Origin of the sequence: Oryzibacillus soli (assembly GCF_051594765.1) — a bacterium.
Classification (GTDB): Bacteria; Bacillota; Bacilli; order Paenibacillales; family NBRC-103111; genus Paenibacillus_AR.
This window is the reverse complement of record NZ_JBPPGJ010000002.1, coordinates 346,029-402,677: the sequence shown is the minus strand read 5'-3', so window position 1 is coordinate 402,677 and position 56,649 is coordinate 346,029. Positions and strand designations below refer to the sequence as shown.

Sequence of the window (56,649 nt, the reverse complement as noted above, 5' to 3'; positions counted from 1 at the left end):
CATTCAATCCGCACTGCTGTGGATGACGGGCAGCCTGTGGAGCCGAAGGTGGGTTCACGTTACGTCCTTGCTGCCGTGGATCGCCATTCTGGTGCCTCTGGCCTGGAGCCAGCACCGCAGGCTGGATATTCTGCGCCTGGGCGATGAGACCGGCCTCTCCCTGGGCATTCGGGTCGTCAACTGGCGGACCGGGCTCATGCTGCTGTCGGTTCTCCTGTCCGGCATTTCGGTCTCGGCCGTGGGCTCCATCGGCTTCATCGGCATGCTGGCCCCGCAGATCGCCAGAGGACTGACTGGTGCGGAACACCGGTGGCTCATTCCGCTCTCCGCTGTGATAGGGGCCGACTTGATGCTGGTGGGGGACATGATCGGCCGCATCGTCATCCTCCCCCGGGAGGTTCCCGTAGGCATCGTGGCGGCGGTGATCGGAGCGCCATACCTGCTTGTTCTGCTGTACCGGGAGAGAAGTGGGAAGCTGCGGATGCACTGAACCGGATGTTTCTCCGGGGATTGACTCTAGTGACATTGCTCACATCATCGTTGGGCGGGGCTGGGTAAGATGAACGTATCTGGCTATTAATCGGCTGCATACGTGAATCGAATCCAACTTGGAGGCGGGCTTTGTTCATGTTCCAATCCCTTCGCAGAATGAAAGGCATTCCCTGGTCCAACCGGCTCCTGATGCTCCGCAAGTGGTTCCTGGACGTCTCCGGACTGGCACTGTCCCGGGCGGCGTTCGGCAAGGACCGCCTGGAGCAGCGGCAGGAGATCCTGCTTCGCAACCGGGAGCTGGCGCTGCTGAACGAGCTGGGGGCCCAGGTCCGTTCCCTGGAGGAGCTGCGGGCGATGCTCCAGCAGTTCATCAAGCGAGCCGTGGAAGGGCTGCAGCTGCACTCCGCCGTCATCCAGATGGAGGTGCTGGGCGAGAGCCTGGATCTTCCCTACAAGATCGTGGAATGCCCCTGTGACCGGTGCGCCCGGCTGCAGGGCAAGGACTGCTACTGCTCCATCGTCTCCATTCATTACCTCGTGTTCCCCATCGGCCCGCCGGACGCCCGGATCGGGCAGATGGCCATCTGCAGCTACCTTCCCTTGAACGAGCAGACCGTACGGATCATGGAATCGCTGTCGGGGCAGATCGCCGTTACGGCGGAGAACCTCCGGCTGTGGCATGAGCTGAAGATGAAGGAGGAGCTGCGGCTGAAGCTGCTGGCCAAGGTGATCGAGGCCCAGGAGGAGGAGCGCAAGCGGATCGCCCGGGAGCTCCATGACGAGACGAGCCAATCCTTAACCTCGCTCCTGCTAGGCCTAAGCATCCTCTCGGACAAGAAAACCGAGGAGGAACGCGCCGAGCAGATCCGGCAGCTTCGGACCATGGTCCAGGAGACGCTGGAGGAGGTCCATGACCTGGCATGGCAGCTGCGTCCTACCGTATTGGACAAATACGGCCTGAGCAAGGCCCTGGAGCGCTATATGGAGGAATACCAGGCCAAATACGGGCTGGATGTGGACCTATGCATCCTGGGTCTGGAGGGCAGGCGGCTGCAGTCGGAGATCGAGATCTCCGTGTACCGCATGATTCAAGAGGCGCTGACCAATGTGGCCCGGTACGCCAAGGCCCGGAACGTCAGCGTCATCGTCAACCGGAAGAACAGCAGATTGTCGGTCATCATCGAGGATGACGGAGTGGGCTTTGACGTGGAGCATGTGCTGGAGCGGGACCCGTCCAAGCACAATCTGGGATTGAGAGGCATGGAGGAGCGTGCCATTCTGCTGAACGGCGCGCTCCGCATCGAGTCGGGGGAAGGGACCGGAACGACGGTCTTCATGAATGTGCCGGTGGAGGAGGAAGAGGCGTATGCAAGCGGTGCGGGTGCTGTTGGCGGATGACCATCCGCTGTTTCGGTCGGGACTGAAGAGCATGCTCCAAGCCGACCCGGCCTTTCAAGTGGTAGGAGAGGCCAGCAGGGGCGATGAGGCCGTGGCCTTCGCCAAGGAGCTGGAGCCGGATCTGATCATTATGGACGTCAGCATGCCCGGGCTGGACGGCATCGAGGCCACCCGTCAGATCAAGTCCTGGAACCGGCGAGTCCGGGTGCTGATCCTGAGCATGTATTCCGACGACGCCTACTGGAGGGAGAGCATGGAGGCCGGAGCCTCCGGCTACGTGCTGAAGCGGGCTGTGGATACGGAGCTGCTGATCGCCATCCGGACGGTGCTCGGGGGCGAGTCCTACGTGTACCCGACGCTCCTGGGCGGCTTCTGCCGGAACGCTCAGGAGACCCAGGAGTCCGACCAGGGGGAGGATGCGCTCAGCCCCCGGGAGAAGGAAGTGCTGCTTCATATCGCCATGGGCCATACGCAGCATGAGATCGCCGAGATGCTCAGCGTCAGCATCAAGACGGTGGACTCCTACAAGACGCGGCTGAAGGAGAAGCTGGGCGTGTCCAAGCGCTCGGAGCTGGTGCGCTATGCCCTGAAGCACAATATCATTTCGGACAAGAACGTGTAGGGAATTTCCCTGCGCGTTTTTTTGTTTGCCGGGAATTTCCCGGCAGGAGATTGCCTGTTTTTCCGATACCGGAAGGAGGTGCAATATGAGAAGATGAAGAAAAGACACATTTGTAAGGGTTTTCACAAAGTCTGGAACCCGATGCAGACCGGATCTGCATCACGAGGAGGGCGGAAAATGGCGGAACATCCATCGATATGGAAGGCGGCTATGGACCGGGGGTTCAGCCGCCGGGATTTCTTGAAGATGTGCACGGCGCTGACGGCGGTCATGGGATTGGATCTGTCCCAGGAGCCCAAGGTGGTTCGGGCTATGGAGACCGGCAAGCGGGTGCCGGTCATTTGGCTGCAGATGCAGGACTGTACGGGCTGCTCCGAGTCCTTCATCCGTACGACGCACCCCCGGCTGGAGAGCGTGCTGCTCGACATGATCTCGCTGGAGTACAGCGAGGTGCTGTCGGCCCCCTCCGGCTATCAGGCGGAGGAAGCGCGCAAGCATGTGATGGAGCACTATGCGGGCGAATATATTCTGGCGGTGGAGGGCAGCGTGCCCGCCCATGCCGAGTATCTGATGATCGGAGGGATGTCCGCCAAGGACATCCTGATCGAGACGGCCAAGCACGCCAAGCTGGTGCTGGCCTACGGCACCTGCTCCTCCTGGGGCGGCATCGCGGCGGCGGCGCCCAATCCGACGGGGGCCATGCCCATTACGGACATCTTGAAAGACAAGACGGTGGTCAAGGTTCCGGGCTGCCCGCCTATCGCGGAGGTCATGACCGGTGTCATCGCCCATATCCTGACCTTCGGTGCGGTTCCGGAGCTGGACGCCCACGGCCGGCCCAAGGCCTTCTACCGCCACCGGATTCACGACAAGTGCAACCGGAGAGCCTATTTCGACGCCGGGCTGTTCGCCGAATCCTTCGATGACGAAGGGCTGAAGCAGGGCTACTGCCTCTATAAGCTGGGCTGCAAGGGCCCTACCACGTACAGCTCCTGCGCCGAGATGCGCTGGAACGGAGGGGTCAGCTATCCGATCCAGTCGGGCAATCCCTGCATCGGCTGCGCCGAGAGCGCCTTCTGGGACCAGGGGCCGTTCACGGAGCGCCTGTCCAAGCTGCCGGGAACCCAGACCACGGCCAACCCGGACCATGTGGGCCTGGCGCTGTTGGGTGCAGCCGCCGCAGGCGTGGCGGTACACGCAGGGGCCACCGCCGTGAAGAAGCATCTGGAGGAGCGGCCGGCCTCAGGACCGGACGGCAAGACGAAGAAGTCCGTACCCGAGCAGCCGAACCATCATGTAGGAGGTGACGCCTAATGGCGGAACGTATCGTTGTGGACCCGGTGACCCGCATTGAGGGCCACCTGAGAATAGAAGCCGATATTGACAACGGCGTCATTAAGGACGCCTTCAGCTCCGGCACCGCCATCCGCGGGCTGGAGCTCATCGTGAAGGACCGGGACCCCCGGGACGTCTGGGCGTATGTCCAGCGGATCTGCGGCGTGTGCACCACCACTCATGCTCTGGCGGCCGTCCGGTCCGTCGAGGACGCGCTGGACATCAAGATCCCGCGGAACGCCCACCTGATCCGGGAGATCATGAACGGGGCCATCATGCTGCATGACCATGTGGTGCATTTTTACCATCTGCATGCCTTCGATTGGGTGGATGTGGTAAACGCGCTGAAGGCAGACCCTGCGGCGACCAGCAAGCTGGCTCAGTCCATCTCCGACTGGCCCAAGTCGTCCCCGGGCTACTTCAAGGACGTGCAGGACAAGGTGAAGCGGATCGTGGACAGCGGACAGCTGGGGATCTTCGCCAACGGGTACTGGGGGCACAAGGGCTACAAGCTTCCTCCGGAGGCGAATCTGATGGCGGTGGCCCACTATCTGGAGGCGCTGGACTGGCAGAAGGAGATCGTCAAGATCCACACCATCTTCGGCGGCAAAAATCCCCACCCCCACTACCTTGTGGGCGGCATGGCCACTCCCATCGACATTAACAGCGACAACGGCATCCATGCGGAGCGCCTGATGCACGTGTCGCAGCTCATCGATGACGCGCGGACCTTCGTGGAGAAGGTGTACCTGCCGGACGTCATGGCCATCGGGTCCTTCTACAAGGATTGGACCTACGGGGGCGGACTGGACAATTATCTGTGCTACGGGGACTTCTCCAAGGGAGATATTCGCGACGTCGGCATGTACCGGATGCCCCGGGGCGTGATCCTGGGCGGCAATCTGAACGAGATTCTGCCCGTGGATCCGAAGAACCCGGAGGAGATCAAGGAATTCATCGACCATTCGTGGTACACCTACGGCGGGCAAACCACCGGCGGACGCCATCCTTGGGAGGGAGAGACCACCTTCCACTACACGGGTCCGAAGGGCGCCTACTCCCAGCTCAACACGCAGGAGAAATACAGCTGGCTGAAGACGCCCCGCTGGAAGGAGCGCCCCATGGAGACGGGACCGCTGGCCCGCGTGATGGTGGGCTATGCCTCCAAGAAGGAGGAGTTCGTCCAGTCCGTCGACGGTGCGCTCAAGACGCTGGGGCTGCCTCTCGGCGCCCTGAAGTCGGCGCTGGGCCGCACCCTGGCCCGGTCCCTGGAGGCCCGGATCATCGGAGGCTGGCTGCGAGACGATATGAACGAGCTCTTGAAGAATATTAAGAACGGCGACCAGACCACCTTCAACAAGGCCAAATGGGAGCCATCCACCTGGCCGAAGAAGGCCCAGGGCGTAGGCTGGATCGAGGCTCCGCGCGGCGCGCTGGGACACTGGATCCGCATCGAGGACGGCAAGACGGCCAACTACCAGGCCGTGGTGCCCTCCACCTGGAACGCCTCCCCCCGGGACGGCAAAAACCAGGTCGGCGCCTACGAGGCGGCCTTGACCGGCACGCCGGTGGCGGATAAGAGCCAGCCGCTGGAAATTCTGCGGATCATCCACTCCTTCGATCCCTGCCTCGCCTGCGCGGTGCATCTGACGGATCTGGAGAACAAGGACGCCGTCGAGATCCGGATCGGATAGGGAGGGATAGGCGATGGCAATACCGGAATCCAGAATTCCCGGGCACGGCGGCCATGATGAGGATCATCCCAAATCCAAGATCGTCCATGCCGGCAAAAGGCGGGTCCGGATGCGGGAGCAGTCCGGCTCGTATATCAAGGTTTACGTGTGGGAGCTGCCCGTACGGGTGTTCCATATGATCAATGCCTTAGCCATTATGATCCTGATCGCCACCGGCCTGTATATCGGCAATCCCATCGTGGGAGCTACGGTGGCGGAGGAAGCTTTTTACTCGAACGTCATGGGCTGGGTGCGGTACATTCATTTCTTCGCGGCCTTCGCGTTCACCGCGAATCTTCTGGTCCGCTGGTACTGGGTGTTCAAGGGCAACAGCTACGCCACCTCCAACCCGCTGAAGCGGGCCTTCTGGGAGGAGACGTGGGAATGCATCAAGTTCTATCTGCTGCTCCGCAACCGGAAGCCCCACTACACGGGGCATAACCCGCTGGCGCAGCTGACCTATTGGCTCCTGATCGGCGGCGGCTCCATCGTGGCCATCTTCACCGGCTTCTACCTGTACTTCGAGCCGCAGCCGGAATCATTCTGGGCCCGGTTGTTCGGCTGGGTGCCCGCCGTGTTCGGGTCCAGCTTCCTGGTCCGGTCCTGGCACCACTGGGTGGCTTGGGGCTTCATCTTGTTCATCGTCGTCCACGTCTACTTGTCCTTCCGAGAGGATTGGCTGGAGCGCAACGGCACTCTGAGCTCCATCCTGACCGGCTACAAGACCGAGAAGAAAGATAAGGTGGAAACCCACGAGCCGGAGGGGCAAGAGGGCGAAGCGGAGCACGGACGCGGGGAGTAAGGCGATTGGTATGCTCGCAAAAGGTATTTTTATGGGATGAGGAGTCTTGAGAATGGGATCCAATGTAAACCCGGCTGTAACGGTTATCGGCATCGGCAACACCTTGTATACGGACGAGGGCATCGGCATCCACGTCCTTCCCCTGCTTCGGGGAGCGCTGGCGGAGACGGAAGGCGTGGAGATCGTCGAGGGGTCCACAGACGGCATCCGACTCTTGGGGCCGGTGGAGGAGGCGGAATGCCTCATCATCCTGGATGCGGTCAACGGAGGGCAGCCCCCGGGCAGCCTGTATGAGCTTCGGGACGAGGCCATCCCGGCCTACTGCGGGGCCAAGATGTCGGTCCATCAGCTGGGCTTCCAGGAGGTGCTGTTCGCCGCCCGGATCCGGGACCGCCTGCCGTCCCGCATGGTGCTGTTCGGTGTGCAGCCGGGTTCGCTGGAATTCGGCATCGGTCTGTCTCCGGCAGGCGAAGCGGCACTGGTTCCCCTGATGGAGCGGGTGTGCCGCCAGATCAGCGATTGGAGGTGCGGCGGCCATGGACCGCAGGCAATTCATGAAGGAGCTGGGCACGGGGCTCTTTAAGACCGTTCGGGAGGTGGCCGGCCCGTTCGTCGAGCGGGACCTGGAGAAGCTGTCCCGGCTCCGGGACCATTGGAGCGGCTATGTGTTCGTGCCGCTGGAGCTTCCGGCGGCATCCAACCAAGATCAAGTGCTGGACCGGTGGGCGAACGGAGAAACGCTGTTGGTCCGCAGCTCCGATGAAGGCTGGGCGGCCTACAGCGGCAGGTGTCCGGATTGCGGGCAATTGCTGCATTACCTCGCCTACTCGGACACGGCGTCCTGCTTCGGCTGCGGCTCCAGCTACGGCTGGGAGGAGCAGGACCGGAGCCCGGTCCGCTATCCGCTCCGGCGGGAGGGCGGAGGCTGGAGAGTTGGCCTGCCCCCGAAGGAGAAGGCCCATGCATGAGCTGTCACTGATGGGGGACGTGCTGGACCTGGTGCAGCGGGACGCCCGGAAGAGAGGGCTCGAACGGATCACCGGTGTCCGTCTGCTGGTGGGCACCCTCTCCAATGCCATGCCGGATGCGCTGCAGATGGCCTTCCTGATGTTCCGGGCCGGCGGGGAGACTCCGCTTACGGAGGAGGCGGAGCTGACGGTGGAGACGGAGGAGGCCAAGGCGGTATGCGTGCTGTGCGGATTGGAGTATGTGCCGGACCGGACGGTCGCCGTATGTCCCGACTGCGGGCTGCCGAGCGGCAAGCTGGTGTCGGGCGAAGCGTTTCGCGTCTTATCGTATGAAGGGAGCTGACCACGCGTGGAGATCGTGTTGAATGAAGATGTGCTGAAGGACAACAACAGCGCTGCGGCATATATCCGGGAGGAGCTTCGCCAATCCGGGACGCTGGCCATCAATCTGATGAGCTCGCCCGGTGCCGGCAAGACGACGCTCCTGGAGGCGACCCTCTCGTCGCTCCGGGACCGTTACCGGATCGGGGTCATCGAAGGGGACCTGGCAACGGAGAAGGATGCGGACCGGATCCGCGCTCTGGGCGTCCAGGCGGAGCAGATCAACACCGGAGGCGGCTGCCATCTGGATGCCCGGATGGTGACGAAGATTTTGTCCCGGTTCGACTTGGCCCATACGGACATCCTCTTCATCGAGAATGTGGGTAATCTGGTATGTCCGTCGGGGTATGACTTGGGTCAGCATCATAAGGTGGCGGTGCTGAGCGTGCCCGAGGGCAACGACAAGATTCCGAAGTACCCGACCATGTTCCTGCGCACCGAGCTGGTGCTCCTGAACAAGATCGACCTTCTGCCTTACGTGAGCTTCAGCGTGGAGGATGCCAGGCGGGATCTGGCCGGCATCAATCCGGAATCCTCACTGATCCCGCTGTCGGCGACCACGCGGGAAGGAATGGAGACGTGGCTGGAATGGATCGGACAGCGAAGAGAGGCTGCACGGCGCTCCTGATCACCGTGAAGGGCCGGGTGCAGGGCGTAGGATTCCGGCCCTTTTTGTTCGGATTGGCGGAGAAGCATGGCTTAACGGGCTGGGTACAGAACAATATGGACGGCATCCGGATGGTTGCCGAGGGAGAGGCTGAAGCGCTGGAGCAGCTACTCCGGGCCATCCGGTCGGAGGCGCCCCGGCTGTCCCGGGTGGAGGAGGTGTCGGCTTCGGAGACGGAGGCGAAGGGCTATTCCTCCTTCGATATCGTGCCGAGCGACCGGGAGGGGACCTCCTCGCTGGTGATCCCCGCGGATGTGGCCGTCTGCCCCGAATGTCTGGCCGAAATGCGAGACCCGGCAGACCGCCGCTACCGCTATCCGTTCATCACCTGCACGCAGTGCGGGCCACGCTATACGATCATTCGTGAATTGCCCTATGACCGGCCCTACACCTCAATGGAGGGCTTCGCCATGTGCCCGCGCTGCCGGGAGGAATACGAGGATGTCCGGAACCGCCGGCACCATGCGCAGCCCATCGCCTGCCCGGACTGCGGGCCGCAGCTGGTGCTGGCGGATGCGGACGGGGCAGTGCTGGCGGAGCGGGATGCCGCGGTGCGCCGGTGTGCGGAGCTGCTGCGGCAGGGAGCCATTGCGGCGGTGAAGGGCCTGGGCGGCTACCACCTGGCCTGCAACGCCGCAGACCCGGCAGCCGTGGAGCTGCTCCGGCAGCGGAAGAAGCGCCCCCGCCGGCCTTTGGCGGTGATGGTCCGCAGCCTGGAGGATTGCCGGCGCGTCTGCGAGGTGTCGCCGGAGGAGGAGGCGCTCCTGACCTCCCCGGAGGCGCCGATCGTGGTGCTGCGGAAGAAGGCGGCAGCGGAGGCTTTGGCTCCGGGGATTGCGCCGGGCATGGCCACCGTCGGGGTGATGCTGCCCTACACGCCGCTGCACCATCTCTTGATGGAGGAGCTGCCGCACCTGGTCATGACCAGCGCCAATCCGTCGGGCCTGCCGATCCTGTACCGGGACGAGGAGGCCTTCGGTTATCTGCGGGGCATCGCGGACTTGGTGCTGACCCATAATCGTCCGATCCTGCATCCTCTGGACGATTCGGTCGTCCAGGTCTGCACGGACGGGGTGGATCTGCTCCGTCGGTCGAGGGGCTATGTGCCCGACCCCATCGGCGGCCCGGCCGCGGAAGAGGTTCACGGGGCGGCGGCCTTCGGCGGCAGCCAGAAGAACACCTTCGCATTCGGCCGCTTCGGCCAGATCTTCCTCGGCCCCCATATCGGAGATATGGAGGGGGTCGAGGTGCAGGAGCATTGGCGGCGGGAATACGGGCATTTGTCGCGCTGGATGGGCCTCCGGCCGGAGCTTGCGGGCATCGATCTGCACCCGGGCTACGCCACGGGGGCTCTGGCCCGCGAATACGGCCTGAAGCCGGCGCCCATCCAGCACCACCATGCCCACTTGGCGTCGTGCGCCGCCGACAACGGCCTGGGCCCGTACGAGAACGTGTACGGGCTGATCCTGGACGGCACCGGCTACGGAACGGACGGTGCCGTGTGGGGCTTCGAGGCTCTCTACGGAAGCGCCTCGGCGGTACGGCGGCTGGGGCACCTGCGGTATACGCCCCTGCCGGGCGGCGAAGCCGCCATCCGCCATCCGTGGCGGAATGCCGCCGCCATGCTGATGAAGCTGCTGCCGGACGGCGAAGGCTATGGGCTGGCAGAGCAGCTGTTCCCGGAGCGGCTTCGGGAGCTGCCGGTCATCCGCCGGCTGGCGGAGACAGGCATCAACAGCCCGATGGCGGGTACCTGCGGCCGGCTGTTCGATGCGGTGTCCGCCGTGCTGGGGCTTGTCTCCGAATCGACGTACGACGGCGAAGCCGCCATCGTGCTGTCGGAGCTCGCCGCAGCCGCAGCCGTGGCGTACTCCGCGGGCACGGGAGACGCTGCCGATCATGCTGCCGGACCGGAGGCGTACCCGTATACGCTCCGCTGCACGGACGGCGGCCTCTGGGAGCTGGACATGAGCGAAGCGCTCCGCCGTATCGCGTCGGATCGGCTGTCCGGCCGGCCGGTGCATATAACGGCACTGCGCTTTCATGAAACGGTGGCTCAAGGAGCGGCAGAGCTTCTGGACCGGGGACGGCGGATGCTGAAGGAAGAGGAAGCCGGCCCGCAGGATCAGCTCCCGACCTTGCCCGATAAGGCGGTGCTCTCGGGCGGCTCCTTCCACAACCGGTTTCTCCGGAGGAGAATCCGGGAGCTGCTGGAGCAGAACGGATATACCGTATATACGCACCGGAAGGTGCCATGCGGCGACGGCGGTCTGGCCTTGGGCCAGCTGACAGCCGCCGCAGCAGCGAGGAAAGGAGGCGGAGCCTGATGTGTGTGGGCGTACCGGCGGAAGTGATCGAAATCGAAGGGATTGCCGCTGTGGTGGATGTGATGGGATCCCGCATCAAGGTCGGCATTCTCTTCGTCCCGGAGGTGCGCGCCGGGGATTATGTGATCGTGCATGCCGGCCAAGCGATCTCCGTGATCGACCGCCAAGCGGCGGAGGACAGTCTCGAGGAATGGAGGAAGCTCATCGATGCGAGACAATCGGAACGCCCTTCATGACCCCGGTCTGAACCGGGCACTGCTGGAACGGGTCCTCCGGATGGCGGCGGCGTTCCGGGAGCAATACGGCCGCAAGCCCGTCTTCATGGAGGTGTGCGGCTCGCATACGATGGCACTGGCCCGCTCCGGCTTGAAGCTGGCGCTGAAGGAGGCGGTCACGCTGGTATCGGGGCCGGGCTGCCCCGTCTGCGTGACGGATCAGAGCGCCATTGATGCCATGATCGGCCTGGCCGAGGAGGACAACCGGATTCTCTGCACCTTCGGCGATATGATGCGGGTGCCGGGCAGCAGGGGAACCCTGCAGGACGCCAAGGCCCGGGGCCGGGACATCCGGGTGGTGTATGCGCCATTGGATGCGGTGGATCTGGCCATCCGGTATCCCGAGCGGGAGGTCGTCTTCCTGGGCATCGGTTTCGAGACCACCATCCCCGTTCTGGGTGCGGCCTTGCTGGAGGCGGACCGGCTGCGGCTGCCCAACTTCAGCCTGTGGCTCTCCGGCAAGCTGGTGGAGCCGATTCTCCGGCATCTGCTGGAGCTTCGGGAGGTGGCGCTGGACGGCTTCCTGCTTCCGGGACATGTATCCGTCATAACGGGAAGCGCCCACTTCGCCTTCCTGCCTGAGGAATTCGGCCTTTCGGGTGTCATCAGCGGCTTCGAGCCCTTGGAGCTGGTCCGCGGCATCCATCGGCTCTTGGAGCTGGCGGTGTCCGGCCGCAAGGAAATCGTGAACGACCATCCGTCAGCCGTTACGGTGATCGGCAACGTGACTGCCCAGCGGCTCATGGACCGGCTGTTCCAGCCCGCCGCCGAGGAGTGGCGGGGCATCGGCACTATTGCCGCCAGCGGGCTGGCCATTCGGGAGGAATACGGTTATCTGGACGCGAAGCGCAAGTTCCAGGTTCGGACCTCTCCCGCGAAGCCTACCGGCTGCCGGTGCGGCGAAGTGATCCGGGGAGTGCTTGAGCCTTCGGGGTGTCCTCTGTTCGGCAAGGCGTGCACGCCGGTCAATCCGGTGGGCCCCTGCATGGTGTCGGGCGAGGGCTCCTGCGCGGCGGAGTACCACTACATGCGGGAGGGATAACATGAGCGAGGTTGTAACCATGGCCCACGGGGATGGGGGAGAGGCGGCCCACCGGCTGGTCCGGGACATCATCCTGACCGCCTTTGGCCGGGGATCGGAGCCTTTGCCCGATGCCGTTCATCTGCCCCGGCCGGAAGGACGGATTGCATTGACGACGGACAGCTTCGTCATCAAGCCGCTGTTCTTCCCGGGCGGCAGCATCGGCAAGCTGGCGGTGGCCGGCACGGTGAACGATCTGGCCGTAAGCGGAGCAGTTCCGCTGTATCTGACGGCGGCTTTTATCCTGGAGGAGGGGTTCCCCCTGTCCGATCTCCGGCGGGTGGCCGAGGCCATGGCCCTGGAGGCTGCACATGCAGGTGTGACCCTGGTGGCCGGAGATACCAAGGTGGTGGAGAAGGGCTCCGGCGACGGCATCTACATCAACACGACGGGAATCGGCGTGGTGCCTGATCGGCCCATGACCGATCCTTATGCCATCCGGGAAGGGGATGCGGTCATCCTCTCAGGGACGGTCGGCGATCACGGGACGGCGGTGCTGTCCGCCCGGAATGAATGGGGCCTCGTCACGGAGAGTTCTTCGGACTGCGCGTCCTTAAACCATATGCTGCAAGCGGCATGCCGGGCATCGGACCGGGTTCGCGTCATGCGGGATCCGACCCGGGGCGGCTTGGCGACTGCACTGGTTGAGCTCTGCGAGGATTACGGCGCCGTAATCGAGCTGGACGGAGATGTGATCCCGATCCGTCCCGAAGTAGAGGGGATGTGTGAGCTGTTGGGCTTCGATCCGCTGTATTTGGCCAATGAGGGCAAAGCGGTGCTGATCGTGGAGGAATCGGCTGCAGCTGCGGTTCTGGAAGCGCTGCGCGGCCATCCGGAAGGGAGGGAAGCGGCTGTAATCGGCAGGGTAACCGGGACGGGAGAGGGACGTCTGCTATTGAAGACCCCGTTCGGAGCATCCCGAAGGCTTCATAGGCTGACCGGCTCCATGCTGCCCCGGATATGTTAATGATTCATGCGGCCTCCGGCTTTCGGCACAATTTGCCGAAGGCCTCCAGCTCCAAAAGCCAGTTCTGGAGCGGGTTTCAACGGCTTTTGGATTAGCATTCTTATAAAGTAGAAATTCTTTGTAAAAACCTTATTCAAAATAAAGACAAATCTTATTTAACAAAATGTGAACACATTGATTTGAGTATTGTGAATTATATCACGAGAAGTTATTATAAAGCCATAAGGAACACACAAATAGTAAGGGAGAGATGAAAAATGATTAACAAATTTCTTCGTGAGAATGTGTACGCCGCCGGCTTGCTGACGCTGCTTCGTTTATACCTCGGATGGGAATGGATGCACCACGGGTGGGAGAAGCTCACCGCAACCAAGGCCTTTGACGCCGCGGGCTTCCTGAAGAACGCCGTTGCGAAGCCGGTCCTCGAAACCGGAACCCAAGACCAGCTCTACCCGCACTTCGTCAGCTTCCTGAACAACTTCGCCGTTCCGAACGCCAAGCTGTTCAGCACCATCATTCCTTACGGCGAATTCCTGGTCGGCTTGGGCTTGATCCTGGGCTGCCTGACCACCACCGCCATGTTCTTCGGCCTTCTGATGAACTTCATGTTCATGTACGCCGGTACCGTATCGAGCAACCCTTGGTACATCATGCTGGGCTTCGTGATCCTCGCAGCAGGCGCCAACGCCGGTAAATTCGGTGCTGACTACTACGTCCTGCCTTACCTGAGAAAGCTGCTGAAGCTGAAGCCTGCAGCGGCCGACGCCAAAGCGCACGGCTGACGGCTCCCGCCCTTCGATAGTCTAGAAACCCAAACCGCCGACGGATTCCATCCGTCGGCGGTTTTTTGTCCTGCTATAGATTTTTGTATTTCTTGCGGAAGCTTAGGGGGGGTGTACCCTCCCGGGTGGAGAAGCAGTGGGTGAAGTAGGAGGCATGAGGGAAACCGACCTCTTCCGCAATGCGGGACATGGGCCATTCCGTCTGGATCAGGAGCTTCTTGGCCTGCTCGATGCGATAATGCATCAGGTATTCCATCGGCGTCTTCCCGAAGATCTTCAGCATGCACTTCGCCATATAATTGGGATGGTAATTAAGCTCCCTCTGCAGATAGGAGTTGGTCAGCTTCGTCTTATAATGCCGCCGGATAAACAGCTCCACCTTCTCCGCCAACTGGAAGGCCGTCGTATCCGAGGCCGACCGGATCTCCAGGTCCACGTGCTGGAGAAACGATTGGAAGGTATTCTGCCGCTTCCAATTCCGCAGGGAGCGGGGCTCGTGCTCCAGCGCCCGGAAGTCATCCAGAATTTCCATGGTCTTCGCGGACACCCGCAAGTGTTTCGGAATGAAGATGGAGTTCACCTCGCAGTGATTCAGGTAGGCGCTCTCCTTGTGCTGGCCGATCAGCATCTCGCCTTGAGCCAGGCAGGCCTCCATATCGGGGTATTCGCCCCAAGCCCCGAAGGTATGGAAATGGATCCATATAAACTCCGTAGAGGCCTCGCAGGGCCGCGTCCCGTAATGGTGGGCGTCCGGCCGCAGGATCAGGGCTTCTCCAGGTGTTAATTCCCACGAGGAGTCGGCTTCCCCAATCGGAAGCGTTCCCTTGGTGACGACGATCAGGTCGAAGGAGCCCATCTGGTTCCGGCTGATATGGCATTCGCCGGCTTCGAAGACGGCCAAGCCGCAGTCGATAAAATACGGTATGGGCGGAGTAAGAAAGTGCAGAATGCCGGAATCCATCGAAACACTCCCGATCCCCAGATTTTATCTCTATCATAGCGGATGGGAAACGTTTATTAAAGCGCTTTCTTTAGGTTGAAATCTCTAAAAAACAGGTTGGAATTACTTGTCGCGGGTAGAGAACCATTTCCTTACAATTTGAGATACAGCGCTTACATACGCAGGGTAAATGGATAGCGGGCAGGCCGAGGACAAGCTTTTTCATGAGACTTGAGAGGAGGTGTTGGAGCGCTTGAAACGGGGTCGTTCCCCGGCGTATTCCATAGTCGTTCCCAAATAAAAGGAGGCTTGTATGGGTATGAAAGAATGGCTCCCGGCATCCGGGAAAAGGGCTTTGCTCCACTTGACGCTTGTATCTGCCGCGGCAGTGGCACTTCTCGCGCTGCCCAAGCTGGCAGGGGCCTACCCCTTAAGCAACGGCACCTTCGATGTGCAGACCGGCACCAACGGGGAGATCACCTCGCTGAAGCTGGCCGGCGACAGCTTCCCGACCAATTACGTCATGAACGGCACCAACGCGCCCAACCAGAACACCGCCGATCACCAGTGGCTCGGCGAGCTGATGTTTACGTACCGCTTGAACAACGGAGCCTGGACGAAGGCTTGGACCAGCAAGTCGGCCGATGTCCGTACCCAGAGCCAGACCGGAAGTACCGTGAACATCACCTACCAGAATTCCGCCAACGCGGAAGGCATCCGGAATTTCCGGGTGAACGAGTCGTACTCGCTGGTCAACGATGCGCTTCAATGGCAGATTCAAGTGACCAATACCAGTACCCAAACGCTGGAGATCGGGGACTTCGGCCTTCCCCTGCCGTTCAATGAGTTCTGGACGGGCGGCAACAACGAGGAAATCTATGAGACCCGGGTGGTCAGCCATTCCTTCATCGGCAACAACAGCTCCTATGTGACCGTGCAGCGCCCCAGCGGCATCGGGCCTAGCCTGCTTCTGCTTCCGGACGCCTCCACAGGTGCGGGCTTCGAGTACATGGACAATTGGCGTATCCAGGACCATGCGGGCAGCAAGTGGGCAGCCGATCAGGGAGGCTGGGTGGAGGGACTGTCCGTTTATTACATCCACTCCAATGTGATTAAGAGCACCGGCCGGGGTTATCTGCCCAACACGAGCCTGACGCTTGCCCCCGGCGCCAGCAAGACCTATGCCTTCAAATTCGTCAAGGCCGATAACGAGCAGGCGGTCAAGGACAGGCTGTATGCCGAAGGCTTGATCGACGTCAATGTGGTGCCGGGCATGATCGTACCGACCAACCAGACGGCCAAGTTCGATCTGCATACCTCCAAGACCATCACGGCGGTGACCCCCCAATACCCTTCGGAAACGACGGTCACCTCCTTGGGCACCACCGGAACCAACCATAAGCTCTACTCGCTGCAGATGAACCATCTGGGTCCGAACAACATCACCGTCACCTACGGCAGCGGGGAGAAAACGGTGCTTCAGTTCTACGCCATCGAGCCGATCGATGCCGCTCTGCAGCGGCATGCCACTTTTATGGTGGCCAACCAGCAGTGGAATGTTCCGGGGGACATCCGGGACAAGGTGTTCGATGACTGGATGATGCAGAATAACGCGAAGCGCAACAATTTTGCCGGCTACTGGGGCTGGGGCGACGACTGGGGCTACACCCACGCCCAGTTCCTGGCGGAGAAGAACGTGCAGAAGCCGGTAGCCTCCGAGGTGACGGCGCTGGACCAGTATCTGGAGACGGCGATCTGGACCAATCTTATGAAGGACCATCACACGGACTACCTGGTTCCGGACTTCCTGATGGCCGGTACGAATACGACGCCGACTTACCGGGGCTACGCCTATCCCCACATCTACAATACCTACTTCAGCATGTACAAAATCTCCAAGCTGTACCCGGGTCTGGTCAGCTACATCCAGCCTCGGAATACGTATCTGCTCCGGGCCTACAATATCATGAAGGCGCTGTACGACGGTCCTGTGGCGTACAACTGGAACACCGGCTTGATGGGAGAGCTCACGACCCCGGAGATCATCAAGGCCCTGCAGGACGAGGGCTTGACGGCACAAGCCAATGATATCATCGCCAAGATGTCGCAGAAGTACAGCAATTTCGCCAATACCACCTATCCATATGGCTCGGAGTACAACTATGACAACACCGGCGAGGAAGCGGTCTATACCTTGGCCAAGATGAACAACAATACGTCGATCAAGAGCAAGATCAACACGAAGACCCGTGCGGTCCGCAGCAAGGCGCCGGTCTGGTATTATTATGCCGATCCGGTGACCATCAACGGTGAGCCCTGGTGGCAGTTCCAGTACACCGTTTCCTTGGCCGGCTATGCCATGGATGATTGGGTAAGAAATCACTCCGCCGCTCCGGAGACGGAGCAGCGCCTGTCCTACGCCGCCAAAATCGCCAACGTGAACGCCATCAACTCCGGGCAGATCAGCTCGGATGCGGCGGATATCGGGGCCGTGTCCTGGACCTATCAGGCCATGAAGGGCAATAACGGGGCGCTGGGACTGGATGGAGGTCCGCTCTTCAACGGTTGGAGGGGCATGTCCGGTGAAGCGGACCTGGGTCTGTTCGGAGCCATTAAGATTCTGAGCGCCGACGTGGCGGTGGACCCGATCTTCGGCCTGACCTGCTACGGCTGCGATGCAACCGTCAATGGAAGCAGCTACACGGTCGTTCCGAAGGACGGCGTATTCCAGAAGCTGAATCTGATCACCCAGAAATTCGGGATGGCCCTGGACCGTGACCGGTATACGACGGCTACCGTGGCACTGGCCAAGAACGATCTGAGCCTGGCCTTGAGCAGCTCGACACCGGGCACCGCCCACACCACGAAGCTGACGCTGACCGGCATGCCGGCAGGAACCTATAAGGTGCTGGTCAACAATACGCAGACCGGCACGGTGAACGTGGTGAACGGGCAGCCTGCGGTGGTGACTCTGAGCTTGGGCACGGCAGCCAGCTATACGGTCCAAATTCAGCAGGGGACCCCCTCCACGACGCCGCAGCCCATCGAATCCGAAGCGACGGCCACATCTTCCTTCGTGTCCGCGTGGGAGAGCCTGGCCGGCCTGAATGACGGCTATGCTCCGACCAGCTCCAACGACCGGGGGCACCCGGTGTACGGCAATTGGGATAATCCGGGCACGACCCAGTGGGTGCAGTATGATTTTGCACGGACCGTTACGCTCTCGAAGGCCGAGATCTACTGGTTCGACGACGATCAGGGCATCGATCTGCCGGCAAGCTATACCCTGCAGGTTTGGAACGGCACCGCATGGGTCAACGTCGCCAGTCCCAGCGGCCTGGGAACCCTGGGGAACCAATACAACACGACGACCTTCACACCGGTCGCCACCACCAAGATCAGGCTGAATATCACGGCCAAGTCGGGCTTCTCCTCGGGCATCGAGTCCTGGAGAGTGTACGGCTTCTAAGCCTGTGAGATTTCCAGCCGTGTGTATAGCTCTCCGCAGCCTGGCGGAAACTAACGTATGCCATTCTAAGGAAACGGAGGGTTCTCCCATGGATTGCGACCACAACGCCCAAGCATGCGGCATCGCCCCCGGTGAGCTGAAGTCCATTCTGCAGAGCACGCTGGAGGAGGAGACGGAGCTGCTCCGGACCTACACCATTCTGGCGGAGCGGGTGCACGGCAACAATGAGCTGAAGACCCGGCTGCAGAACTTCGCAGAGGGCAACGCCAAAAGAAGCCGCCAGCTGGCCGACGAGCTGGCGCAGCTGGAATAGGCTCCACGCAATAGAAAGCTCCCGACCGGTCTCTGAGACCGGAATCGGGAGCTTTTGCTGCTGTGCAGCCCTTCCTTGTGCGGGTGGATGAGGCTAACGAGAAGCGGTCAGGCGGCGGCCTCCCGGGCTCCCTTCTCCAGATCCACCCGCCGGAGCAGCAGCATGCCGGCGATGAAGAAGAGGGCCAACGTCAGGATGGCGAACCGGACGGAGCCCGTCAAGAGGCCCACCAGTCCGAAGACGGCCGGGCCTACCATGGACGAGAATTTGCTGGAGACGCTAAGGAAGCCGTAGAACTCGGCGGTCTGGCCTGCCGGGATCAGCCGGCTGAACAGAGACCGGGCGATGGCCTGGCTGCCACCCTGGGCGAAGCCGACCATACCCGCAAGGATGTAGAAGTGGATCGCGCTGGTCATGAAATACCCCAGCACGACGATCAGCAGATAGATGCCCAAGGACAGGTACAGAGACGGTTTGGAGCCTAAGCGCTCCGCAATGCGTCCGAACAGGAGGGTGAAGGGGATGCCGACGAACTGAGTGATGACCAAGGCGATGATGAGGTGCTGGGTCCCGATGCCGATGGTTTTGCCGTAGGAGGTGGCCATGGTAATGATGGTATTGATGCCGTCGTTGAAGAACCAGTAGGCGAGAAGATACTTCAGCAGCTCAGGATACCGGGGAAGGCGCTTCAGGGTGGTCCACGCCCGGCTGAAGCCGACGGCGGCGTATTGTCCGATCTTCAGCGGGGCCGCATCCTGGTCATTCCGGAAATGACGGAATAGCGGAATCGAGAAGAGGAACCACCACAGTCCTACCGATGCGAAGGCCAGATGGGTGCCGGCCAGACCGTCCGGCAGTCCGAACAGTCCGGGAGCCTGGATGAACGCCAGGTCCAGGATCAGCAGCAGGCCTCCGCCGATATAGCCGTAAGCGTAGCCCTTCGAGGAGAGATAGTCCCGCTTGCCGGGATCCGGTTCGATCTCGGGAAGCAGGGCGTCATAGAAGCTGTTCCCGCCGGTGAAGCCGACGGCTCCTAGGATGAAGAGGAACGAGGCGGCCAGATAATCGCCTTGTCCTACGAAGACGAACAGCAGGGAGGAGAGAACGCCGAGCCATGTGAAGAAGCGCAGGAAAAAAGCTTTCTTCCCGGCATAGTCGGCTATCGCCCCGAGGACAGGCGCCGCTACCGCGACCAGGAGCATGGCGGCGGTCTGGGTGAAGCCCCAATAGGAGGCCGCCCGGTTCGGTTCCAGCTCGCCTGCGGCCACCTCCAGATAGAAGATGGGCAGCACGGCGGCGATCATCGTGGTGGCAAAAGCGGAATTGGCCCAATCGTACAGGAGCCAGGCCCGGACGGCTTTTGGATTCATGGACAACTCTCCTTTTGAACGTGAGATTGGTGGGGACGGTCAACGGGAGGAGGAGTGAGCGGCCGGCACGCACGGAATCGTCAGAGTGAACCGTGTTCCGCTGCCGGGACTGCTCTCCGCATGGATGCGGCCGCCCATGGTCCGGACGACATTGTAAGCGAACATGGTGCCTAACCCGGTACCTTTGTCCGTGGTGGAATAGTAGGGAGTCCCCAGCTGCTCAAGCTGAACGGGGGTCATGCCGATGCCCGTATCCCGCATGATAATCTGCGCATGGGCCCCGGTGCGGCTGGCCGTAATATGAAGGCTTCCGCCGTGGGGCATGGCTTCGACGGCATTCTTGGCCAGGTTCAGGAGACATTGGCGGAATCGGTCCCGATCCCCGGACACGCTGCAGTTCCCGGACAGGTCCACCAGTACGGCCACTTGATTCATGCTGGCATAAGGCGAGATGATATCGGTGACGTAACGGATTTCCTGGGATACCAGCAGCGTCTCGATCCGATCCATCTGCGGCTTGGACAAGCTCAGAAATTCGCTGATGATATGCTCCGCCCGGTCCAGCTCCTCCAGCGCCAGATCAATGTAAGCCTGCCGCTTCTCCTCCGGCAGCCCGGGTCGTCTCATAAACTGGATGAATCCGCGGGTGACGGTCAGAGGATTGCGGACCTCGTGGGATACGCTGGCAGCGAGCTCGCTCACCAGCTTGAGCTTGCGGGTCTCTTCAATGGCGCCGCGCAGCTCCCGGTTGCGGAGCATCAGTTCAATGCAGTAGGTGACCGCCCAGACGGACAGGCTCTGAAGCAGGGCGAATTCCAGCATCAGGAGCTGTGTGGCAGGGTTATGGAAGACGGGCTCGTAGATGAGCAGGAAGATCAGCTCGACGCAGCCCACCCCCCAGAGGGAGAGGATGATGGCGCATACCATCCGCGGGCACCCTCCCCGGCCCCGGTACCGGCGGACAAGCAAATGGTACGCGGCGAGAATCAGGATGAAGGACAAGATGCTTCCGGCAGTGCCGGCTCCACCCAGATAGATCCGGTAGCCCAGGATGATCGTGGCGGTCAGAAGTCCGGCCCGGGTGCCGGCATAGAGCAGGCTGATGATGAGAGCGACCTGGCGAAGATCCAGAATCAAGCCTTGGTAGAGGAGGAGAGGGGAAGACATGCACAGAATGCCGATGATGCCGGCGGCCAACCCCATGTGCCACCAGCGCATGCGGTACGATTGTCTCGGCCGGTCCAGCCACAGCACCTGCGCAAGGAAAAGCGGGAGCGTAAGAAACATCAGGTTCGTCATCCAATCCTTCAAGCTGTTGATCATGCCCGCGCTCCCTGTCGTCCATTTCTTTAGAACTATTCTATCGTACTTCCAGCCAATTGAATACCGACTTTGGATCGATAGAAGGGGGGCCAACAACCCGAGGTTATGTGGTAAAATGGACCAAGCTGCACAAGTCGCTTGACCCGATAAGGAGGAAGCATGGAATGGCCTCGATCCGATTGTATCAGGATGGACCTTATGAAATGGTGGAGCTTGCGGACGAAGCGTCCGGCTCATCGTTTACGGTGGCTCCCGCCAGAGGAGGCATCATCACCAGCTACGTCTCGCAGGGACAGGAGCTGTTTTATCTCGACCGGGAGACTTTTGTGAACCCGGATGCCAATATCAGGGGAGGCAACCCCATTCTGTTCCCCATCAGCGGGCAGTTGAAGGATGGAGCGTATACCCTGGACGGCCGAAGCTATAGGATGAAAAATCACGGGCTGGCCCGGACCGCCGCCTGGGAAGTGGAGGAGAAGGGGACGGATGATGCCGGATTCCCCTACATCCGGCTGTGCCTGACCTCTACGGACGAGATGCTGGAATCGTATCCGTTCCGCTTCGAGCTCCGGTTCACCTACAGCCTGGGACCCGGCGGGGAGCTTCGGATCCGGCAGGAGTATACGAACCGTTCCACGAACAGCATGCCGGTCTATGCGGGCTTCCACCCGTACTTCGCGACGGCGGTCAAGGAGCTGGCTTATGAGACGGACGCCACACAGCTTCTGGACTATAACGACGGGGAGACCAAGCCGTTCCTCGGCTCCGTCGACCTCACGCCCTTGACGGAGGCCGTGGCCTTGACCGATGCCCGGGCACCGCGGATTTCCTTCGTCCTGCCGGATGCCGGACGCCGCGTCACGCTGGAGTATTCGGAGGTCTTCCGCTATGTGGTGCTGTGGACGGCGGCAGGCAAGGACTTCGTATGCGTGGAGCCGTGGATGGCGCTGAACGGGGAGCTGCACCGGGGTGAAGAGCTGGTCCGGATTCCGGCGGGGGAAACGCTCCGTGCCGATCTGACCATCCGCTCGTCCAGGGAATAGTTCCCGCGGCATAAAGCAGACGCTCGTGAAACTTCAGGCGCCGATTTACGTTATATAGTCTATACGACCGCATCCTGAAGGGCGGCAGCGACTGTTAATCGGAAGGGAGCAAGGAGAAGATGAAGGTTGTCATTATGGAGAAGAAGGATAACGGAGAGCTTACGATGGTAGACAGCCGGGATTGGAACGATTCCATGATCGCTATGCTGAACCATTCCAACTACCTGCTGGTTCAAGGCAAGGAGTACGAGATGGTGGAAGGCCGGCTGAACGTGGACACGCAGATGATGGAATTGCTGGTGCTGGCCGTGAAGAGTGAAGACGAGCAGGCGGAGGAACCCGCCGCAGGTCTGCAATAGAGCGTGTGAGAGGAGTCATCCAGATGGAAGAGAACAAGAAGGAGAAAGGCGGCCGTCCGTCGGGCCGCACCCCGTTGAAGGTGCTGTCGACCTCTCTCGGCTTGGCGATAGCGGCGCATATGCTGCTGGCGCCTGGGTTGTTCACGGAACAGGCCCATGCCGAGGGAACCGAGCCCAAGCTGACGGAATGGTCGACGGAGGAGGTTAAGGCGTACTTCAATCCCAGCCTGGATTGGAGCTTGCCCTTGACTGACGCGGGCACGCCGCAGCCTACCCCCACGACGGGCACCGGAACGGCAAGCGGAACGGGAACGGGAACGAGCGGGGGGACCGCACCCGTCATCATTCACCAGGGCGGAGGCTTCGGCTGGGACGACCTGCTCTTGTACCACCTGCTGTTCAACAACGGAGGATCCTACTCCTCGGGCAGCTGGCATAAGAGCCACCCGGTCTATGATCCCCGCACGAAGCAGCCCTATCAGCCGAAGACTTATTCCACCGGAGCATTCGAGAATAAGCCGGTAACCGGGTCCAACGTGAAGCCGAAGACCAGCGCCTCCAGCGGGTCCTTCACGACCAAGCAGGGCGCATCCTCCAGCAAGACGACGACAAGCTCCGGCAAAAGCACGACGAGCTCCGGAACCACAAGCTCGGGAACCACAAGCTCCGGCAGCAAGTCGGGAACGACAAGCTCAGGAAGCACAAGCTCCGGGTCTACAAGCTCGGGAACCACGAGCTCCGGTACGACTAGCTCCGGCAGCTCCAGCAGCAAGTCCGGGACGTCCTCGTCGTCCTCCTCTTCGTCGTCGTCGGGCAAATCGACTTCCTCGTCTTCGGGAAGCATCGGCGGCAAGTCGGGAGGCTTCTCCTCCGGAGGGAGCAGCAGCTCCGGCAGTTAATCCCACGTATGGAAATGAGGAGCCGACATGGCTTTTGAAGTCATAGGAACACCCGCGGCGGACCGGGCCTCCAAGGTCCGGGAGCTGGCGGAGATGGGATTCACATGGGCCGATATCGGCGAAGAGGCCTACTGGGTGGACCAGGCTGTAGCCATGGACCGGGCCGTCTGGGAGGAGCTGAATGATGCCTCGCGGCTGCTCTGGGGCATCTTCGACAAAGCGGCCCGCTTCGTGATCGGACGGCGGGATCTGTATGCCATGCTCTCCATCCCGGAGGTGCTGTGGGACGGTCTGGACATCATCCCCCCGGGTCCGCCCGGGAAGCTCAGCACATACGCCCGCTTCGACTTCAGCGTCGGAGACGGCGGCGTCATTAAGCTGCTGGAGCTGAACGCCGATACGCCGACCGGGTATGTGGAGGCATCCGTCGTGACTCCATGGATGTGCGGGCGGCTGGGGCTGTCCACCGGCAACGGAGGTATGGCGGGGAAGATCCGGGAGGCCTGGTCCGAGGCCCCTCCGGCGTATGCCTGCTGCACCGGCTATGGCACGCATCTGGAGGACTCCGGCACCATCGAGATGCTGGTCCGCCACAGCGGTTACCCGGTGCGCTGCGTCGACACCCTGAGTCTGTGGGTGGACGACGGTATCCTGAAGGATGGGGAAGGGCAAGCCATCCCCAGTATTTTCGCCCTCTATCCCAAGGAATGGATGGGAGTGGACGACGGCGGGGAGGCGCTGGCCTACAGCATCGAGACCGGCCGCCTGCACATTCTGAATCCGCCTCACGCGGTGATTCTGCAGTCCAAGGGGCTCCAGGGCGTCATCTGGGGCATGCATGAGCTGCTCTCCCCGATCTTCACGCAGGAAGAGCATGATGCCATCGAAGCCTACATGCTGCCCACCTACGACAGTCCGGTCTTCGAGGGCGGGTATGTGGCCAAGGCCATGTTCGGCCGTGAAGGAGGCTCCGTCCGGATGTACGATGCGGCGGGCGGACTGGACGTGAAGGATGAGGACGGCTTCGATACCAGCGTGTTCTTCCGGGACATCTATCAGGAGCGGGCGGATCTTCCGCGGATTACGCTCCATGACGGGGACTACCGCCTGCTGACGGGCATGTTCGTCATTAACGGAGAGCCCTGCGGCCTGCTGGGCCGGGCCGGAGGGCTCATAACAGGAAATACCAGCCACTTTGTGGCGTTGGGAGTGAAGGAAAGTTGAGATCGAACGGATATGGGTACGGCTATGATCCGTACCAGAGGCGCAAGAACAACAAACGGCTGATCCTTACCGTCGTCTTCGGGTTCATCGTCCTTGCCGTCATCATAGGCATCGTTGGTGCCGTGTCGGACAGCAAGCCGGCCGTGCTGAGTACCTCCAACGGCAAAGGTACGGCCGCCGCCGCCGGAACCTCCACCGTCCCATGGGATTATAAGGTGGAGGAGGCCAAGGTAGGCGACCTGATCGGAGCCGATATGACCATCCAGCCCGGGAACCAGCTGCTGGCCAACGACGACAATTACGGAACCGGGGACAAGATCTGGGTGCTCAGCTATATGACCGCCGATATGAAGACCCAAGCCGACGGGCAGAATCAAGTGACGCTCTCGTCCTGGGCGCCGCTCAAGTCCTACCGGACCGCGGAAGCGGCCCAGAAGGATCTGGAGGGTCTGAAGGTCCAGGTGGAGACAGATGTAGATCTGGTCGGGGTCTACAAGACCGAATATCAAGGCAAATTCCGTCAATTCGCTATCATGAGCCTGCCGACAGGCCATACCATCAAGCAGCCGATTGCGGAGGACCGGTACAAGAGCATCAAAGACAAGAAGCAGGTTAAGGTCGTGCTGGAGGAAGTCCATGACTTCGGCGATTACGACTTGGCCATGTCCAAATTCAGGGGGTGGGCGGATTAATGGTGGCGCTTAATATCATCATCAGCTTGCTGGTGATCATCGTGCTGCAGTTTGCAGGTATGCTTGTTTTCAGTTGGATGACGCCGTTCGACGATATGGAGGAGCTGAAGAAGGGGAATGTGGCCGTAGGCCTGGCCATGGGCGGCAAGTTCGTGTCGACGGCCATCATCCTGGGCATCTCGGCTTTTACCAATTCGTCCATCTGGCATATGGGACTGTGGTTCCTGATCGGGTACGTCTGCCTGTTGGCGGCGTACTGGATTTTTGAGTGGGCCACGCCGAATCTGACGCTCCATGATCAGCTCCAAAAGGGAAATGCCGCCGTAGGCACCCTGCTGGCCAGCGTGTATGTCGGCATGGGCTTTGCGGTTAGCAGCCTTATTATCTGATTCGCCGCACTTATTCCGGGCCTTTAACGGGATGAACCGTTAAGGGCCCTTATTATGTACGGCGTCATAGCGGACAGGACGCTAGATGTGCGCATTCCTGTCGCGATTTGCACCGGACTATTGTACAATGCTTATAACGAGAAGACCTTTCGAAGGGGAGCGGTGATCCTTATGGGAGTCAAATTTAACCGGCAATACGAGGAAATCATAGAAGAGCTGACAGATGCGCTCTTGGACATCGAGGGCTGCCACGAATTCTTCGAGATGGAGGAGGACCAGTGGATCGCGCTGAAGCCCCGGGAACGCAGGGAGCTGCTCCGTACGCTGTCCGATGACCTGTTCTACGGACTCGGTACCGAATCCTTCATCGAGCTGGGCGACAGCATGATTACCTGGCACCGCCAGAGCCACGCCATCACAGTGAGCTATCCGGCCAAGCCGCTTCGCACCGTTCCGCTGATCTAGAGCGCTTGCGGAGCTGGCGTCAATCCCGGCTCTGCACGACCAGCAGCTGTCCCTCTCGGATGCGGACGACGGCCGTCTCCCCTTCGATGACGTTGCTGATGCCGAGGGATTGACCTGTCCTTAACTGCGCATCCGTCAACGGATAGCGGAACCCCTCCAGCGTTATGCCGGTTACGGCACCACTGAGAGGAAGCAGCGATACTTGCTCATATCGGCCTTTTGTCAGGGTGGCTTGGTCCGCTCCCGACAGAAGGCTGATTTCATTATGGGCGTCGATTATCCGGCAGGGGATTCGGAGCTCCGCCGCCTTAGCCAGCAGCTGAACGTTGGCGAAGGTATGGTCGAACCGGGTGCCCGTCACGCCGAGGAGCAGGACGGAGGCGGGGTGAGCCTCCAGAGCCCAGCTCAAGGCCCATTCCGTATCGGTCAGGTCCTTGCGGACCGGGTCGCAGTCCATCCAGAGGCCGCTCTTCAATCGAATGATGTCCCGTTCCTCAGGTGTGACCGAGTCGAAGTCGCCCAGAGCCATATCCAGGGTGAGGCCGTGGCTCAACAGAAACCAAGCGCCCCGGTCGGCTCCGATCAGGAAGCTTCCGGGAGCCAGGTAGGGGAGGGCCCAATCGCCGAGGCTGCCTCCGGCTACGATGACAGCATGGCGGCCGGAAGGAGTGGGCCCCGTCAAGTGACGGGCTGAAGCGTAGATGGGGGGCAGGGATTCATTGGTCATGGTGGCAGGCTTCCTTTACAGTTAGGATGGAGAAGGTCAAGGCCGTTCTATGGGGAGTGTACCATAAGCCGGACAAAGAGAAAAAGACCGCCCGCTTCCATTCTTGCTGCCGCAAGATGGAGCGGGCGGTCTTCGTGCTGCACGATTATTGCAGATTCGGATTGATGCTGCGGGCGTCAGCGATGTTCCCGCGGCGGTCCAGCAGATGATTCATGCCGCGGACCAGTGTGTCGTCCTCGAGCAAGCTCCACAGATGGTAGCCCAAGTCCTCGCGTTCCACCAGGATGTCCTCCAGGACCTCGACGGTTCCGAAGTCCTTCAGCTGATGGGCCCGGTCGATGGTCTTGCGGAGCATCCCCTGAATCTTCAGCTCATGCTCCAGATCATTGCGCAGGAAGTCTCTCATGGTGTAACGTCCTTCGACCTCGTGCTTGATATAGGAGATCTCATGCTGAGTGACTGGATGGGCGGTGGGGACAACCCCGAGACGGGCCACGCGCTCGCCAATCTCATCGATATGCTCTTGGGTCTTGTCGATGTGCTCGGTCAGAAGCTCGTGAAGGTTCAGGAAGGACTCGGCACCTTCCGTCAGGAAGTGATGCTTGGTGTACTGGTGCAGGGCAACGTTCAGGGCGCAGAAATGCTCATCAAGCTGCAGGCCCATCTCCAGCCGGATCTCATGGGACAGGCTGATGCCCGAGCCCTCCATACGGACCGTGCGCGGCGCCTGCCGGAGGATCATATCGGTAGGCATGACTTGGGGATGCCCCGGCATGTTGGGATCGAAGCCGGACAGGTGCAGCTTGAACTCATCCTTGAAGGAATCCAGGTCTTGACGGACGGCGGACAGATCCGGATTCATGGCTTTTTGCGGTTCCAGGTTCATTCGGTTCGTTCTCCTTGGAATGGAATGGCATACCGCCTTATTGTGGCGCCGACCGCCGAATTTATACGGCTGTCTGCACATCGGCTCCTGTCTTTAGACGGGAGCGGCGCCGGCAGGCAGCCTTTCCTGAAGCAGCCGCGACAAGCGGCGGGCATGTTCCTGGTCCTGATCGAGAATATGACGGACCAGCGCTGCACTCTGCGGATCCAGCTCTCCCTCCACGATCTCGTGGGAGCGGTCCAGGGCGTACTTCTTCTCGGCGGTCAGCAGATCATGGAGGATGTCGACGGGCTGCTCAGGGTAGCCCTTCAGATTTTTGAAAGCCTCTTGGAGCTTACCGATGGGTCCGGTACCGTCAGCCGGCTCCCCTCCCAGCTCCTGAATGCGGCGGGCCACTGATTCTGCCTGACGGCGGGTTTCCTCCTGCAGCTTGCCGAGCTCCGCCTTCAGACGGCTGTCCTTGGTATGGGCGATATAATGCTCATACTGATCGATGCCCATATAGCGGCCCTTCAGAAACTGGTTTAACGCTTTCACCGTTTGTTCGGACATGTCGGGATCTCCTTTCCGGTTCGGGTATTAGTAGAATGGGTTCATTCCGGCGCTTATATGCGGCGGAGAGAGCCGCAGCCGGCTGGATTTCGGAGGCTCTCGACAAAAATGAACCGGGCCGGCGAAACGTCCGCCGGTATTCCGCGTATACCTTTACATAGACTGTAAGAGGTTCCGATTTATGTGCAGGATCGTCTTGCCGTAATCGTAGCACCGTCTAACCAGGAGGTGTTCTATGGAAGAGCTGTTCTGGTCATGCTTGGCGTTCGGGGTACTATTTACGCTGGTCAGCGTGGTTCTGGGCGATCTGGTGAGCCATGCGCTTGGGGGGGCTCTGGACTTCATGTCCGTGGATTACTTGAATCCCACGACACTCGCCATTGCGATTACCGTGTTCGGGGGCTCCGGCATCATGCTGTCCCGTTATACGCCTCTGCCGGGATTCGCTTCCCTTGCAGGCGCATTGGCGCTGGCGGGAGGGATCGGCTTCTTAGCCGCCAAGTACTACGTGAAGCCGCTGAAAAATACGGAATCGAGCACCGCTTATTCGATGCAGGGTCTGACCGGACGGCTGGGCGAGGTGCTGACCTCCATTCCGGCGGGCGATGGCTGCGGGGAGGTGCTCCTGAAGGTGGGAGCCGGCCATTCCAACCATATCGCTTCCAGCTTCGACGGAAATGCCATTCAATCGGGGGTGCGGGTCGTCGTCGTTCAAGTGAAGGACGGCGTTCTGTACGTATCCCGGTTTGAAAATAAAGAGTAAGGGAGAAGTAATGATGCCAGAATTTATGATTATTCCCGTTGTGGTGGTCGCGGTCATCGTTCTGCTGGGCCTGGCCTTCATGGCAAGGTACAAGACGGTGGGGCCGGACGAAGCCATGATCGTCACCGGCTCGTTCCTGGGCACCCACAACGTTTCGGTGGACACGGATGAGAACGGAGGCAAACGGATCAAGATCGTCCGCGGCGGAGGTGCCTTCATCTGGCCGGTGTTCCAGAAGGCGGAGTTCCTGTCGCTCCTGTCCCACAAGCTGGATGTGTCCACACCGGAGGTCTATACGGAGCAAGGGGTGCCGGTTATTGCGGACGGTGTGGCCATCATCAAGATCGGAGGCTCCGTGGAGGACGTGGCGACGGCCGCCGAGCAGTTCATGGGCAAGCCTATCGAAGCGCTGAAGGGGGAAGCCCAGGAAGTGCTGGAGGGCCACCTGCGGGCCATACTGGGCTCGATGACGGTGGAGGAGGTCTACCGGAACCGGGATAAGTTCGCCCAGGAGGTGCAGGGCGTCGCAGCCAAGGATCTGAAGAAGATGGGCCTCCAGATCGTCTCCTTCACCATCAAGGATGTCCGTGACAAGCAGGGCTACCTCGATGCACTCGGTAAGCCGAGAATCGCCGCGGTGAAGCGGGATGCGGACATTGCCCAGGCGGAAGCCATCCGGGATGCCCGGATTCAGAAGGCGAAGGCGGAGGAAGAAGGCCAGAAGGCAGAGCTCCTCCGGGATACCAACATCGCCGAGGCGGAGAAGAACCGGGAGCTGAAGGTGGCTGCGTTCAAGAAGGAGCAGGATACGGCCAAGGCGGAAGCCGACCAGGCATACCATATCCAAGAGGCCAAGGCCAAGCAGATCGCCGTGGAGGAGCAGATGAAGGTCGAGCTGGTCCGCAAGGAGCGGGAGATTGATCTGCAGCAGAAGGAAATTCAAGTCCGCGAGAAGCAGTACGACGCGGAAGTGAAGAAGAAGGCGGATGCCGACCGCTATGCCGTCGAGCAGAGCGCCGAGGCCGAGAAGGCCCGCCGGATGCGGGAAGCGGACGCGCTGTCCTACCGCATCGAATCCGAGGCCCGGGCCAACGCGGAGCAGAAGCGCCTCGAGGGCTTGGCGGTGGCCGATGCCGAGCGGGCAAAAGGTACGGCGGAGGCGGAGGTTATCCGCTTGAGAGGTTTGGCGGAGGCTGAAGCGAAGGAGAAGCTGGCCGAGGCCTTCCAGAAGTTCGGCGAAGCAGCCGTGCTCGACATCGTCGTCAAGATGCTGCCGGAGCTGGCGGCTCAGGTCGCGGCACCGATCGCGTCCATCGACAAGCTGACGGTGGTGGATACCGGCAAGGGAGAGGGTGCGGCCCGGGTCAGCAACTATGTGACCGAGCTGATGGCCACGGCTCCGCAGATGCTGAAGGACGTATCCGGCCTCGACCTGAACGGGCTGATCCAGGGACTGACGCAGAAGCATGCCGTCTCCGCCGGCTTGCCGGCCGGGAAGAGCGAGGCTGCAGCCGCAGCCGACCCGGCTCCTAAGGCAGAGTAACGGAAGAAGGCGCGCCCAGCCGCAGCAATGACGGCAGAGCGCGCCTTTTTGTTTCTCCTCTAACGGACTTCGGCTTCGTGCGCCAACGCCTCGAGATCCCGGTTCACATGCACATGGAAGCCCGGCTGTCCCAGGCGGACGGCGGCCCTCATGGCTGCCGCGACGGTGGCCGCATGGACCGGCTTATAAGGACGCAGCGGGCCGCTCCACAGGAAGGGGAGAGCCCGGCTCAGCTTGGAGGCGGCGGCCTCTCCCGTCCGGCGCTCCTGGCGCTCCCCCAGCAGGAGGGAGGGCTGGAATACATGGATGCAGGCGGGTCCGGATTCCCGGACCCGCCGTTCCATCTCCCCCTTCACCCGGTTGTAGAAGAAGGCGGAGCTCTCCCGGGCTCCCAGAGCGGAGATCACGGCGAATTGGCGCGCGCCTGCTTCACGGGCCAGCCGGGCGGCTTCAACCGGATAATCCAGGTCCACCCGGCGGAAGACTTCCTTCGAGCCGGCCGTCTTCATGGTCGTGCCCAGGCAGCAGAATACGGCGTCCGCCGCGAAGTCATCCTGATAATCCTCCAGGCGGTTATAATCGGCGACCACTTGGCGGAGCTTCGGATGCCCGGAGTCCAGAGGCCGCCGGACGAGAGCTATGATCTGCCCGTAGGACGGATCCTCCAACAGCTGCCGGACCAGCTGGGTGCCGACCAGACCGGTGGCACCCAGCACTAACGCTTGCTTGCTCATAGGACCGTATGCCTCCTTAGCTCTTCTCCTGGAATTTCTGAACGAGGGCAGGAACCAGCCTCCGGGGCATAAACCGGACGGACGAGGCGAGAAGACGGTTGCCGGCCCCGGGAATCACCAGCGGCTCGCCCTTCATCAGGGCCTCATACCCGGCGCGGGCGGCATCGGCCGCAGCCATGACCCGGCCCTGGAACAGCTTGGAGCCCTCCATCTTGGCCCGCTTCTCGAAGCCGGTCTTGGTAGGTCCCGGACACAGGGCGGTTACTGTGACCCCGCTAGGCTTCAGCTCGTGGGCGATGGCCTCCGAGAAGGAGAGCACAAAGGCCTTGGTGGCGAAGTAGACGGCCATCAGCGGTCCGGGCTGGAAGGCGGCAGTAGACGCCACATTCAGAATCCGGCCGCCTCGGCGGGCGACCATGCCCGGTGTGTAGAGGCGGGTCAGATGCGTCAAGGCGTTGACATTCACCTGGATCATGTCCATGGTGTCCTTCGCGTCCGCTTCTGCGAAGGGGCCGAACACAGCGAATCCGGCATTGTTGACCAGCACATCCACCGTGATGCCGGCCCTCTCGGTCTCCTCGAAGAGCTGGGCGGGGGCAGCGGGATCGGACAGATCGGCCGGAATGATCAGGGTCCGCGTGCCGTGGGTCGTCTCCAGTTCCCCGGCCAGACGCTTCAGGGCTTCTTCACTGCGTGCAGCCAACACCAGGGCGTAGCCGTCACGGGCGAAGAGCTTGGCCAGCTCCAGGCCGATTCCGCCTGAAGCACCGGTAATCAGCGCGGTGGGTTGAGTTGTGTTCATACGATGAACCTCCTTATCAGTTCGAAGGATTAAGAATCGTTCCGATCGGTCAGGCACTCGCTCTCCACCAGATTCAGCAGGAGACGGAGCTTGCCTGTAAGATCCTCCAGCGTAAGGCTGTAATACTGCTCGGTCCCCGATTTAACCGCCTTCACGATGCCAGCCTGGCGCAGAATCTTCAGGTGATGGGACACGGCGGGGCGCGAGAGGGGGGAGGATGCGGCCAGTTGGCTCACGTTCAGCCGTTCGGTCTGGGCCAGCAGGACGATGAGCTGTTGTCTCGCCGGGTCCCCTAAGGCCAGAAAAAGCGGCGTGCATTCCTGGAACATGGCCAATGCGTCACAGGAGCCGGCACCTTTGGGCGGAAACCGATCCGTCTCCATAAGTGGAATTCACCCTCCAATCGTCGATAAGTTTAAAAGTTTAAACGTATAAACATATTATATTCCTGCCAGACCCTTTCTTCAACATCAAGGAATTGTTATTATTCAGAAAATCATGTTCATTCCGGTCGCTTTTTAGTATGATATTGACAAATAGACATATTTCTACATTTTTCACCCAGAAGGGGACTGGGATAATGCGAACCTATAGAAGATGGTATGCTTTTGTTTGGATTCTTATCTTGCCCTTCCTGGCCGGATCCTTCCTCCTGTGCGGTCCGGTTGCTGCCGGGAGTGCGCAGACAGCCCAAGGGAGGCCGGCTGCCGAACAGACCTTTCGCATGGAGGCTTGGGAATATGCCTGGGAAACGCAAACGGCAGCCATTGGGGATGCTTCCTCTGGATGGAGCCGGCTTCCGTCTGCCGGCTGGCAGACGGCGGACACGCTCTTGAACCCCGACGGCCGCAACGGCAGCCGGCTTCTCTGGTTCCGGACCAGGCTTCCTTATGGCAGCGCCGCCGTGGGAAGTGTTCTTTTACAGGCGAGCCAGCTCTTCGAGGTTTACCTGGACGACGGACGGCTCATCTACCGACAAGGAGACCTGCCTCCCGGCGGCAGCCCCCAATATATCGGCACGCCTTCCCGCATCGTTCCCCTCCCGGAGGATGCGGACGGACGGACTCTGTATGTCCGGGTATATTCCCACAGCGGGGATATCGGCTTCATCCAACAGCCGGAGGTCGCGGCCGAATCCGCCATTCAGCTCGGGTACTTCCGGTCTCAGTCGCTTCGGCTGTTCTTGGCGGGCTTCTATATGCTGGTCGGCGGCTTGGCCTTATACCCGTTCTTCCGGCTCAAGCAGGTGCATCTCTTGTCCTTCGCCGCCTTCTCCGTCCACTTCGGCCTGTATACCGGGACCCGGACCGCATTGACCAATGTGCTGTGGGACAAGCCCGAATTCTGGATGATGGTGGAGCTAGCCTCTCTCATGCTGTCGATTGCAAGCGCCCTTGCCTTCACGGAGCATCTGTTCGGAGCGGGGCGGGGAAATCTGCTCCGGCGGCTGTGGAAGCTCCATGGCGTCTATGCGGCCGCATCCATCCCGCTGGTGCTGCTCCACGCGGTGCAGGCCGATCATGTGCTGCGGGTGTACCAAGGTCTGATCCTGGTCAGCATGGTAGCGGGGATCAACCGGATTGCCCGGACCGCCTGGACGGGAGACCGGGATGCCAAGACCGTCCTTCTGGGCATGACGGCGCTCTGCTTGACCGGAGCCTTCGATATTTTAAGGCAGATCGTGGCGGTGGACAGCAGAATTCCGGAGCTGGCGTACGGAGGGGCTTTCGTGTTTCTGGTCAGCCTCATCATCGTCATTATCCGCCGCCTGCTTATGATGCTGGCCCGGCTGACGAATACGGAGAAGCTGTCGGTGGCCGGTCAGCTGGCGGCGGGAGTGGCACACGAAATCCGCAATCCGGTGACGGTCATATCCGGCTATCTGCAGCTGATGAAGCGGACGGAATCCAATACCCGGATGATCGATATCATGCAGGGGGAGATCAATCGGATCCGTCTCATCATGAACGAGTTTCTCTTCCTGGCCAAGCCGGCGGAGCCGAAGTTCGCAGACCATACGCTGGAGGGGATTCTCCGGGATGTGCTTCAGCTGTTCCGGATCCAGGCCAAGACCGCGGGGGTCTCCATCCGCTTCCGTTGTCCCTCGGACTTCCCCGACCTCTCGTGCGACGATAATCAGCTGAAACAGGTTTTCGTCAACGTCATCAAGAACGCGCTGGAGGCCATGCCTGACGGTGGAGAGCTCTCCATCACGGTGTCGAAGCGGGATGGGGAAGCGCTGATTGTCGTAACGGACACCGGGTGCGGAATCCCTGACAAGGTGCTGGCCCGGATCGGCGAGCCCTTCTATACCACCAAGGAGAACGGCAACGGCTTAGGCATTATGATATGCCGCAGCATTATGGACAACCATAAGGGAAGCTTTGTCGTGACCAGCGCGGCGGACGTCGGCACAACCGTAACCATCAAGCTGCCCATCCGCAAAAAATAGCCCTTGCAAAAGGCTCGGCAACGTGTGTATAATAAGTCCTGACCAACTGACCAGATTTGTATTTTAGTCATTTTGTATAACGGGGAGGTGTAACGAGATGGCAGCCGACCGTAAAAAATGGATTTTGGAGGCCGCCTCCAAATCGTTCGCTCTCTTCGGTTACAAGGCGACCACCATGGACCAAGTGGCCAAGATCGCCAATGTGGGCAAGGGCACAATCTATACCTTTTTCTCCACCAAGGAGGAGCTGTTCGACGCCATCATGGTGGACGTGATCCAGGAGATGAAGCGGATCGCGGACCGGGCCATTAAGCCGGAGCTTTCCTTTACAGCGAATCTCCAGGAGGTGCTGAGCCAAGTTCTGGAGTTCCGCGGGAGCCACGAGCTCCTGATCAAGCTGCACCACGAGATCCAGGAGATGGGAACCCCAGCGGCGGAGGAAGGAATGCTCAAGCTGGAGAATGCGGTGCTCACCTTCTTGGAGGTTAAGGTTCAAGAAGCGGTGGACCGCAAGGAAATCCGCCCGTGCGACCCGCAGATTGCGGCCTTCGTCATGCTTCGGCTATACGTTTCCTTCGTGTACGATTGGGAGCGTAAGCATGAGCCCTTGACCAAGGAGAAGATCGCAGAGCTGTTCCAGCAGTTTTTGTTCGAAGGTTTGGCCGTTCGGTAACGGCCTTCTTTTTTGGACAAAACTGACCAATTGAATAGATTGGTCATTTATATAGAGAAGAGAGTAGAGGAGTGGATTGTTATGAAACAAAGCTTGCGTCATTTCGGTCATGAGCTGTATGCCATCATCCGCAACAAGAAGGTACTGATCTCCGTAACGGCCGTTGCCCTTATTCCGCTGTTGTACAGCTTCATGTTCCTGTGGGCCTTCTGGGACCCCTACGCCCGGATGGATGTGCTGCCGGTCGCCGTGGTCAATCAGGACCGGGGTGCCACCTTCGAAGGGAAGAACTTGTCCGTCGGCACCCAATTCACGGAGAAGCTGAAGCAGACGCCTACCTTCGAGTGGCACTTCGTGAGCCAAGAGGATGCCCAGGAAGGCTTGAAGGGTCATAAGTATTATATGGCCATCGAGATTCCCGAGGATTTCTCGGAGAAGGCCACCAAGGTGCTGGACCCGAATCCTCAACCCGCCGTCTTCCGGTACATGCCGAACGAGAGCGCCAACTTCCTGGCGTCCCAGATCGGCAAATCCGCCGTGGAGCGGATGAAGAGCGAGCTGTCCGCCCAACTGACCAAGACCTACACCGAGACGCTGTTCGGCAGTGTGAATCAATTGTCTGACGGCCTGGTCCAGGCGGCAGACGGCGCTACCAAGCTGGCCGGAGGAACCAAGAGCGTCGAATCCGGCGTGGAGCAGATCGACAGTAATCTGTTGAAGCTGAGCCAAGGGGCCCAGCCCCTGACCAACGGTGCCAAGCAGCTGGCCGCAGGCGCGGCTGAGCTGTCGAACGGCCTGGTCAAGCTGGAGGACGGCGCCGACCGTCTGAACGGCGGGCTTCAGCAGCTGGCCGACGGCAGCGGCGCATTGGCCGCCGGAGCCGAGCAGGCCGGACAGGGCACCGCCAAGCTGAAGGAGGGCCTCCAGGCCTCCTCCCAGGGGCTGGACCAGCTGAAGCTGGGCACCGAAGGCGTCGCCGCCGGTCTGCAGCAGTTGGCTGCCGCCCAGCCGGAGCTGGCTAAGGATCCGTCCTTCGCCAAGATGCTCGAAACGGCGAAGAAAACGGCCGCCGGGGCGGATGCCGCCGCCGCAGCCCAGAAGCAGCTGGCTACTGCCGCAGGACAGCTGGCCGAAGGCCAGAAGACCGTCAGCGGCGGGGCAGCCCAGCTCCAAGCGAAGCTGGTTGAAGCCAAGGCCGGCAGCCAGAGTCTGACGGACGGACTGAAGGTTATGGTACCCGCCGGCACCAAGCTGAAGAACGGCCTGAACCAAGTGACCGACGGCGTCAACCAGCTGGCTGAAGGAACCGTTCGCCTGAACGAAGGCGCCAAGCAGCTGGCTGACGGCGCCATGGCCGTGGCTGACGGAACTGACCAGCTGTCCGGCAAGCTGAAGGATGCTTCGAAGAAGACCTCCTCCATCCATGGCAACGACAAGCTGTACCAAGCCTTCGCGCAGCCAGTGGCCTTCGAGGAAGAGAAGATCGCCCAAGTGCCGAATTACGGCACCGGCTTCGCCCCCTACTTCCTGTCCCTGGGCTTGTTCGTAGGAGCGCTGCTGCTGACCATCGTATTCCCGGTGAAGCAGCCCGCCATTCCGCCCAAATCCGGCTTCAGCTGGTTCTTCGGCAAGCTGTCCACCATGCTTCTGGTCGGCTTCCTCCAAGCGGTCATCATGTCCGGCGCCATCCTGTGGGGCTTGGGTTTGGAGCCGCAGAACACGGCCATGTTCTTCGTGTTCAGCATTCTGACCAGCTGGACCTTCATGATTCTGATCCAGATGCTGGTGACGCTCTTGGCGGATCCGGGCCGGTTCGTGGCCATCGTTCTCCTGATTCTGCAGCTAACCACCAGCGCCGGCACCTTCCCCGTGGAGCTGATCCCGGTTCCGCTCCAGCGCTTCACCGCCTGGCTGCCGATGACTTATACCGTTCAGGGTTACAAAGCGGCCATCTCCAGCGGAGCCATGGATGACCTGTCCCGCAGCGCAGCGGCGCTCGGCATCTACATCGTCCTCTTGGCCGGCACGACCCTGGTGTACTACGTGCTTCACTTCCGTCGCAACCGTTCGGCCGGAACGCCGGAGATCGGGCACGGAACCGTAACGGCATAACCTGTAAGGTAAGCAAACACCCCTGGCGCCTCCGATTCAAGACCGGAGAGGCCAGGGGTGTTGTCGGTTCTATAGGGACCTTAAGCGGGTCCGGGCTTCCACCGGGTCCGCACGTAGGCGGCCTGCTCCGGCTCGGTGCGGGCCGCTTCGGCGATCTCGCGGACCGCCATCTCCGCCGAGCGTCCCCGGGCGAGGAAGCGGACCCGCTCCTTCATCCACGCCAGCTGCTCCGGATGGTCCAGGAGCCGGCGCAGCGTATGGACGAACTCATCGGCTTGTCCCGCTTGGACGGCGGCTCCCATGCCGGTCAGATAAGCCGCATTGTCATATTCCTGGCCCGGCAGCGGCTTGTAGAGAAGCATGGGAAGCCCCATGGCCAGCGCTTCGGAGGTGGTCAGCCCGCCGGGCTTCGTAATCAGGAGATCCGCTGAAGCCATCAGCTCATGGACATGCTCGATATAGCCGGTTACCACCAGCGGGTGGGGGTAATCCTGCATGTCCCGGAGCAGCCGCTCCTTCAGCCGGTCGTTCCGGCCGCAGACGATGACGGCCTGCATAGGCCGGGCTCGGAGCTCGGGAGCCTGCAGGAGCTTGGCCCAATCGCCGCCGATGAGCCCGTAGCCTCCGCCCATGATAACAACGGTGGGCAGGCTGGGGTCGAGTCCGTGCTTCAGGCGCAGCTCCCTGCGGTTCATTTCCCGGTGGAATTCTTTGCGGACCGGGATGCCGGTGACGGCAACGGCGCGCTCTGGAACGGACCATTGGCGAAGCGCCTGACGGACCCGCTCGGAGCCGACGATGTACCGGTCGGTGCCATCATGGACCCAATAGCTGTGGTAGGTATGATCCGTGATGACGGTGATGATGGGAACGGCGGTCCTGCCCTTTCGCTTCAGCTGGGCCATGGCGGCCGCGGCGGAAGGGAAGGTGCAGACCACCGCATCCGGCCGGAACTCCTCCAGGAGCGCCATCAGCGGACGGTGGGGAACCAGCCGGAAGCTCTTGAATATACGGGCCATGGCCGTATCGTCCTTGGTCATACGGAAGAGCCAGCCGTACAGCCAGGGGAGCTTGGTGATCCACTGCATATAGCAATATTCGGATAGACGGTGGGTACGGGGGCGTGTCCGCTCGACAATGTCCACGACGCGGATCTTGGCCCCGGGAAGCAGCCGGTGGGCTTCTTCGGCCAGAGCCGCTGCCGCTTGGCGGTGGCCGTCGCCGAGATTGCCCGTTAGGATCAGGATCGCGGTCCGGCCGTTTCGTTCGGAGCTCATCGGGTTTTGCACCTCATTTACGGGATCGTCCCGTTTGGCTTATCATGGGAGATAAGAAAAATCCCTTTACGATTATCATGATACCCTACGGGAAGAAGAAAAGAAAGGAAGGCGATCGGACTTGAAGGAAGCGATCAGATGGGGCATCATCGGCTGCGGGGCCGTGACCGAGGTGAAGAGCGGTCCTGCGCTGCAAAGGGCGGAGGGCTCGGCCTTAACGGCCGTCATGCGGAGAAACGGGGAGCTGGCGAAGGACTACGCCGCCCGCCACGGGGTGCCGAAGTGGTATGACCGGGCGGAGCAGCTCATTGCGGACCCGGAGGTGGATGCGGTGTATGTGGCGACTCCGCCGTCCTCCCACAAGGAGTATGCGTTGGCGGCCGCACGCGCCGGCAAGCCGGTATACGTCGAAAAGCCCATGGCGATGAACGCCCGGGAGTGCGAGGAGATGCTTCACGCCTGCCGGTCGGCAGGGGTGCCTCTCTATGTGGCGTATTACCGCAGGGCGCTGCCCCGTTTTTTGAAGGTGAAGGAATGGTTGAAGGAAGGGCTGATCGGCGACGTCCGCTTGGTTCGGACGGTTCATCTGGCGAAGGCCATGCCGAAGGACAAGGAAGGCATCTGGAGGGTCGATCCGGCCATATCGGGAGGCGGGCTGTTCCTGGACGTGGGGAGCCATACCCTCGATCTGCTCGACGGCTTGCTCGGGCCCATCCGGGATGTCAGCGGCCACGCCTCCAATATGGGCAGCGGCTACAAAGCGGAGGATACCGTATCGGGACGGTACGTGTTCGAATCGGGTGTCCATGGGACGGGAATCTGGTGCTTCAATGCTTACGTCAATGAAGAGTACAATGAAATTGTGGGAACCCGGGGGAGCATCCTGTTCTCCACCTTCGCAGACCGTCCGCTGCTGCTTCGCACGGAAGACGGGGAGCGCCGGGAGATGGTGGAGAATCCGGCCCATATCCAAGAGCCGTTGATTCAGACGATTGTGGACGAGTTGCTTGGCAGAGGCACCGCTCTAAGCACGGGGGAAACGGCTATAAGGACGAGCCGCGTCATGGAGGAGATGGTTCGCGGCTATTATGCCTGACAAGGAGCGAAGGCCTGGCAGCAGACGTTATGGTCCTTGCCGGTACAGACCGGATTCGAATGGGCGGCGGGGGCTTTTTTGGGCTCCTGCTGCTTTTTTTCATTCGTTTGGCGGCTGCCGTTCCACCAGCCCTTGCGCGCCTCGCGCTCCACGCTCTTGTTGTGCTGCTCCATGGACTTCTCCAGGAAATAAGGATTTTGATACATGTGTGTTTCACTCCACTCTTTTTATTTTGTTCAAATCTTTGTCACATCCTTATTTTTACATGAACAAAAGGGGATAAAAAGAGTATAATTGGTTATAATCATTTCCTCTTTTGTGGAACACCTTGTGGGAAAGGCGGTGCGGGCATGCAGTTGGTGGAATATTATCACCGGATGCACACGGAGCTGGACAGCTCTTCGGAGGAGATTACCGTGACGCTGGAGGAGCTGGCGGGCCTCTTGTACTGCTCCGAGCGCAATGTGAAGCTGATCTTAAAAAAGATGTCCGATCAAGGCTGGATCGAATGGATTCCGGGCCGGGGCCGGGGCAACCGTTCGACCCTGCGGCTGTTGACGGGCTCGGGGCTGCTCCTGTTGGAGGAAGCCCGCCAGTATGTCCGGGACGGGAACGTGAAGGGAGCGATGGAGCTGATCAACCTCCGGGGCTTCCAGTCCTCCCTGAAGGAGGAGTTTCTCGACTGGCTGTCCGGCTACTTCGGCTACCAGGAGGTGGGGGAGCGGGAGAAGCGGCTGGATACGCTCCGGCTTCCCTATTACTCGCCCATCCTCTCGCTGGATCCGGCCGAGATGCTCTTCGCGAAGGATCTGCACCTGGTGAAGCAGATCTTCGACACGCTGGTGCGCTTCGATCCGAAGGAACGGACGTTGAAGCCCCAGCTGGCCCACTTCTGGGAATCGGATCCCACCGGCCGGATCTGGACCTTCTACCTCCGCAAGGGAGTCCGCTTCCACCATGGGCGGGAACTGACGGCGGAGGATGTCGTCTATACGATCGACCGGCTGAAGAAGAGGGAGTATTCCGCCACGAACGGCTGGCTGGTCCGGCCCATCAGCCGTGCGTCGGCGCCTACGCCGTATACGGTGCGGGTGGAGCTCTTCGAGCCCAACTACATGTTCCTGCATTACGTTTCGGCCGCCGGCTTGTCGGTGCTGCCCCGGGATGTGTACGGCGGCGGGGCGGCCGGCAATGTGGACCGTTATCCCATCGGGACGGGTCCCTTCCGGGTAACCCGTCATGATGACTGCGTCTGCATCCTGGATGCTTACCCGGACTATTTCCTGGACCGGGCACTCTTGGACCGGGTGGAGATCTGGATCATGCCGAGCGACTGCAAGCCCCAGCCCGAGCAGCAGCGGATGAGGATGGAGGTGGACCTGGACACGAGCACCAACTGCGACGTCGGGGCCGGCCAGTACGTCTGTTGCCCGGCTAACAAGATCATCACCAAGCTGGAGCAGGGCTGCATCATGCTGACCTTCAACATGAAGCGGGACGGACCCCAGCTCCATCCCCGCTTCCGGGAGGCGGTCCACCGCCTGCTGGACCGGGAGGCCATGGCCCGGGAGCTCGGGGAGGGGGAGCTGTTCCCGGCCCAGGGCTTCCTGCCGCCGGATCCGCCGGTCCTATCCGACGACAGCTTCGATCCGGAGGAAGGGCTCCGGCTGGTCCGTGAGTCGGGCTACCAGGGGGAGCCCTTCCTGCTCCAGCTCACCCACAAGCACGAGCCGAGAGGGCGGTGGATCGCCGGGCAGCTGGCCCGGGCAGGCATCCGGACGCAGCTGGAGTTCGTCTCCAAGCTGGAGGCTTGCACCACGGAGCGGATGCTCGGTGCACATGCCTTCCTAGGCGGTGTGGTGGCGGACGAGGATCTGGACATGGCGCTCTTGGAGATGTACCAGATCGACAACATGCCGATTCAGACGTACTTCGCCGAGGAGCTGCAGCAGGAGCTCAACAACGGGATCACGGCCATCCTGCGGGAGCCCTCGGAGGAATCGCGGAAGGTTCGCATCCGCGAGCTGGAGACGGCGTTGAAGCGGGACCATTACGTGCTGTTCCTGCTGCATCCGATCGCCAAGACCACCTTCAGCTCGGTCATCAACGGCGTTTCGGTCAATTCCCTGGGTATGGTGAATTTTAAGGACTTGTGGTTCCAGCCCCAGTAGGACCGGTACGGAAGAAAAATCTTCATCCTCTGAAACCTTTTGGAGAACGCCTTCGTCTAGGTAGGCAAAGGCAGTCAACCCAAAGGAGGATGTACTTCGTCTATGAAATCCACCCGTAAAGCCGGCATCATCGGGATCAGCGCCGCACTGCTGTTATCCGGGGCTCTCCCGGCAGCCGCTGGCCCCTCCATTCTGGCCGCCGAGGGCAGCGCGTCAACCAATGCCGCATCCACCGCCAAGCCCGCGGCCTCTACGGATGCGGCGGTTTCGAAGCCGTCGTCCGCCCAGCTTCCGACCGATACCAAGATCAAGAAGGACGAGGCCATTACATTGGCCCGCCAATACGCCCAGGTGCCTGAGGATTACACCGTGGAGAGCGTCAACTTCCAGGCGGTTCCCGGGGGCAAGGTGCCAGGAGGCTCCGGCAGCAGCTGGGGCATCCACTTCTCCAAGATGAAGGGCGACCGCTATTACGGCAACATCAGTGTTTCCGTCCATGCGGACACGGGCAAGCTGCTCCACTTCTACAGCTATTCGAGCGATCCGGAGAGCCGGCCCAGCTATCCGCCCAAGACCGGAATGAAGGACGCGAAGGAGCTGGCCGAAGCGTTCATCGCCAAGCTGTACCCGGCTGAATTCAAGGAAACCCGGTACAACACAACCTTCGAGGAAAACTTCCGCACGCCTCTGAACGGGGACGTCCGCTACACGTTCCGCTATGACCGTACGGTTAACGGCATCCCGTTCCCGAACAACGGTCTGAGCGTATCAGTGGACGGCAATGGCATGCTTACGGAATTCAACTACAATTGGGAAGCGGACGCCCGTTTCGATGACGTCTCCGCAGCCCTGAGCAAGGAGAAGGCGCTGGAGCTGTGGAAGCAGCAGTCGAAGGTCGTAGCATCCTACTACAGGCCTTATGACAACTTTAAGAAGGAGATCCCCCTGATTCCCGCTTACCAGCTGAATGCCGTTGCGCTGGATGCGGTCACCGGCAAGGTGTGGCCGGAGAACAACCGCTCCTCCGACGTCACGTCCCCGCTGACGGAGAAGCCGTTGGGCTCCGCACCGAAGCCGGGCGGGCTCTTGACCCAGGACCAGGCCATCCAGGCCGTCACCTCCACGTTCAAGCTGCCCGAGGGAGCCGTTCTGGAGAATGCGTCGTATAACGAGAGCAGCATGGGACCGTACGGCGGCAAGCAGGAAGGGACCTGGAACATCAACTGGACCGTACCGGAAGGCAAGGAGAAGAGCAAGGATACGGCCAAGATGCTGCCCTCCAAGTTCTACATCTATGCGGCGGTCAACGCTACGACAGGCGAGATCCTCTCCTTCAACTCGAACCCCTCCTACTATCCCGCTTCCCAAGTGGAAGCGAAGGACGAGAAGGTGACTTACGAGGCAGGCAAATCCCAAGCGGAGGCGCTGGTGAAGAAGCTTCTGCCTTATCGGACCCATCAGCTGGTTCCCGTCTATCAGGATCCGTCGGCATACCCGGAGACCCTCCGTTTGACGAAGCTGGTTCACGCCTACACCTATAAGCGGGTAATTGATGGCATGGAAGCGGGCGGAGAGACCGTGAACATCTCCATCGACCGCAAGACGGGCGAGGTTGTCAGCTTCAACAACGGCCTGTCCGACACCGCTTATCCGGACACCAAGCCGGCTCTTCTGGATCCTGCCAAGGCGCTGGACCTGTGGTTGGCGCAATACAGCCTGGAGCTTCAATATACGGTGAAGAACGCAGGCGGAGGCATCTATCCTTACGACATCCCCATTGAGAAATACAACCTGATGGTGGCCGCCGGGGAGATTCCGCCTTCCACAACGGGCGAGAAGGTCTCTTATTCCTTGATCTACACCCCGGTTCCGAAGAGCCAATCCACCTTCAATGTGTTCATGGATGCGGTAACGGGCGAATGGAGAACCATGAACAACGGAGCCAAAACCGTCATTGGCAAGGTTCGCGCCTCCGACACGGAAGGCCATTGGGCCGGCCGTGAGATGGACCTGATGGTGGAATACAACGCTCTGGAGCTTACAGAGGGCAAGGTGAACCCGGATAAGGTGGCCACCCGGGGCGAGATGATCAAGATGCTGCTGACGGCCATGAACGGAGGCTACTTCTACGCCGCCTACGACAGCGCCCGTCCGGCCTCCTTCGCCGATGTGAAGAACGGCAGCTCGTTGTTCGCTTACGTGGAGAACGCGGTGGACCGGAACCTGATTGACCGGAACCCGGACGGCAACTTTAATCCCGACCAGCCGATGACCCGCGAGGAGATGGCAGAGCTCATCGTCCGCGCTCTGGGCTATAACGAGCTGGCCAAGAAGAGCAGCCTGTTCCGTCTTGATATTGCGGACTCCGGCAGCGTGACCCACCAAGGGCACGTGGCGCTGGTCCTGGGCTTGGGCATCATGTCCTCCTCCAGCGACGGGCTCTTCCTGCCCCAGGAGGAAGTGACCCGCGCCCAAGCGGCGGTCGCCTTCTTCCGCTACCTGGAGCAGCGCGGCAGCCTGCAATCCCAGCCGATTCTCTATTAATACGCATATACCCAAAAGAGGCTGAACCGGAAGCACCGGTTCAGCCTCTTTATGTTGGGACGGCCTTAGCGGACGTCCAGCTTGTAGTAATCATTGACGTAATTCTCGCGGAAGCCGCAGCTGTGGTACAGCTCCATGGCCTTGTGGTTCTCGCAGGCGACCTCCAGGGACATGCTGCGCAGGTCGTAGGCGGCGGCGATGCGGATGGCCTCCGTCAGAATCCGTCGCCCGTATCCCTTGCGGCGGTGCTGCGGCAGCACGGAGAAGCCGAAGAAGTGGGCATTGCGGTCCCGGGTATGGATATTGATGCGGCCCACGGGCTCGCCCTCCGGGGTGTAGGCGATATACGGCCATTCCTCCTCCGGCGTGGCCAGGATCATCTCGACGAGAGACACGCCATCCGCCTCGGACATCTCGAAGCCGCCGGAATCCAGGCGGATCATGAGCTCCCGGTCCTCCGGCCCGGCACGCCGGAGATGGACCAGGGCTTGTCCGGCTTCTCCGGGACCTGCAGCGGCCTCCGGCTTCGGCATCTCCTCCAGCTTCATGCCGAATTCGGAGACCGTGAAGACGGCTCCCGCCGCCTTCAAGAAGCGCTGCGCCGACTCGGAGCGGTGGGGGCAGACGAAGAGTATCTTCGGCACACGCTGCCTCCGGGCCGATTCCATGGCACGCTCCAGCAGCGCCCGGAAGATGCCGGTTCGCCGGTAGCCGGGATGGACCATGCCGCCGGCCTCGGCCTCGTTCGGATTGAAGTGGTACAGAGCCAGGAAGCCGACGAGGCGGCCGTTCTCGTACCACAGGAAATCATTCGGTTCCCCGTCGGGGCGTTTCTCCAGCATGCTCCAGTTGAGCTTCAGCTCGATGCCTTCGGCGGCGTCGCATACCCGCGCCAGCTCCCGGACCTCGATCAGCTGACGTTCGTTCATATGCTTCGGAATGGTCAAACCATGTCTGATCAAAAGTCGAGCCTCCTACCGATTGAATGCGGCCCGTACGGGCTGGTTGCGTGAGCTTGCGGCCGCCGGAAGTATTCCATGCCGCAATGCAGGCCAAAATAACGGGTATCCGATTCCTGGGGGGTACGCCGTAATGTGGAAGAGACTGATCCGATTTCTGGAGGATCTGTATTGCAGGTATGAGGACGATGAGGTTGCGGCGCTGGGGGCGCAGATGACGTACTACTTGATCCTGTCCTTTTTTCCCTTCCTCATCGTGCTCCTGACGCTGGCGGGGCTAACCCCGCTGTCGGAGGAGGAGGTCTGGTCCAATCTGGCCGTGATGCTGCCCGAGGCCACATTCTTGGTCATCTCCGATATTATCCGTCAAATCGTCAAGGAACGCAACGATGCCTTATTGTCCTTTGGTATGTTAGCCACCCTGTGGGCTGCCTCCAACGGGCTGAACGCCATCGTCAAGGGGCTGAACAAAGCCTACGACGAGCAGGAGACCCGTCCCTGGTGGAGGGTCCGGGCCATCTCGGTGGTGTATACTCTGGCGGTGGTGCTGGTGCTGATGATCACCATCGCCCTGCTGGTCTTCGGGCATCTGCTGGGGAAGCAAATGTTCCGGCAGTGGGCTTTTCCGGCTACGTTCGAGACGGTATGGGACGCGGTCAAGCTGGCCGTTACGGTCAGCATCGCCTTCCTGGTGTTCATGCTGCTGTACCGGAACGCCCCGAACCGGCGGCTGAGCTTCCGCAGCGTGCTGCCCGGAGCGGGCTTTGCCAGCGTAAGCTGGGTGGGCATCTCTCTGGCTTTCGCCGCCTACGTCAATCACTTCAATACGTATGCCAAGACCTACGGCAGCATCGGGGGCGTCATCGTGCTCCTCGTGTGGCTCTACTTAAGCAGCACGATCATCTTGATCGGCGGGGAGATCAACGCCGTCCTGATCTTCAACAAGGAGGGCCGCCGGAAGCCGAAGTGCAAGTCCTTCAGCAACCGGGTCATGTTCTGGAGGAAAGAGAGTTGAGATATTCGGACAAGGGGAGTCATATAGTGGTACTGTCCGGCATTTTCGCCATAAAGGAAGGGATAGTCCATGCAACCGGTCCGTCTGCCAAGGAAGCACGCCGCCCGATCGGGGGAGCCGCTATGATCCGATTGATGCTGATGTCCGTATTCCTGGGCTCCGTCGGCCAGATTCTCATGAAGTCCGGCTCCGACCGCCTGGGTTCGTTAACCTTGTCCCCCGACACCCTGTGGAGCGACCTGACCCGCATCGCGCGGATCCCCGAATTCGGGATGGCGCTCCTGCTTTTCGGAGTCAGCTCCCTCATCTGGATGAAGGTGCTCTCGAAGAACCCGCTGACCCACGCGTACCCGCTGGGCAGCATGAGCTACGTGTTCGTTATGGTCTTAAGCGCGCTGCTCCTGAACGAGGCGCTGACCTTGAACAAGCTGCTGGGCGCTCTGGTCATCATCTCGGGAATCATCATCATGCACCGGTAGGGGGCAAAAGCAAACCGCCGGCCCCAAGGACCGGCGGTTCATGTTCATGTGACGGGGCTTACGCCGCCGTGGAAGGCGTGCCGCTCTCCCGCTGCTCGTAATGGACCCGATTGTGGCGCAGGAAGAACCAGACGCCCCAGATGATGATCAAGCCTGCGGCGGCCTGCATCGGGTTCAGCTTTTCCCCGAGCAGGAGGTAGGCCAGCAGCGTGGCGCCAACCGGCTCGCCGAGCACGCTCATGGAGACGGTGGCGGCGTTCACGTACTGCAAGAGCCAGTTGAACAGCACATGCCCGAACACGGTGGGGACGACGGCCAGGAGAAGGAAGATGCCCCAATCGCGGGCACCGTAACCGGTCATCGGCGTAGAGGTCAGCAGGTTGTAGAGGAAGAAGGCGGCCGCTGCTACCGAGAAGACGGTAATGCTGTAGAGCAGAGTCGGGATACGACGCGCCAGGCTCTGACCGATCAGCATGTGGACCGCCACGGCGGCCGTGCCCAGGAAGGACAGGAGGTCGCCCTGGAGGGCTCTCGCGGATATGCCCACATCGCCCCAGCCGATCAGTCCGGCGCCGGCGATGGCGGCGGACATGCCCAAGACGGCCCGGGCTGTGGTTCTCTCCCGGAAGAGCCAGTAGGCACCGGCCAGCACGAACATGGGCTCCAGGGAGAGCAGGATGGTGGAGCTGGCGACGGAGGTGTACCGAAGGGACTCCATCCACAGGAGGAAGTGGAGCATCAGGAACACCCCGGAGGCTCCCATCATGAGCCAATCCCGGAGTGTGACTGTACGGAGGTCCGGGCGCTGGCGCAGCAGGAAGGGAAGCATCAGGAGAACGGTCAGTACCAGCCGGTACATGGCCAGTATCGACGACGGGGCCGACGACCAGCGGATGAAGATGGAGGAGAAGGAAATGGCGGCGATGCCCGCCAATAAGAGCAGGGTCAGGGCCCATTTGGGCAGTGGAGCGCGTGTGGCGTTCATAGTCGGCGTCCTTTCCGGATGAATGGAACGTTGTTCAATTCACCCAGTATAGCCCATTGAGCCCCTCCCGTCACCAGGATCCATCAAAAAAATAAGGGGCCCCAAGCTGGCGGGCCCTTATTTTTTTACGTTATCCCGGTTGTCTGCTGCTCCCGGCGTGCCCGGCGCGCCGCCGCTTCTTTTGTCCCCGTTGCCGTTGAACAGCGCCTCCGTCAGATGGGTCAGCTTCTCCATGAATTTGCCGTAGCCGAAGCCGGCCAGGAACGATAGGCCGATCCGCGCCGGGATCGAATCGCCCGCCTGCAGGAGCAGGATGCCGCTGTCCAGGAGGATGATGAGCACCATGGCGGTGCCCCCGCACATATAAGGCCGCATGAGATACCAATAGATAAACCGTTTCTGAAGCGGCTGGTCGTAGAATTGATGGAAAGCCCGTACGGCATACAGCGTTCCGCCCATGCAGCCGGCCAACGCATAGATGACATAGACCCGGATGCCGGCCCAATCGTCGCCGTTCCAGCCGGAAGCCATATCTCCGCTGATGAGCCACAGCAGACCCGCGCTGCTGCCTACGAACCATAAGGATAAATAGATGAAGATCCAGAGCTTCCAAAGGTTGTCCCGCATTTGACGCCACCCCCAGGCGGTAATGCTTCATGATATGCCAAAAAGGCCCCCGCCGGAACGGCAGGGGCCCAGTAGGCCGGATTATGGGCTCGTTTCAGGCACGGGTGCCTGCTTTGACTTTAAGCGATTTATAGCATTTGCGGCAGACCGGAATGTAGCTCTCATTCCCGCCGATCTGAATCTGCTCGCCTTCGAATACGGGGATGCCGTCCTTGCAGCGCATGTTCATGACCGCCTTGGAGTTGCAGTACCAGCAGACCGTCTTGATCTCCTCGATCTTGTCCGCGATGGCGAACAGATGGAGACTGCCCTCGAAGAGCTGGCCGAGAAAATCCGACCGGAGCCCATAGGCAATGACCGGAATGTCCAGATCGTCGCAGATGTCCGTCAGCTGGCTCACCTGGGCCTTGTTCAAGAACTGGCATTCGTCAATCAGGACGCAATGGGGCTTCTGGGCTTTGGCCAGGGCGTACATGTCGGTGTGCTCGTCGATGATGACCGCCGACTTCTGCATGCCGATCCGGGAGGCCACCGTTCCGGTGCCGTAACGGTCATCGATGGCGGGGGTAAAGAGGAGCACGCCTTTGCCTTGTTCCTCGTAGTTGTGGGCGGTGCGCAGGACTTCAATGGACTTGCCGCTGTTCATAGTGCCGTAGCGAAAATACAATTTAGCCAATCTGCATATTCCTCTCCGCAGCTTCTGCCTTCTTTGGAACCAGTCCTAAGCATAGCATGTTTCGGAGGGCTTGAATATCGGCCTTCGGTCAGGAAATAACAGGCGGCTGTCAACCGAACACGACGGTCAGTCCGTCTCCGTCCTCCACAATCCGTTCCGGAGCGAGCCCCAGCTTGGACAATTGAGCCGTCAGCGGAGTGGGGTCCTGTGGCGGAAAGCTGCAACGGAAGGCGGAATCCCCTTCCTGGACGGCACGGTTCAAGAGACGGAGCAGATCCCAGGCAGTGTAGATGCGGTTGACGTAGCGGGTCCGCTCCCGGTTCAGGGCAGGCCCGCCCCGGTCCATGGTCTCCAGGAAGAGGAGGGGAGGAGCCGAGCGGCCTCCACCGCGGAGCTCGGCGGTGAACTCCAGGCCGTTCATGAGCCCTGCGCCCAAGAGATCCGCGGCTACAGCCAAGGGTTTTCCATCCGTGCTGCGGATCGCCAGGAGCGCCTCTTCGAAGGAGCGCAGGGACAGGGTGGGAATGCCTTCTCCGGCTAGTGCAGCAGCCAGCTCCCGGCCGTATTCCTCATCCCGGGTGATCAAGAGCAGCTTGCCGTCCGCCCGGGGAATGCGATAGGCCGGCATCCATACGGAGAAGACACTTCCCGCCCCGTGCTCGGAGCGGAAGGTGATCTCGCCCTTGTGGGCCTCCACGATCTCCTTGACGATGGGCAGCCCCAGGCCGCTTCCTGCAATCTTGCGGCGGTCCGGGTGCTCCACGCGGTAGAACTTGCGGAAGATCTTGTCCTTGTCCGCTTCGGGGATTCCGAGACCCTCGTCGCTGACGTCGATGTAGACCATGCCGTTATCGTGCCGGACGGTGACGGTGACGGGACCGTTCTGGGGCGAGTACTTGAAGGCATTGCCGATAAGATTGAGAAGAACTTGCTTGAGCCGGTCCGTATCGGCCAGGAGCATAGCCGGCTCCTCCGGCAGCTCGAGACGGAGCCGCCGCTGGTCGGCCAGGCTCCAATGCTCGGCGGCTTGGGCCACCAGGTCCCGGACGTCCAGGGGAACGTAGAAGTAGCGCTGATGGCCGGCCTCCATCCGCTGGAGGTCCAGGAAGTCGTCCACCAGCCGGGACAGCCGCACCGCTTCGTTATAGATCGTGGCCGTGTACTGCTTCCTACGCTCCGGGTTAAGCTCCTTCTGGTTCATGATCTCGCTGAAGCCCAGAATGGAGGTGAGCGGCGTCCGGAGTTCATGGGAGATCTGATTGGCCAGGTCCTCCTTCAGCACCTCTTCCAGTTCCTCCTCCGTCCGGTCCCGGAAGACCAGCAGCCGGCCGCCGTCCAAACCGGCGTTATCCAGAATCGGCGCTGCATAAAGGGAATAGTGGAAGACCTGTTGACCGACGTTGTAGGAGAAGTTGCGCTGGAAGGACGCGTCGGCGGGATTCTTCTGCAGGAAAGCTTGAAGTCCGTCCAGGATGAGCTTGGCAGGTTCGGGATCCAAGCCGGGCAGCTTGCCGAACAGCTCCTGGATGGTGCCGGCATGGGAGCAGCAAGCTCCGAAGAAGTCCTTCAGCCGGCTGTTGGCGAATAGAATGGACCCGTCCGAGCCGCAGAGCACCATTCCCTCCCGGGTCGCCTCCAGGATGCTCTGGGTAATATTGCGCTGCATCTCGATCTGCTCCTTCTCCTGGGCCAGCTCGAAGCTGAGCTGCAAGAGCGCATCCTGGGAGCGGAGCATCTCCGTGATGTCGGAGGCGATACCGTCGATCCGGACGGTCCGGCCGGTGCTGTCGCATACCCGCCAAGAGCGGTCCTGAATCCAGCGGAGCGTGCCGTCGGGATGATGAATGCGGTAGCGGAGCGTGGCGTGACCCGTGGCCTGCCGGCTGGGACTGTTGAGATACCCGATGACGAAGGGGCGGTCTTCCTCGTAGATCAGCATATTGACCCAATCCGGTCCGGAGTAGAAGTAGTCCTCCGAATATCCGTACAGGTCCGCGCAGGCGGGACTTACATAACGCAGCTCTCCGGTCCGGGCGTCGATGGACCAGACCACATCCTTGATATTGGTCAGGATGCCGTCGAGCCTGTTGCGCTCCTGCTCCAGCTCTACGGTCGTATCAGCGGCGTGCCGGGCCAGCTGGAGCTGGCGATGCTCCATTTCATCGAACTGGCGGTTCAGCTCCTCGGCCATGAGACTCAAGGAGGAGGAGAGGGTATGGATCTCCTTGAACCGGCTGTCGGGCCACTCCGGGCGGTAGCCGGTGCCCATCCGGGAAGAGAAGGCTCCCGACTGCTCCGACAGCAAGACGAGCTTCTTGGTCAGTCTGCGGCAGACGGGGAAGATGATGATGGAGGCCAGACCCGTCAGCAAGTAGACCATGGCCAGGCTTTGGGACAGATCCTGATAGATCTGGTTCCAATACTTGTCGGCGGGAAGGGAGGCCACGATCTGGTAACGGGTGTCCCCCGTTCGGTCGGCCTTAATGTAGTAGTAGGATTTCAACCGCTGCTGAATACGACTGGTGGATCCGGGCTGAGGCGACCAGAGGGCGACTTGGCTGTTGAGCCTACGAATCGATTCTCCCTTCAGACCGGGGGACAAATAGGCCGGTGGGGAAACCTGCCAGCCGTCACCTCGCATAATCCGCTCCGGATGCTCCCGTTCGATGAGATAAAGCGTATATTCCGGCGTACGGGCGGCGAAGGCGGTGAAGACGGCTTCGCGGTCTCCGCTCTCGGCGTCCAGGTGTTTGTTCAAGGTGGCTGCCACATGCTGGAGACGGCTGATCACGCTGTTCTCCGAGCCCTTGATCTGCTTCGAGCTGGTGTAGGTCATCTGGATGAGCATTCCCGACAGCAGGAGCACAATCATCAGATTGGACAGCAGCTGCGTCAGGCTCAGCATCGGGGAGGCGGACCTGACGGCGGAACGCTCCCGGTACACCGGGCTGAGCTGCTGCAGGCGCCCGTGGAGCCAAGGGATCAGGATGGCCGCCACCGCAGCACTCATTAGTCCGTTCACGCTGAACTTGAAGAGGACGAAGAGAACGCTTGCGTGGGACACATGAAGAAGCTCCTTATAGATGAAGCCTACCAGAAGAGGGCCGGGTAGAAGCCAATAGACCAGCACAGACAGGGTCAAATCCAGCCTTCTGCGTGTGGTCAGCCAGGCAGTGAAGGCGGCTTCCGCCCCCAGGATAAGAAAAGCGTACGGATGCGACCAGTAGAAATAAGAAGGCAGGGAGCCTGCCACCGCGGCGGCGATGCCCCAGAACGGACCGAACAGGGCGGTACCGGTGAAGGCGAAGAAGCCTGCGGTAAGGAATTCGACGCCGAAAAGCAGCCTGACCGGGAAGAAGCCCGACAATCCGGCCAGGATGACAAGCAGGGCAGGCAGCAGAAAGGGGAGAGGCCGCTTCACGCTGAGAAGACGCGCCGTCATCTCGGCCTGGCGTTGGCCAATGCGGCCAGGAAACGGTTTTGGTCCACGGGCTTGACCACGAAATCATATGCGCCGGAGTGAATGGCGTCCTTCACCATGACCGCCTGGCCCATGGCGGAGGTCACCAGTATTTTGGCGGTGGGATCCAGCTCCCGGATCTTCTTGGTGGCGACGATGCCGTCCATGATGGGCATGGTCAGATCCATCGTCACCACATCCGGCTTGCAGCGGCGGAATTCCTGCACGGCCTGCTCGCCGTTGGCCGCCTCGCCGACCACCTCGTACCCGGCCTCCTCCACGATTTTTCGAAGCACCATACGCATGAATGCGGCGTCGTCTACGATGAGTACCTTCATTCTGCAAGCCCCTTTCTTCCATCTATAGTCGGAAGCCTATGATTATTCGCCATTTGGCAACAAAAACCGCCCGATTCTCGGGAAAAAGTCTTGTCTAAGCCTATGGAAATGAGATAGCATGAAGATAAGCTGTCTCTATTATCCGGTTTTGGTTTTAGGAAAGTTTAAGAAAAGTAATAGAGAAATGTTAGAAATGCGTTAAAAACACCGGATTAGTCCGGTGCGGCCGTGCAAATTCGAGGATGGGCAGGCAGGATTTTCATCCCAGGGGGAAAAGGAGAGCGGGGCCATGGCCAAGGTGCTCATAGTAGAGGACGATCAGAGCATTGCGGAGATGATGACCATTTATTTGGAAGAGGAAGGATATTCCGTCGCTACCGCTTCGGACGGGGCAGAAGGCAAGCATCTGCTCCAGGAAACCGACCCTGATGTCATCATCCTGGATGTAATGCTGCCGGATACGGACGGCATTACCTTGTGCGGCGAGATCCGGTCCGTGTCGCTGAAGCCGATTCTGATGGTATCCGCCAAGAAGGAAGTGTCCGATCGCGTGAACGCGCTTCTGGTCGGGGCGGACGATTACCTATGCAAGCCGTTCTCCATGCGGGAGCTGGCAGCTCGCTTGACGGCCTTGCTCCGCCGCTCGTCGATGGCGCCCGCGGCCGAAGCGGCCGCAGCCAAGGAAGTGCGTCAGAGCGTGCAGGTGGATATGGTCCGCCGCTGTCTGTATGTGGAGGACCGGGCGGTGGAGACCACCTATTCCGAGTTCGAGATCATGAAGCTGCTGTGGCTTCATCCGGGCAAGGTGTTCAGCAGGGAAGAGCTGCTGAACAAGATCCGGGGGCTGGACACCTACGTGACCGAGCGTTCCGTGGATGTCCACATCACCAACCTCCGCAAGAAGATCGAGTCCGATCCGAAGAATCCCAAATATGTAAGAACGGTCTGGGGCGTCGGCTACAAATTCGTCCCGGATGGAGAATCGTGAAGCGCTTACAACAATCTGATTTTTCGATTGTTTTCAGAACATTTTTAAATTGATTCAGCTGACATGTGGTGTTAAAATTAAAAAAATATAATCGAGACACCCGTGCCGAAACAATAATTTTTATCGGTTCGGCCCAAAAAACGTGAAGGAAAGGTTGCACAATGATGACCCAGAATGGATTGCCTCCCAAGCAGGGACTGTATGACCCGCAATACGAGCATGACGCTTGCGGCATCGGTTTTGTCGCCGACATCAAAGGCCGCAAATCCCATGAGATTGTTCGCCAGGCGCTTCAAGTGCTCTGCAATTTGGACCACCGCGGCGGACAAGGCTGCGAGACGAACACCGGCGACGGCGCCGGCATTCTCATGCAGATTCCGGATGCCTTCTTCCGCAAAGCGGTAACCGCTCACGGCTTCGAGCTTCCGGAAGCCGGCAAGTACGGCGTCGGTATGGTCTTCCTGCCCCAGGATGCCGAACTCCGCGCCCAAGCGGAAAGCATGCTGGAAGGCTTTATTCAGGAAGAAGGCCAAACGCTGCTCGGCTGGAGAACGCTGCCCGTAGACAACTCCTCGCTGGGCAACTTCGCCAAATCTGCGGAGCCTTACGTCCGTCAGGTCTTTATCGGCGCCAACGGCCCCCTGAAGGATGCCCTGTCTTTCGAGCGCAAACTGTATGTCATCCGCAAGCTCGCGGAGAACGCCGCGAGATCTTCCGTTTACAAGAACGCCTTCTACTTCTCCAGCTTATCCAGCCGGACCATTGTTTATAAGGGCATGCTGACTCCCGACCAAGTCGATGCCTATTATTTGGAACTCCAAGACCCTGCCGTTGTTAGCGCGCTCGCTTTAGTGCACTCCCGCTTTAGTACGAATACCTTCCCGAGCTGGGAGCGTGCGCATCCGTACCGCTATATGATCCATAACGGCGAGATCAACACCCTGCGCGGCAATGTGAACTGGATGCATGCCCGCCAGGCCATGTGCGACACCGACCTGTTCGGCGACGATCTGTCGAAGATATTGCCGATCATCGATAACGAGGGCTCCGACTCCCAGATGTTCGACAACACGATGGAATTCATGATGCTGTCCGGCCGTTCCTTGCCGCATGCCGCCATGATGATGATTCCGGAGCCGTGGTCGAAGCATGAGGGCATGAGCCCCGAGAAGCGCGCCTTCTACGAATACCACAGCTGCCTCATGGAGCCGTGGGACGGTCCGGCGGCCATCGCGTTCACCGACGGCTCCATCATCGGCGCCGTGCTGGACCGCAACGGACTGCGTCCTTCCCGCTACTACGTGACGACCGACGACATCATCGTACTGGCCTCCGAGGTAGGCGTGATGAACCTGGCTCCGGATAAGATTGCCCGTAAGGACCGCCTGCGTCCGGGCCGCATGCTCTTGGTTGACACGGTGGAAGGCCGCATCATCTCCGATGATGAGATCAAGGACCGCATCATTAACGAGCATCCGTACCAAGAGTGGCTGAAGGAGCACCTGATCAGCCTGAGCGATCTGCCGGCCGCGCCGGAGCTGCCGAAGGCGGACCACAAGACCGTAACCCAGCGCCAGCAGGCTTTCGGCTACACCTATGAGGGCATCCGCAAGTTCCTGGAGCCGATGGCCAAGACCGGCGTCGATCCGATCGGATCCATGGGCAACGACGCCCCGCTGGCCGTACTGTCCGAGAAGCCGCAGCTGCTGTACAACTACTTCAAGCAATTGTTCGCGCAGGTCACCAACCCGCCGATCGACTCCAACTTCGAGGAGATCATCACCGCCCAGGAAACCACCATCGGTCCCGAGCGCAACCTGATCAAGCCGGAGCCGGAGAGCTGCCGCCAGATCCGCGTGCCGAGCCCCATCCTCTCCAACGAGGACCTGGCCAAGTTCCGCCATATCCAGCGGGAAGGCTTCCAGTCCCAGGACCTGCCGATTCTCTTCCGTGTGAATCAAGGCGGGGAAGGTCTGGAGCAGGGCATGGAGGAGCTCTACGCTGCAGCCGACAAGGCGATTGCCGAAGGCGCCAACCTCTTGATCCTGACCGACCGCGGCATTACCGAAGAGCTGGCCGCCATTCCGGCGCTTCTGGCCGTATCCGGCCTGCACCACCATCTGATCCGCGCCGGGACCCGCACCAAGGTCAGCCTGCTGCTGGAATCCGGCGAGCCCCGCGAAGTGCATCACTTCGCGCTGCTTCTGGGCTACGGCGTCAGCGCTGTCAATCCGTACCTGGCGTTCGAGACGCTGGACGATATGATCAAGACCAACATGCTGACGGACGTCACCTATGAGAAGGCGGTCTACAACTACCTGAAGGCCGGCATCAAGGGCGTGACCAAGGTGATGGCCAAGATGGGCATCTCCACCGTGCAGAGCTACCGCGGCGCCCAGATCTTCGAGGCCGTTGGCATCAGCCAATCCGTCATAGACAAGTACTTCACCTGGACCGCTTCCCGTATCGAGGGC

53 protein-coding genes and 1 pseudogene (2 of these 54 running past the window's edge) are annotated in these 56,649 nt (G+C 60.7%); 37 read left to right on the top strand and 17 right to left on the bottom strand.

Annotated features, from left to right (window positions below):
• The 15 genes from ACSEXW_RS03765 to ACSEXW_RS03695 form a co-directional block, all read left to right on the top strand.
• Positions 1–490 carry the final stretch of a FecCD family ABC transporter permease gene (locus tag ACSEXW_RS03765; RefSeq protein WP_438444754.1) on the top strand. Its footprint begins 500 nt before the window's first position, so the window shows 490 of its 990 coding nt (coding positions 501–990); its start codon lies off the left edge, out of view; its stop codon occupies positions 488–490.
• A gap of 137 nt (positions 491–627) precedes the next feature.
• The gene (locus ACSEXW_RS03760; protein ID WP_438444753.1) at positions 628–1,890 is read left to right on the top strand and encodes a sensor histidine kinase; all 1,263 of its coding nucleotides are present in this window, start codon (positions 628–630) and stop codon (positions 1,888–1,890) included.
• On the top strand, positions 1,859–2,512 hold the full coding sequence (locus ACSEXW_RS03755; protein WP_438444752.1) for a response regulator transcription factor: 654 nt from the start codon (positions 1,859–1,861) through the stop codon (positions 2,510–2,512). Before ACSEXW_RS03760 ends, ACSEXW_RS03755 begins: the two co-directional genes overlap by 32 nt.
• 177 nt (positions 2,513–2,689) lie before the next feature.
• Positions 2,690–3,826 (top strand): hydrogenase small subunit, encoded by a 1,137-nt coding sequence (locus ACSEXW_RS03750; protein WP_438444751.1) that lies wholly within the window; start codon positions 2,690–2,692, stop codon positions 3,824–3,826.
• On the top strand, positions 3,826–5,541 hold the full coding sequence (locus tag ACSEXW_RS03745; protein ID WP_438444750.1) for a nickel-dependent hydrogenase large subunit: 1,716 nt from the start codon (positions 3,826–3,828) through the stop codon (positions 5,539–5,541). Before ACSEXW_RS03750 ends, ACSEXW_RS03745 begins: the two co-directional genes overlap by 1 nt.
• A gap of 109 nt (positions 5,542–5,650) precedes the next feature.
• Positions 5,651–6,382, top strand: coding sequence for a Ni/Fe-hydrogenase, b-type cytochrome subunit (cybH, locus tag ACSEXW_RS03740; protein WP_438444842.1), 732 nt, complete (start codon positions 5,651–5,653; stop codon positions 6,380–6,382).
• Positions 6,383–6,434: 52 nt separating this feature from the next.
• Complete coding sequence (locus ACSEXW_RS03735) at positions 6,435–6,965, top strand: HyaD/HybD family hydrogenase maturation endopeptidase (RefSeq protein ID WP_438444749.1); 531 nt, start codon at positions 6,435–6,437, stop codon at positions 6,963–6,965.
• Positions 6,919–7,350, top strand: a complete 432-nt coding sequence (locus tag ACSEXW_RS03730; RefSeq protein ID WP_438444748.1) for a hypothetical protein — start codon at positions 6,919–6,921, stop codon at positions 7,348–7,350. The genes ACSEXW_RS03735 and ACSEXW_RS03730 overlap by 47 nt, the downstream gene beginning before the upstream one ends.
• Positions 7,343–7,693, top strand: coding sequence for a hydrogenase maturation nickel metallochaperone HypA/HybF (locus tag ACSEXW_RS03725; RefSeq protein WP_438444747.1), 351 nt, complete (start codon positions 7,343–7,345; stop codon positions 7,691–7,693). The genes ACSEXW_RS03730 and ACSEXW_RS03725 overlap by 8 nt, the downstream gene beginning before the upstream one ends.
• Positions 7,694–7,699: 6 nt before the next feature.
• Entirely contained in the window at positions 7,700–8,359 is a 660-nt protein-coding gene (gene hypB / locus ACSEXW_RS03720) for a hydrogenase nickel incorporation protein HypB (RefSeq protein WP_438444746.1), read from the top strand.
• Positions 8,320–10,725 carry a carbamoyltransferase HypF gene (gene hypF, locus ACSEXW_RS03715; protein WP_438444745.1) on the top strand — a complete coding sequence of 802 codons (2,406 nt, stop codon included), beginning with the start codon at positions 8,320–8,322 and terminating at the stop codon, positions 10,723–10,725. The genes hypB and hypF overlap by 40 nt, the downstream gene beginning before the upstream one ends.
• On the top strand, positions 10,725–10,961 hold the full coding sequence (locus ACSEXW_RS03710; protein WP_438444744.1) for a HypC/HybG/HupF family hydrogenase formation chaperone: 237 nt from the start codon (positions 10,725–10,727) through the stop codon (positions 10,959–10,961). Before hypF ends, ACSEXW_RS03710 begins: the two co-directional genes overlap by 1 nt.
• Positions 10,933–12,042 (top strand): hydrogenase formation protein HypD, encoded by a 1,110-nt coding sequence (hypD, locus tag ACSEXW_RS03705; RefSeq protein ID WP_438444743.1) that lies wholly within the window; start codon positions 10,933–10,935, stop codon positions 12,040–12,042. The genes ACSEXW_RS03710 and hypD overlap by 29 nt, the downstream gene beginning before the upstream one ends.
• Before the next feature lies 1 nt (position 12,043).
• Positions 12,044–13,048 carry a hydrogenase expression/formation protein HypE gene (gene hypE, locus ACSEXW_RS03700; protein WP_438444742.1) on the top strand — a complete coding sequence of 335 codons (1,005 nt, stop codon included), beginning with the start codon at positions 12,044–12,046 and terminating at the stop codon, positions 13,046–13,048.
• 257 nt (positions 13,049–13,305) lie between these two features.
• The gene (locus tag ACSEXW_RS03695) at positions 13,306–13,830 is read left to right on the top strand and encodes a DoxX family membrane protein (RefSeq protein WP_438444741.1); all 525 of its coding nucleotides are present in this window, start codon (positions 13,306–13,308) and stop codon (positions 13,828–13,830) included.
• Positions 13,831–13,903: 73 nt separating this feature from the next.
• Here the strand turns inward: ACSEXW_RS03695 and ACSEXW_RS03690 are convergent, their stop codons facing one another.
• On the bottom strand, positions 13,904–14,791 hold the full coding sequence (locus ACSEXW_RS03690; RefSeq protein ID WP_438444740.1) for a helix-turn-helix domain-containing protein: 888 nt from the start codon (positions 14,789–14,791) through the stop codon (positions 13,904–13,906).
• A gap of 298 nt (positions 14,792–15,089) precedes the next feature.
• On the opposite strand from ACSEXW_RS03690, the pseudogene ACSEXW_RS03685 reads away from it, so the two are divergent.
• The 3 genes and pseudogenes from ACSEXW_RS03685 to ACSEXW_RS03675 all read left to right on the top strand — a co-directional run.
• Positions 15,090–17,784 (top strand): annotated as a pseudogene (locus tag ACSEXW_RS03685) (DUF5695 domain-containing protein); the annotation flags it as partial.
• Positions 17,778–18,239, top strand: coding sequence for a discoidin domain-containing protein (locus ACSEXW_RS03680; protein WP_438444841.1), 462 nt, complete (start codon positions 17,778–17,780; stop codon positions 18,237–18,239). The pseudogene ACSEXW_RS03685 and the gene ACSEXW_RS03680, both read left to right, overlap by 7 nt.
• Positions 18,240–18,327: 88 nt before the next feature.
• Positions 18,328–18,552, top strand: coding sequence for a hypothetical protein (locus tag ACSEXW_RS03675; protein ID WP_438444739.1), 225 nt, complete (start codon positions 18,328–18,330; stop codon positions 18,550–18,552).
• A 107-nt stretch (positions 18,553–18,659) separates the two neighbouring features.
• Here ACSEXW_RS03675 and ACSEXW_RS03670 read toward each other — a convergent pair whose 3' ends face one another.
• Positions 18,660–19,922 (bottom strand): MFS transporter, encoded by a 1,263-nt coding sequence (locus ACSEXW_RS03670; RefSeq protein ID WP_438444738.1) that lies wholly within the window; start codon positions 19,920–19,922, stop codon positions 18,660–18,662.
• A gap of 39 nt (positions 19,923–19,961) precedes the next feature.
• The gene (locus ACSEXW_RS03665; RefSeq protein WP_438444737.1) at positions 19,962–21,245 is read right to left on the bottom strand and encodes an ATP-binding protein; all 1,284 of its coding nucleotides are present in this window, start codon (positions 21,243–21,245) and stop codon (positions 19,962–19,964) included.
• 164 nt (positions 21,246–21,409) lie between these two features.
• Between ACSEXW_RS03665 and ACSEXW_RS03660 the strand changes: the two genes are divergently transcribed.
• The 7 genes from ACSEXW_RS03660 (at position 21,410) to ACSEXW_RS03630 (ending at position 26,316) form a co-directional block, all read left to right on the top strand.
• Entirely contained in the window at positions 21,410–22,288 is an 879-nt protein-coding gene (locus ACSEXW_RS03660; protein WP_438444736.1) for an aldose epimerase family protein, read from the top strand.
• Positions 22,289–22,407: 119 nt separating this feature from the next.
• Positions 22,408–22,647, top strand: coding sequence for a hypothetical protein (locus tag ACSEXW_RS03655; RefSeq protein WP_438444735.1), 240 nt, complete (start codon positions 22,408–22,410; stop codon positions 22,645–22,647).
• A gap of 23 nt (positions 22,648–22,670) precedes the next feature.
• Positions 22,671–23,546 (top strand): hypothetical protein, encoded by an 876-nt coding sequence (locus ACSEXW_RS03650; RefSeq protein ID WP_438444734.1) that lies wholly within the window; start codon positions 22,671–22,673, stop codon positions 23,544–23,546.
• A gap of 27 nt (positions 23,547–23,573) precedes the next feature.
• Positions 23,574–24,770: a glutathionylspermidine synthase family protein gene (locus tag ACSEXW_RS03645; RefSeq protein ID WP_438444733.1), complete on the top strand. Its 1,197-nt coding sequence runs from the start codon at positions 23,574–23,576 to the stop codon at positions 24,768–24,770.
• Positions 24,767–25,462, top strand: coding sequence for a signal peptide protein (locus tag ACSEXW_RS03640; RefSeq protein ID WP_438444732.1), 696 nt, complete (start codon positions 24,767–24,769; stop codon positions 25,460–25,462). Before ACSEXW_RS03645 ends, ACSEXW_RS03640 begins: the two co-directional genes overlap by 4 nt.
• Positions 25,462–25,851 (top strand): DUF350 domain-containing protein, encoded by a 390-nt coding sequence (locus ACSEXW_RS03635; RefSeq protein ID WP_438444731.1) that lies wholly within the window; start codon positions 25,462–25,464, stop codon positions 25,849–25,851. The genes ACSEXW_RS03640 and ACSEXW_RS03635 overlap by 1 nt, the downstream gene beginning before the upstream one ends.
• A 171-nt stretch (positions 25,852–26,022) precedes the next feature.
• Positions 26,023–26,316 carry a hypothetical protein gene (locus ACSEXW_RS03630; RefSeq protein ID WP_438444730.1) on the top strand — a complete coding sequence of 98 codons (294 nt, stop codon included), beginning with the start codon at positions 26,023–26,025 and terminating at the stop codon, positions 26,314–26,316.
• A gap of 19 nt (positions 26,317–26,335) precedes the next feature.
• On the opposite strand, the gene ACSEXW_RS03625 is transcribed toward ACSEXW_RS03630, so the two are convergent.
• From ACSEXW_RS03625 to ACSEXW_RS03615, 3 genes are all read right to left on the bottom strand, one after another.
• Complete coding sequence (locus tag ACSEXW_RS03625) at positions 26,336–27,043, bottom strand: thiamine diphosphokinase (RefSeq protein WP_438444729.1); 708 nt, start codon at positions 27,041–27,043, stop codon at positions 26,336–26,338.
• A gap of 145 nt (positions 27,044–27,188) precedes the next feature.
• The gene (locus ACSEXW_RS03620; RefSeq protein WP_438444728.1) at positions 27,189–27,929 is read right to left on the bottom strand and encodes a ferritin-like domain-containing protein; all 741 of its coding nucleotides are present in this window, start codon (positions 27,927–27,929) and stop codon (positions 27,189–27,191) included.
• Positions 27,930–28,022: 93 nt separating this feature from the next.
• On the bottom strand, positions 28,023–28,481 hold the full coding sequence (locus ACSEXW_RS03615) for a ferritin-like domain-containing protein (RefSeq protein WP_438444727.1): 459 nt from the start codon (positions 28,479–28,481) through the stop codon (positions 28,023–28,025).
• A gap of 235 nt (positions 28,482–28,716) precedes the next feature.
• Here ACSEXW_RS03615 and ACSEXW_RS03610 point away from each other — a divergent pair, with 235 nt between their 5' ends.
• Together ACSEXW_RS03610 and floT are read left to right on the top strand one after the other, a co-directional pair.
• Positions 28,717–29,244 (top strand): NfeD family membrane protein, encoded by a 528-nt coding sequence (locus ACSEXW_RS03610; RefSeq protein ID WP_438444726.1) that lies wholly within the window; start codon positions 28,717–28,719, stop codon positions 29,242–29,244.
• Between the two features lie 13 nt (positions 29,245–29,257).
• Positions 29,258–30,787, top strand: a complete 1,530-nt coding sequence (gene floT / locus ACSEXW_RS03605; RefSeq protein WP_438444725.1) for a flotillin lipid rafts scaffold protein FloT — start codon at positions 29,258–29,260, stop codon at positions 30,785–30,787.
• 59 nt (positions 30,788–30,846) lie between these two features.
• On the opposite strand, the gene ACSEXW_RS03600 is transcribed toward floT, so the two are convergent.
• The 3 genes from ACSEXW_RS03600 to ACSEXW_RS03590 are packed head-to-tail and all read right to left on the bottom strand — an operon-like array spanning position 30,847 to position 32,706.
• Entirely contained in the window at positions 30,847–31,521 is a 675-nt protein-coding gene (locus ACSEXW_RS03600) for an oxidoreductase (protein WP_438444724.1), read from the bottom strand.
• 16 nt (positions 31,522–31,537) lie between these two features.
• Positions 31,538–32,323 (bottom strand): SDR family NAD(P)-dependent oxidoreductase, encoded by a 786-nt coding sequence (locus ACSEXW_RS03595; protein WP_438444723.1) that lies wholly within the window; start codon positions 32,321–32,323, stop codon positions 31,538–31,540.
• A gap of 29 nt (positions 32,324–32,352) precedes the next feature.
• The gene (locus tag ACSEXW_RS03590; protein ID WP_438444722.1) at positions 32,353–32,706 is read right to left on the bottom strand and encodes an ArsR/SmtB family transcription factor; all 354 of its coding nucleotides are present in this window, start codon (positions 32,704–32,706) and stop codon (positions 32,353–32,355) included.
• Positions 32,707–32,903: 197 nt separating this feature from the next.
• Between ACSEXW_RS03590 and ACSEXW_RS03585 the strand changes: the two genes are divergently transcribed.
• The 3 genes from ACSEXW_RS03585 (at position 32,904) to ACSEXW_RS03575 (ending at position 37,560) form a co-directional block, all read left to right on the top strand.
• Positions 32,904–34,775 (top strand): ATP-binding protein, encoded by a 1,872-nt coding sequence (locus ACSEXW_RS03585; RefSeq protein WP_438444721.1) that lies wholly within the window; start codon positions 32,904–32,906, stop codon positions 34,773–34,775.
• Positions 34,776–34,872: 97 nt separating this feature from the next.
• A complete protein-coding gene (locus ACSEXW_RS03580; protein WP_438444720.1) occupies positions 34,873–35,448 on the top strand; it encodes a TetR/AcrR family transcriptional regulator in 576 nt (191 codons plus the stop codon).
• A gap of 81 nt (positions 35,449–35,529) precedes the next feature.
• Complete coding sequence (locus ACSEXW_RS03575) at positions 35,530–37,560, top strand: YhgE/Pip family protein (RefSeq protein ID WP_438444719.1); 2,031 nt, start codon at positions 35,530–35,532, stop codon at positions 37,558–37,560.
• 80 nt (positions 37,561–37,640) lie between these two features.
• Here ACSEXW_RS03575 and ACSEXW_RS03570 read toward each other — a convergent pair whose 3' ends face one another.
• Positions 37,641–38,837 carry an MGDG synthase family glycosyltransferase gene (locus ACSEXW_RS03570; protein WP_438444718.1) on the bottom strand — a complete coding sequence of 399 codons (1,197 nt, stop codon included), beginning with the start codon at positions 38,835–38,837 and terminating at the stop codon, positions 37,641–37,643.
• Between the two features lie 121 nt (positions 38,838–38,958).
• Between ACSEXW_RS03570 and ACSEXW_RS03565 the strand changes: the two genes are divergently transcribed.
• The gene (locus tag ACSEXW_RS03565; protein WP_438444717.1) at positions 38,959–39,933 is read left to right on the top strand and encodes a Gfo/Idh/MocA family protein; all 975 of its coding nucleotides are present in this window, start codon (positions 38,959–38,961) and stop codon (positions 39,931–39,933) included.
• Here ACSEXW_RS03565 and ACSEXW_RS03560 read toward each other — a convergent pair.
• A complete protein-coding gene (locus ACSEXW_RS03560) occupies positions 39,924–40,139 on the bottom strand; it encodes a hypothetical protein (protein ID WP_438444716.1) in 216 nt (71 codons plus the stop codon). The two genes, ACSEXW_RS03565 and ACSEXW_RS03560, sit on opposite strands and share 10 nt — an antisense overlap.
• A 144-nt stretch (positions 40,140–40,283) precedes the next feature.
• Here ACSEXW_RS03560 and ACSEXW_RS03555 point away from each other — a divergent pair, with 144 nt between their 5' ends.
• Together ACSEXW_RS03555 and ACSEXW_RS03550 are read left to right on the top strand one after the other, a co-directional pair.
• Positions 40,284–42,104 carry an ABC transporter substrate-binding protein gene (locus ACSEXW_RS03555; RefSeq protein ID WP_438444715.1) on the top strand — a complete coding sequence of 607 codons (1,821 nt, stop codon included), beginning with the start codon at positions 40,284–40,286 and terminating at the stop codon, positions 42,102–42,104.
• A gap of 102 nt (positions 42,105–42,206) precedes the next feature.
• On the top strand, positions 42,207–44,648 hold the full coding sequence (locus ACSEXW_RS03550; RefSeq protein WP_438444714.1) for a YcdB/YcdC domain-containing protein: 2,442 nt from the start codon (positions 42,207–42,209) through the stop codon (positions 44,646–44,648).
• Between the two features lie 65 nt (positions 44,649–44,713).
• Here the strand turns inward: ACSEXW_RS03550 and ACSEXW_RS03545 are convergent, their stop codons facing one another.
• Entirely contained in the window at positions 44,714–45,610 is an 897-nt protein-coding gene (locus tag ACSEXW_RS03545) for a GNAT family N-acetyltransferase (RefSeq protein ID WP_438444713.1), read from the bottom strand.
• A 130-nt stretch (positions 45,611–45,740) separates the two neighbouring features.
• Between ACSEXW_RS03545 and ACSEXW_RS03540 the strand changes: the two genes are divergently transcribed.
• Both ACSEXW_RS03540 and ACSEXW_RS03535 read left to right on the top strand, forming a co-directional pair.
• The gene (locus tag ACSEXW_RS03540) at positions 45,741–46,622 is read left to right on the top strand and encodes a YihY/virulence factor BrkB family protein (RefSeq protein WP_438444712.1); all 882 of its coding nucleotides are present in this window, start codon (positions 45,741–45,743) and stop codon (positions 46,620–46,622) included.
• A 122-nt stretch (positions 46,623–46,744) separates the two neighbouring features.
• Positions 46,745–47,101, top strand: a complete 357-nt coding sequence (locus tag ACSEXW_RS03535; RefSeq protein ID WP_438444711.1) for an EamA family transporter — start codon at positions 46,745–46,747, stop codon at positions 47,099–47,101.
• Between the two features lie 58 nt (positions 47,102–47,159).
• Here ACSEXW_RS03535 and ACSEXW_RS03530 read toward each other — a convergent pair whose 3' ends face one another.
• The 5 genes from ACSEXW_RS03530 to ACSEXW_RS03510 form a co-directional block, all read right to left on the bottom strand.
• Positions 47,160–48,086: a DMT family transporter gene (locus ACSEXW_RS03530; protein WP_438444710.1), complete on the bottom strand. Its 927-nt coding sequence runs from the start codon at positions 48,084–48,086 to the stop codon at positions 47,160–47,162.
• A 117-nt stretch (positions 48,087–48,203) separates the two neighbouring features.
• Complete coding sequence (locus tag ACSEXW_RS03525; RefSeq protein WP_438444709.1) at positions 48,204–48,713, bottom strand: hypothetical protein; 510 nt, start codon at positions 48,711–48,713, stop codon at positions 48,204–48,206.
• A gap of 94 nt (positions 48,714–48,807) precedes the next feature.
• Entirely contained in the window at positions 48,808–49,389 is a 582-nt protein-coding gene (locus ACSEXW_RS03520; protein ID WP_438444708.1) for a thymidine kinase, read from the bottom strand.
• A gap of 109 nt (positions 49,390–49,498) precedes the next feature.
• Positions 49,499–52,831 carry an ATP-binding protein gene (locus tag ACSEXW_RS03515; RefSeq protein ID WP_438444707.1) on the bottom strand — a complete coding sequence of 1,111 codons (3,333 nt, stop codon included), beginning with the start codon at positions 52,829–52,831 and terminating at the stop codon, positions 49,499–49,501.
• Positions 52,828–53,187, bottom strand: coding sequence for a response regulator (locus ACSEXW_RS03510; RefSeq protein ID WP_438444706.1), 360 nt, complete (start codon positions 53,185–53,187; stop codon positions 52,828–52,830). The genes ACSEXW_RS03515 and ACSEXW_RS03510 overlap by 4 nt, the downstream gene beginning before the upstream one ends.
• A 289-nt stretch (positions 53,188–53,476) precedes the next feature.
• On the opposite strand from ACSEXW_RS03510, the gene ACSEXW_RS03505 reads away from it, so the two are divergent.
• On the top strand, positions 53,477–54,175 hold the full coding sequence (locus tag ACSEXW_RS03505) for a response regulator transcription factor (RefSeq protein ID WP_438444705.1): 699 nt from the start codon (positions 53,477–53,479) through the stop codon (positions 54,173–54,175).
• A 164-nt stretch (positions 54,176–54,339) separates the two neighbouring features.
• Positions 54,340–56,649, top strand: the 5' portion of a protein-coding gene (gene gltB / locus ACSEXW_RS03500) for a glutamate synthase large subunit (protein WP_438444840.1). Its footprint extends 2,283 nt past the window's final position; only the first 2,310 of its 4,593 coding nucleotides appear in the window; the start codon lies at positions 54,340–54,342; the stop codon falls past the right edge of the window.

Coding starts and splice junctions, on each gene's coding strand:
- ACSEXW_RS03760 (WP_438444753.1), top strand. CDS start 628: ATGTTCCAATCCCTTCGCAGAATGAAAGGCATTCCCTGGTCCAACCGG.
- ACSEXW_RS03755 (WP_438444752.1), top strand. CDS start 1,859: ATGCAAGCGGTGCGGGTGCTGTTGGCGGATGACCATCCGCTGTTTCGG.
- ACSEXW_RS03750 (WP_438444751.1), top strand. CDS start 2,690: ATGGCGGAACATCCATCGATATGGAAGGCGGCTATGGACCGGGGGTTC.
- ACSEXW_RS03745 (WP_438444750.1), top strand. CDS start 3,826: ATGGCGGAACGTATCGTTGTGGACCCGGTGACCCGCATTGAGGGCCAC.
- cybH (WP_438444842.1), top strand. CDS start 5,651: ATGCGGGAGCAGTCCGGCTCGTATATCAAGGTTTACGTGTGGGAGCTG.
- ACSEXW_RS03735 (WP_438444749.1), top strand. CDS start 6,435: ATGGGATCCAATGTAAACCCGGCTGTAACGGTTATCGGCATCGGCAAC.
- ACSEXW_RS03730 (WP_438444748.1), top strand. CDS start 6,919: ATGGACCGCAGGCAATTCATGAAGGAGCTGGGCACGGGGCTCTTTAAG.
- ACSEXW_RS03725 (WP_438444747.1), top strand. CDS start 7,343: ATGCATGAGCTGTCACTGATGGGGGACGTGCTGGACCTGGTGCAGCGG.
- hypF (WP_438444745.1), top strand. CDS start 8,320: ATGGATCGGACAGCGAAGAGAGGCTGCACGGCGCTCCTGATCACCGTG.
- ACSEXW_RS03710 (WP_438444744.1), top strand. CDS start 10,725: ATGTGTGTGGGCGTACCGGCGGAAGTGATCGAAATCGAAGGGATTGCC.
- hypD (WP_438444743.1), top strand. CDS start 10,933: ATGCGAGACAATCGGAACGCCCTTCATGACCCCGGTCTGAACCGGGCA.
- hypE (WP_438444742.1), top strand. CDS start 12,044: ATGAGCGAGGTTGTAACCATGGCCCACGGGGATGGGGGAGAGGCGGCC.
- ACSEXW_RS03695 (WP_438444741.1), top strand. CDS start 13,306: ATGATTAACAAATTTCTTCGTGAGAATGTGTACGCCGCCGGCTTGCTG.
- ACSEXW_RS03690 (WP_438444740.1), bottom strand. CDS start 14,791: ATGGATTCCGGCATTCTGCACTTTCTTACTCCGCCCATACCGTATTTT.
- ACSEXW_RS03675 (WP_438444739.1), top strand. CDS start 18,328: ATGGATTGCGACCACAACGCCCAAGCATGCGGCATCGCCCCCGGTGAG.
- ACSEXW_RS03670 (WP_438444738.1), bottom strand. CDS start 19,922: ATGAATCCAAAAGCCGTCCGGGCCTGGCTCCTGTACGATTGGGCCAAT.
- ACSEXW_RS03665 (WP_438444737.1), bottom strand. CDS start 21,245: ATGATCAACAGCTTGAAGGATTGGATGACGAACCTGATGTTTCTTACG.
- ACSEXW_RS03660 (WP_438444736.1), top strand. CDS start 21,410: ATGGCCTCGATCCGATTGTATCAGGATGGACCTTATGAAATGGTGGAG.
- ACSEXW_RS03655 (WP_438444735.1), top strand. CDS start 22,408: ATGAAGGTTGTCATTATGGAGAAGAAGGATAACGGAGAGCTTACGATG.
- ACSEXW_RS03650 (WP_438444734.1), top strand. CDS start 22,671: ATGGAAGAGAACAAGAAGGAGAAAGGCGGCCGTCCGTCGGGCCGCACC.
- ACSEXW_RS03645 (WP_438444733.1), top strand. CDS start 23,574: ATGGCTTTTGAAGTCATAGGAACACCCGCGGCGGACCGGGCCTCCAAG.
- ACSEXW_RS03635 (WP_438444731.1), top strand. CDS start 25,462: ATGGTGGCGCTTAATATCATCATCAGCTTGCTGGTGATCATCGTGCTG.
- ACSEXW_RS03630 (WP_438444730.1), top strand. CDS start 26,023: ATGGGAGTCAAATTTAACCGGCAATACGAGGAAATCATAGAAGAGCTG.
- ACSEXW_RS03625 (WP_438444729.1), bottom strand. CDS start 27,043: ATGACCAATGAATCCCTGCCCCCCATCTACGCTTCAGCCCGTCACTTG.
- ACSEXW_RS03620 (WP_438444728.1), bottom strand. CDS start 27,929: ATGAACCTGGAACCGCAAAAAGCCATGAATCCGGATCTGTCCGCCGTC.
- ACSEXW_RS03615 (WP_438444727.1), bottom strand. CDS start 28,481: ATGTCCGAACAAACGGTGAAAGCGTTAAACCAGTTTCTGAAGGGCCGC.
- ACSEXW_RS03610 (WP_438444726.1), top strand. CDS start 28,717: ATGGAAGAGCTGTTCTGGTCATGCTTGGCGTTCGGGGTACTATTTACG.
- floT (WP_438444725.1), top strand. CDS start 29,258: ATGCCAGAATTTATGATTATTCCCGTTGTGGTGGTCGCGGTCATCGTT.
- ACSEXW_RS03600 (WP_438444724.1), bottom strand. CDS start 31,521: ATGAGCAAGCAAGCGTTAGTGCTGGGTGCCACCGGTCTGGTCGGCACC.
- ACSEXW_RS03595 (WP_438444723.1), bottom strand. CDS start 32,323: ATGAACACAACTCAACCCACCGCGCTGATTACCGGTGCTTCAGGCGGA.
- ACSEXW_RS03590 (WP_438444722.1), bottom strand. CDS start 32,706: ATGGAGACGGATCGGTTTCCGCCCAAAGGTGCCGGCTCCTGTGACGCA.
- ACSEXW_RS03585 (WP_438444721.1), top strand. CDS start 32,904: ATGCGAACCTATAGAAGATGGTATGCTTTTGTTTGGATTCTTATCTTG.
- ACSEXW_RS03580 (WP_438444720.1), top strand. CDS start 34,873: ATGGCAGCCGACCGTAAAAAATGGATTTTGGAGGCCGCCTCCAAATCG.
- ACSEXW_RS03575 (WP_438444719.1), top strand. CDS start 35,530: ATGAAACAAAGCTTGCGTCATTTCGGTCATGAGCTGTATGCCATCATC.
- ACSEXW_RS03570 (WP_438444718.1), bottom strand. CDS start 38,837: ATGAGCTCCGAACGAAACGGCCGGACCGCGATCCTGATCCTAACGGGC.
- ACSEXW_RS03560 (WP_438444716.1), bottom strand. CDS start 40,139: ATGTATCAAAATCCTTATTTCCTGGAGAAGTCCATGGAGCAGCACAAC.
- ACSEXW_RS03555 (WP_438444715.1), top strand. CDS start 40,284: ATGCAGTTGGTGGAATATTATCACCGGATGCACACGGAGCTGGACAGC.
- ACSEXW_RS03550 (WP_438444714.1), top strand. CDS start 42,207: ATGAAATCCACCCGTAAAGCCGGCATCATCGGGATCAGCGCCGCACTG.
- ACSEXW_RS03540 (WP_438444712.1), top strand. CDS start 45,741: ATGTGGAAGAGACTGATCCGATTTCTGGAGGATCTGTATTGCAGGTAT.
- ACSEXW_RS03535 (WP_438444711.1), top strand. CDS start 46,745: ATGATCCGATTGATGCTGATGTCCGTATTCCTGGGCTCCGTCGGCCAG.
- ACSEXW_RS03530 (WP_438444710.1), bottom strand. CDS start 48,086: ATGAACGCCACACGCGCTCCACTGCCCAAATGGGCCCTGACCCTGCTC.
- ACSEXW_RS03525 (WP_438444709.1), bottom strand. CDS start 48,713: ATGCGGGACAACCTTTGGAAGCTCTGGATCTTCATCTATTTATCCTTA.
- ACSEXW_RS03515 (WP_438444707.1), bottom strand. CDS start 52,831: ATGACGGCGCGTCTTCTCAGCGTGAAGCGGCCTCTCCCCTTTCTGCTG.
- ACSEXW_RS03510 (WP_438444706.1), bottom strand. CDS start 53,187: ATGAAGGTACTCATCGTAGACGACGCCGCATTCATGCGTATGGTGCTT.
- ACSEXW_RS03505 (WP_438444705.1), top strand. CDS start 53,477: ATGGCCAAGGTGCTCATAGTAGAGGACGATCAGAGCATTGCGGAGATG.